The 57,671-nt window shown below is 31.1% G+C and carries 52 protein-coding genes (2 of these 52 running past the window's edge); 35 read left to right on the forward strand and 17 right to left on the reverse strand.

Annotation, left to right across the window (positions count from 1 at the left end; translation table 11 throughout):
• The 5 genes in view from aceE to CKBE_RS02325 are tightly spaced (at most 44 nt apart) and all read left to right on the forward strand, a layout consistent with a single transcriptional unit that may run on beyond the window.
• On the forward strand, window positions 1–1,947 hold the 3' portion of the coding sequence (aceE, locus tag CKBE_RS02305; RefSeq protein WP_015237981.1) for a pyruvate dehydrogenase (acetyl-transferring), homodimeric type. The gene continues 756 nt to the left of window position 1, outside the view; the window shows 1,947 of its 2,703 coding nt (coding positions 757–2,703); its start codon lies off the left edge, out of view; it ends in the stop codon at window positions 1,945–1,947.
• Window positions 1,948–1,955: 8 nt separating this feature from the next.
• Window positions 1,956–3,230 carry a dihydrolipoyllysine-residue acetyltransferase gene (locus CKBE_RS02310; protein WP_015390005.1) on the forward strand — a complete coding sequence of 425 codons (1,275 nt, stop codon included), beginning with the start codon at window positions 1,956–1,958 and terminating at the stop codon, window positions 3,228–3,230.
• A gap of 17 nt (window positions 3,231–3,247) precedes the next feature.
• The gene (gene lpdA, locus CKBE_RS02315) at window positions 3,248–4,966 is read left to right on the forward strand and encodes a dihydrolipoyl dehydrogenase (RefSeq protein ID WP_015390006.1); all 1,719 of its coding nucleotides are present in this window, start codon (window positions 3,248–3,250) and stop codon (window positions 4,964–4,966) included.
• 4 nt (window positions 4,967–4,970) lie between these two features.
• The gene (locus tag CKBE_RS02320) at window positions 4,971–6,200 is read left to right on the forward strand and encodes a mechanosensitive ion channel family protein (RefSeq protein ID WP_015237984.1); all 1,230 of its coding nucleotides are present in this window, start codon (window positions 4,971–4,973) and stop codon (window positions 6,198–6,200) included.
• A gap of 44 nt (window positions 6,201–6,244) precedes the next feature.
• A complete protein-coding gene (locus CKBE_RS02325; RefSeq protein ID WP_015237985.1) occupies window positions 6,245–7,867 on the forward strand; it encodes an NAD+ synthase in 1,623 nt (540 codons plus the stop codon).
• Window positions 7,868–7,875: 8 nt separating this feature from the next.
• On the opposite strand, the gene recJ is transcribed toward CKBE_RS02325, so the two are convergent.
• Together recJ and CKBE_RS02335 are read right to left on the reverse strand one after the other, a co-directional pair.
• Window positions 7,876–9,585: a single-stranded-DNA-specific exonuclease RecJ gene (recJ, locus tag CKBE_RS02330; RefSeq protein WP_015237986.1), complete on the reverse strand. Its 1,710-nt coding sequence runs from the start codon at window positions 9,583–9,585 to the stop codon at window positions 7,876–7,878.
• Complete coding sequence (locus CKBE_RS02335; RefSeq protein WP_015237987.1) at window positions 9,564–10,502, reverse strand: hypothetical protein; 939 nt, start codon at window positions 10,500–10,502, stop codon at window positions 9,564–9,566. The genes recJ and CKBE_RS02335 overlap by 22 nt, the downstream gene beginning before the upstream one ends.
• A gap of 71 nt (window positions 10,503–10,573) precedes the next feature.
• Between CKBE_RS02335 and CKBE_RS02340 the strand changes: the two genes are divergently transcribed.
• The 8 genes from CKBE_RS02340 (at window position 10,574) to purF (ending at window position 21,717) form a co-directional block, all read left to right on the forward strand.
• The gene (locus tag CKBE_RS02340) at window positions 10,574–11,881 is read left to right on the forward strand and encodes a lipoprotein-releasing ABC transporter permease subunit (protein ID WP_225968672.1); all 1,308 of its coding nucleotides are present in this window, start codon (window positions 10,574–10,576) and stop codon (window positions 11,879–11,881) included.
• Window positions 11,871–12,554 carry an ABC transporter ATP-binding protein gene (locus CKBE_RS02345; protein WP_015390008.1) on the forward strand — a complete coding sequence of 228 codons (684 nt, stop codon included), beginning with the start codon at window positions 11,871–11,873 and terminating at the stop codon, window positions 12,552–12,554. Before CKBE_RS02340 ends, CKBE_RS02345 begins: the two co-directional genes overlap by 11 nt.
• Window positions 12,555–12,570: 16 nt before the next feature.
• On the forward strand, window positions 12,571–13,377 hold the full coding sequence (locus CKBE_RS02350; protein ID WP_015237990.1) for a TatD family hydrolase: 807 nt from the start codon (window positions 12,571–12,573) through the stop codon (window positions 13,375–13,377).
• Window positions 13,378–13,589: 212 nt separating this feature from the next.
• A complete protein-coding gene (gene purL, locus CKBE_RS02355) occupies window positions 13,590–17,579 on the forward strand; it encodes a phosphoribosylformylglycinamidine synthase (RefSeq protein WP_015237991.1) in 3,990 nt (1,329 codons plus the stop codon).
• A 121-nt stretch (window positions 17,580–17,700) separates the two neighbouring features.
• Window positions 17,701–18,426 carry a ribonuclease PH gene (gene rph / locus CKBE_RS02360; protein WP_015390009.1) on the forward strand — a complete coding sequence of 242 codons (726 nt, stop codon included), beginning with the start codon at window positions 17,701–17,703 and terminating at the stop codon, window positions 18,424–18,426.
• Between the two features lie 24 nt (window positions 18,427–18,450).
• On the forward strand, window positions 18,451–19,719 hold the full coding sequence (gene folC / locus CKBE_RS02365; protein WP_015390010.1) for a bifunctional tetrahydrofolate synthase/dihydrofolate synthase: 1,269 nt from the start codon (window positions 18,451–18,453) through the stop codon (window positions 19,717–19,719).
• Window positions 19,720–19,751: 32 nt separating this feature from the next.
• On the forward strand, window positions 19,752–20,216 hold the full coding sequence (locus tag CKBE_RS02370; protein WP_015390011.1) for a CvpA family protein: 465 nt from the start codon (window positions 19,752–19,754) through the stop codon (window positions 20,214–20,216).
• A 43-nt stretch (window positions 20,217–20,259) separates the two neighbouring features.
• Window positions 20,260–21,717 carry an amidophosphoribosyltransferase gene (gene purF / locus CKBE_RS02375; RefSeq protein WP_015237995.1) on the forward strand — a complete coding sequence of 486 codons (1,458 nt, stop codon included), beginning with the start codon at window positions 20,260–20,262 and terminating at the stop codon, window positions 21,715–21,717.
• Between the two features lie 79 nt (window positions 21,718–21,796).
• Here purF and CKBE_RS02380 read toward each other — a convergent pair whose 3' ends face one another.
• From CKBE_RS02380 to map, 3 genes are all read right to left on the reverse strand, one after another.
• Window positions 21,797–22,282, reverse strand: a complete 486-nt coding sequence (locus CKBE_RS02380; protein ID WP_015237996.1) for a disulfide bond formation protein B — start codon at window positions 22,280–22,282, stop codon at window positions 21,797–21,799.
• 54 nt (window positions 22,283–22,336) lie between these two features.
• The gene (locus CKBE_RS02385) at window positions 22,337–23,017 is read right to left on the reverse strand and encodes a MarC family protein (RefSeq protein ID WP_015237997.1); all 681 of its coding nucleotides are present in this window, start codon (window positions 23,015–23,017) and stop codon (window positions 22,337–22,339) included.
• 183 nt (window positions 23,018–23,200) lie between these two features.
• Window positions 23,201–24,013, reverse strand: a complete 813-nt coding sequence (gene map / locus CKBE_RS02390) for a type I methionyl aminopeptidase (RefSeq protein WP_015237998.1) — start codon at window positions 24,011–24,013, stop codon at window positions 23,201–23,203.
• 314 nt (window positions 24,014–24,327) lie between these two features.
• Here map and rpsB point away from each other — a divergent pair, with 314 nt between their 5' ends.
• From rpsB to rnhB, 14 genes are all read left to right on the forward strand, one after another.
• A complete protein-coding gene (gene rpsB, locus CKBE_RS02395; RefSeq protein ID WP_015237999.1) occupies window positions 24,328–25,068 on the forward strand; it encodes a 30S ribosomal protein S2 in 741 nt (246 codons plus the stop codon).
• 62 nt (window positions 25,069–25,130) lie between these two features.
• Complete coding sequence (tsf, locus tag CKBE_RS02400) at window positions 25,131–26,006, forward strand: translation elongation factor Ts (protein WP_015238000.1); 876 nt, start codon at window positions 25,131–25,133, stop codon at window positions 26,004–26,006.
• Window positions 26,007–26,103: 97 nt separating this feature from the next.
• Window positions 26,104–26,820 (forward strand): UMP kinase, encoded by a 717-nt coding sequence (gene pyrH, locus CKBE_RS02405; protein WP_015238001.1) that lies wholly within the window; start codon window positions 26,104–26,106, stop codon window positions 26,818–26,820.
• Window positions 26,821–26,834: 14 nt separating this feature from the next.
• Window positions 26,835–27,392, forward strand: coding sequence for a ribosome recycling factor (frr, locus tag CKBE_RS02410; protein WP_015238002.1), 558 nt, complete (start codon window positions 26,835–26,837; stop codon window positions 27,390–27,392).
• Between the two features lie 58 nt (window positions 27,393–27,450).
• Window positions 27,451–28,182 (forward strand): polyprenyl diphosphate synthase, encoded by a 732-nt coding sequence (uppS, locus tag CKBE_RS02415; RefSeq protein WP_015238003.1) that lies wholly within the window; start codon window positions 27,451–27,453, stop codon window positions 28,180–28,182.
• Between the two features lie 26 nt (window positions 28,183–28,208).
• Window positions 28,209–29,057: a phosphatidate cytidylyltransferase gene (locus CKBE_RS02420; RefSeq protein ID WP_015238004.1), complete on the forward strand. Its 849-nt coding sequence runs from the start codon at window positions 28,209–28,211 to the stop codon at window positions 29,055–29,057.
• The gene (gene dxr / locus CKBE_RS02425) at window positions 29,054–30,256 is read left to right on the forward strand and encodes a 1-deoxy-D-xylulose-5-phosphate reductoisomerase (protein ID WP_015238005.1); all 1,203 of its coding nucleotides are present in this window, start codon (window positions 29,054–29,056) and stop codon (window positions 30,254–30,256) included. Before CKBE_RS02420 ends, dxr begins: the two co-directional genes overlap by 4 nt.
• 106 nt (window positions 30,257–30,362) lie before the next feature.
• Complete coding sequence (gene bamA, locus CKBE_RS02430; protein ID WP_015238006.1) at window positions 30,363–32,663, forward strand: outer membrane protein assembly factor BamA; 2,301 nt, start codon at window positions 30,363–30,365, stop codon at window positions 32,661–32,663.
• Window positions 32,664–32,703: 40 nt separating this feature from the next.
• Window positions 32,704–33,294 (forward strand): OmpH/Skp family outer membrane protein, encoded by a 591-nt coding sequence (locus CKBE_RS02435; protein WP_015390013.1) that lies wholly within the window; start codon window positions 32,704–32,706, stop codon window positions 33,292–33,294.
• 5 nt (window positions 33,295–33,299) lie between these two features.
• Entirely contained in the window at window positions 33,300–34,388 is a 1,089-nt protein-coding gene (lpxD, locus tag CKBE_RS02440; protein WP_015238008.1) for a UDP-3-O-(3-hydroxymyristoyl)glucosamine N-acyltransferase, read from the forward strand.
• A 42-nt stretch (window positions 34,389–34,430) separates the two neighbouring features.
• The gene (fabZ, locus tag CKBE_RS02445; protein ID WP_015238009.1) at window positions 34,431–34,883 is read left to right on the forward strand and encodes a 3-hydroxyacyl-ACP dehydratase FabZ; all 453 of its coding nucleotides are present in this window, start codon (window positions 34,431–34,433) and stop codon (window positions 34,881–34,883) included.
• Window positions 34,884–35,675, forward strand: coding sequence for an acyl-ACP--UDP-N-acetylglucosamine O-acyltransferase (lpxA, locus tag CKBE_RS02450; protein WP_015238010.1), 792 nt, complete (start codon window positions 34,884–34,886; stop codon window positions 35,673–35,675).
• Between the two features lie 5 nt (window positions 35,676–35,680).
• Window positions 35,681–36,874 carry a lipid-A-disaccharide synthase gene (gene lpxB / locus CKBE_RS02455; RefSeq protein ID WP_015238011.1) on the forward strand — a complete coding sequence of 398 codons (1,194 nt, stop codon included), beginning with the start codon at window positions 35,681–35,683 and terminating at the stop codon, window positions 36,872–36,874.
• A 20-nt stretch (window positions 36,875–36,894) separates the two neighbouring features.
• Window positions 36,895–37,473 carry a ribonuclease HII gene (gene rnhB / locus CKBE_RS02460; protein WP_015238012.1) on the forward strand — a complete coding sequence of 193 codons (579 nt, stop codon included), beginning with the start codon at window positions 36,895–36,897 and terminating at the stop codon, window positions 37,471–37,473.
• Here the strand turns inward: rnhB and ppsR are convergent, their stop codons facing one another.
• Window positions 37,474–38,307 (reverse strand): posphoenolpyruvate synthetase regulatory kinase/phosphorylase PpsR, encoded by an 834-nt coding sequence (ppsR, locus tag CKBE_RS02465; protein WP_015238013.1) that lies wholly within the window; start codon window positions 38,305–38,307, stop codon window positions 37,474–37,476. It abuts the gene before it with no gap.
• Window positions 38,308–38,477: 170 nt separating this feature from the next.
• Between ppsR and ppsA the strand changes: the two genes are divergently transcribed.
• Entirely contained in the window at window positions 38,478–40,844 is a 2,367-nt protein-coding gene (ppsA, locus tag CKBE_RS02470) for a phosphoenolpyruvate synthase (protein WP_015390014.1), read from the forward strand.
• A gap of 62 nt (window positions 40,845–40,906) precedes the next feature.
• Here the strand turns inward: ppsA and smpB are convergent, their stop codons facing one another.
• The gene (smpB, locus tag CKBE_RS02475) at window positions 40,907–41,359 is read right to left on the reverse strand and encodes an SsrA-binding protein SmpB (protein WP_015238015.1); all 453 of its coding nucleotides are present in this window, start codon (window positions 41,357–41,359) and stop codon (window positions 40,907–40,909) included.
• 40 nt (window positions 41,360–41,399) lie between these two features.
• Here smpB and CKBE_RS02480 point away from each other — a divergent pair, with 40 nt between their 5' ends.
• From CKBE_RS02480 to CKBE_RS02510, 7 genes are read left to right on the forward strand one after another with little or no spacing between them, the layout of a single operon-like run.
• Window positions 41,400–41,840 (forward strand): type II toxin-antitoxin system RatA family toxin, encoded by a 441-nt coding sequence (locus CKBE_RS02480; protein WP_015390015.1) that lies wholly within the window; start codon window positions 41,400–41,402, stop codon window positions 41,838–41,840.
• Window positions 41,824–42,141, forward strand: a complete 318-nt coding sequence (locus tag CKBE_RS02485; RefSeq protein WP_015238017.1) for an RnfH family protein — start codon at window positions 41,824–41,826, stop codon at window positions 42,139–42,141. Before CKBE_RS02480 ends, CKBE_RS02485 begins: the two co-directional genes overlap by 17 nt.
• A 6-nt stretch (window positions 42,142–42,147) precedes the next feature.
• Window positions 42,148–42,840 carry a VIT1/CCC1 transporter family protein gene (locus CKBE_RS02490; protein WP_015238018.1) on the forward strand — a complete coding sequence of 231 codons (693 nt, stop codon included), beginning with the start codon at window positions 42,148–42,150 and terminating at the stop codon, window positions 42,838–42,840.
• A gap of 31 nt (window positions 42,841–42,871) precedes the next feature.
• Window positions 42,872–43,912 carry an endolytic transglycosylase MltG gene (gene mltG / locus CKBE_RS02495; RefSeq protein WP_015390016.1) on the forward strand — a complete coding sequence of 347 codons (1,041 nt, stop codon included), beginning with the start codon at window positions 42,872–42,874 and terminating at the stop codon, window positions 43,910–43,912.
• Window positions 43,896–44,531: a dTMP kinase gene (tmk, locus tag CKBE_RS02500; protein ID WP_015238020.1), complete on the forward strand. Its 636-nt coding sequence runs from the start codon at window positions 43,896–43,898 to the stop codon at window positions 44,529–44,531. Before mltG ends, tmk begins: the two co-directional genes overlap by 17 nt.
• Before the next feature lie 5 nt (window positions 44,532–44,536).
• Entirely contained in the window at window positions 44,537–45,586 is a 1,050-nt protein-coding gene (locus CKBE_RS02505; protein WP_015238021.1) for a hypothetical protein, read from the forward strand.
• 2 nt (window positions 45,587–45,588) lie between these two features.
• On the forward strand, window positions 45,589–46,359 hold the full coding sequence (locus CKBE_RS02510; protein WP_015238022.1) for a TatD family hydrolase: 771 nt from the start codon (window positions 45,589–45,591) through the stop codon (window positions 46,357–46,359).
• Window positions 46,360–46,372: 13 nt separating this feature from the next.
• Here CKBE_RS02510 and CKBE_RS02515 read toward each other — a convergent pair whose 3' ends face one another.
• From CKBE_RS02515 to hemW, 10 genes are all read right to left on the reverse strand, one after another.
• Window positions 46,373–47,161, reverse strand: coding sequence for a lipoate--protein ligase family protein (locus CKBE_RS02515; protein WP_015238023.1), 789 nt, complete (start codon window positions 47,159–47,161; stop codon window positions 46,373–46,375).
• Window positions 47,158–47,439 carry a lipoate-protein ligase small subunit gene (gene lplB, locus CKBE_RS02520; RefSeq protein WP_015238024.1) on the reverse strand — a complete coding sequence of 94 codons (282 nt, stop codon included), beginning with the start codon at window positions 47,437–47,439 and terminating at the stop codon, window positions 47,158–47,160. The genes CKBE_RS02515 and lplB overlap by 4 nt, the downstream gene beginning before the upstream one ends.
• A gap of 66 nt (window positions 47,440–47,505) precedes the next feature.
• Window positions 47,506–49,092, reverse strand: coding sequence for a glutamine-hydrolyzing GMP synthase (gene guaA, locus CKBE_RS02525; protein WP_015238025.1), 1,587 nt, complete (start codon window positions 49,090–49,092; stop codon window positions 47,506–47,508).
• A 30-nt stretch (window positions 49,093–49,122) separates the two neighbouring features.
• Window positions 49,123–50,580: an IMP dehydrogenase gene (guaB, locus tag CKBE_RS02530; RefSeq protein ID WP_015238026.1), complete on the reverse strand. Its 1,458-nt coding sequence runs from the start codon at window positions 50,578–50,580 to the stop codon at window positions 49,123–49,125.
• Between the two features lie 113 nt (window positions 50,581–50,693).
• Window positions 50,694–50,903 carry a YbdD/YjiX family protein gene (locus CKBE_RS02535; RefSeq protein WP_015390017.1) on the reverse strand — a complete coding sequence of 70 codons (210 nt, stop codon included), beginning with the start codon at window positions 50,901–50,903 and terminating at the stop codon, window positions 50,694–50,696.
• A 9-nt stretch (window positions 50,904–50,912) separates the two neighbouring features.
• On the reverse strand, window positions 50,913–52,967 hold the full coding sequence (locus tag CKBE_RS02540) for a carbon starvation CstA family protein (RefSeq protein WP_015238027.1): 2,055 nt from the start codon (window positions 52,965–52,967) through the stop codon (window positions 50,913–50,915).
• Between the two features lie 311 nt (window positions 52,968–53,278).
• Window positions 53,279–55,282 carry an ATP-dependent DNA helicase RecG gene (locus tag CKBE_RS02545; protein ID WP_041571838.1) on the reverse strand — a complete coding sequence of 668 codons (2,004 nt, stop codon included), beginning with the start codon at window positions 55,280–55,282 and terminating at the stop codon, window positions 53,279–53,281.
• 116 nt (window positions 55,283–55,398) lie between these two features.
• Entirely contained in the window at window positions 55,399–55,785 is a 387-nt protein-coding gene (locus CKBE_RS02550; RefSeq protein WP_015238029.1) for a RidA family protein, read from the reverse strand.
• Between the two features lie 15 nt (window positions 55,786–55,800).
• Window positions 55,801–56,577: a ferredoxin--NADP reductase gene (locus tag CKBE_RS02555; protein WP_015238030.1), complete on the reverse strand. Its 777-nt coding sequence runs from the start codon at window positions 56,575–56,577 to the stop codon at window positions 55,801–55,803.
• Window positions 56,578–56,669: 92 nt separating this feature from the next.
• Window positions 56,670–57,671, reverse strand: partial view of a radical SAM family heme chaperone HemW gene (hemW, locus tag CKBE_RS02560; protein WP_015238031.1) — the 3' portion only. The gene runs 216 nt beyond the window's last position; the window shows 1,002 of its 1,218 coding nt (coding positions 217–1,218); its start codon lies beyond the right edge, outside the window — the gene reads right to left on this strand; its stop codon occupies window positions 56,670–56,672.

Below are 57,671 nucleotides of genomic sequence, written 5' to 3' on the forward strand. Positions count from 1 at the left end.
TTAGCATCAAGAGAAAATCTAGATAATTTAATTTTTGTAGTAAATTGTAATCTTCAGCGTTTAGATGGACCAGTTCGTGGTAATGGGAAAATAATTCAAGAATTAGAAAGAATATTTATTGGAGCAGGATGGAATGTAATAAAGCTTGTTTGGGGAGGTTATTGGGACTCTTTGTTAGACAATGACAAGGATGGAATACTTAGAAAAGTAATGCAAGAGACTGTTGATGGTGAGTATCAAGCTTATAAGGCTAATGACGGAAAGTTTGTAAGAGATAATTTTTTCTCAAAACATCCAAGACTATTAGAATCTGTCTCGCATATGAGTGATAGTGAAATATGGCGATTAAACAGAGGCGGACATGATCCTAATAAGGTTTATGCTGCTTTTGATGCGGCTAATAAACACACTGGACAACCCAGCATTATATTAGCTAAAACTATAAAAGGATATGGAGTAGGTCACTTTAGTCAATCTAAAAATGCAACTCATCAACATAAAAAGTTAGATCTAGACTCTATACGCGAATTTAGAGATCGTTTTGGCATTCCTGTTCCTGACGACAAGTTAGCAGATTTACCATATTTTAAGCCATCAGAAGATTCTCCTGAAATGAAATATATGAGAGATCGTCGACAAGAACTTGGAGGTTATATGCCACGTAGACGACAAGAGTCTGATAATGTTCCTAAGGTTCCATCTTTAGAAAATTTTAGGAGTGTGCTTGATCCAACCTCTAATGGTCGTGAAATATCAACAACTCAAGCTTTTGTTAGAATTTTAAATAGCATATTACGTAATAAGGACATAGGCCCAAGAGTTGTTCCTATATTGGCAGATGAGTCACGAACTTTTGGCATGGAGGGTTTATTTAGACAACTAGGAATATACACACCTGGTGGGCAACAATATGAGCCTGTTGATAAAGATCAAGTTATGTATTATAGAGAAACTAGTGATGGGCAGCTTTTGCAAGAAGGTATTAATGAGGCTGGTGCAATGAGTTCTTGGATTGCTGCTGCCACTTCCTATTCTACGAACAATTATACAATGATTCCATTCTTCATTTATTATTCTATGTTTGGTTTTCAGAGAGTTTGTGATTTAGCATGGGCCGCTGCTGATATGAAAGCAAGAGGATTTTTACTTGGCGGAACTTCTGGCAGGACTACCCTTAATGGTGAGGGCTTACAGCATGAGGATGGACATAGTCATATAATAGCATCCACAATACCAAGCTGTGTTTCATATGATCCTGCTTTTGCACACGAGCTAGCAGTTATTATACAAAGTGGCCTAAAGCGCATGGTAGAGGATCAGGAAGACGTTTATTACTATATAACTCTTATGAATGAGAATTACTCACAACCAGGTTTGATTGACGGTGATGAAGATGGTATATTGAAAGGGATGTATAAGTTTCGTTCTCTAGGATCTTATAAAAATAGAGTTCAATTATTAGGATCAGGTGCTATATTAAGGGAGTCTATTGTTGCTCAAGATTTGCTAGAAGAGGATTGGAGTATTTCTTCTGATGTTTGGAGTGTAACTAGTTTTACAGAATTAAGACGTAATGGCTTAGATATAGAGCGTTATAATTTGTTGCAAAAGTCATTAGATTCTTATAAGGTTCCTTATTTTACAGAAAAACTTTTAGATTCATCAGGTCCTATTATAGCTTCTACAGATTATATGAAATCTTTTGCTGATCAAGTAAGACCTTTTATTCCTAAAGGTAGGGATTATTATGTTCTTGGTACTGATGGTTTTGGAAGATCAGATTTTAGATTTAAATTAAGAGATTATTTTGAGGTAGATCGTTACTATATTGTCTTAAGTGCTTTGAAAGCACTTGCTTATAATGGGGTAATAGGATCTGATATTCCATATAAAGCTATCGTAAAATATGGTATCAATCCTGATAAAATTAATCCTCATAGGGTTTAGGATAAAATATGACTGAAGTAATACAATTCAATATGCCAGATGTTGGTGATTCTAAAGATTTTGAAGTAATTGAGATAATGGTTTCAGTTGGAGATAAAGTTTGTGTAGAACAAAGCTTGATAACAGTTGAATCAGAAAAAGCTTCAATGGAAGTTCCTTCTACAGTGGAAGGTATAGTTAGGTCTATTATTGTAAAGATTGGAGATAAAATATCAGAGAATTCTCCTATTTTGTCGTTGGAGGTTGAAACAATCAATGATTTAAATGTTTCTAATAACAGTTTTATTGATAGTAAAAGTAAATATAAACCAAGTAAGCATTCAGATGAAATTCTTGAGAATAGTAATAGTTATACTCAAAATATTACTATTCCTAATGAAGATATTAGTGTTTACGCATCTCCTTCCATTAGAAAATTAGCTAGAGATCTTGGCATCGATATATCATTGGTAATTGGAACAGGAAAAAAAGGTCGTATACTACGTGAAGATATTAATAAATTTATAAGGAATAAACTTCTTAAAGATAGTTCTAATAATCTCAACAAAAGCTCTTACAATGTTCCTAGTATTGATTTTTCAAAATTTGGTGATATAAATATTAAAGCATTGAGTCGCATTGGAAAAATTTCTGCCTCAAAATTACATAGCAATTGGGTTAACATACCACATGTTACTAATAATGATGAAGCAGATATAACTGATCTTGAATTATTCCGTAAAAAGATAAATGAGGAAAATTCCAATGAAGGTAATAATACAAAGCTTACGTTGCTTCCATTTATAGTAAAAGCAGTTATTTCCTCATTAAAAAAATTCAAAAATATAAACTCATCTCTGGATGGGGATAATATTGTACTAAAAAATTACTATAATATAGGGATAGCGGTCGATACTGATCATGGGTTAGTTGTTCCTGTAATTCGGAATGCAGATAAAAAAGGGTTGTTTGAGCTATCTGCAGATATTGTTTCATTATCAAAAAAAGCTCGTAGTGGGTCGTTATTACCAGCAGAAATGCAAGGTGGTTGTTTCTCCATATCTTCTTTAGGTGGGATTGGAGGAACTTCATTTACTCCAATAATTAATGCGCCTGAGGTGGCTATACTTGGTATTTCTAAAGCTTTTATTAAACCAATATGGGATGGAAAGCAGTTTATTCCAAAGTTAATAATGCCAATATCATTATCCTATGATCATAGAGTTATTGATGGAGCACTAGCTGCTAGGTTTAATGTTTATTTATGTAATCTCCTGAATGACTTTCGTCGTGTGTTTTTGTAAACAATATATTAATTAACATGAACAATATTTATACAATAAAAGTACCAAGTTTGGGTGATATAACCAAGGCCCATGTAATAGAAGTTCTAGTTTCAGTAGGTGAATCTATAGATAATGGCCAGGATTTGATAATTTTGGAGTCTGAGAAATCAGTAATGAGTGTTCCATCTACTTGCAAAGGGATTATTAAGAATATAAGCGTACAGAATGGAGACATTGTACAATCTGGTACTACTTTTATGGAAGTTATTGTTGATCGATATGTTGGTTCTAGTAATGAATATAATAATATCTCAGCCCATAATACTAGTAATGTTTCTGAAGTATATTGTGATGTGCTAGTACTCGGTTCAGGTCCAGGTGGTTACTCTGCAGCATTTCGCGCTGCAGATCTAGGTCTAACGACAGTTATGGTAGAAAAACATTCTTCTTTAGGTGGTGTGTGTTTGAATGTCGGTTGTATACCAACTAAAACTTTATTACATAGTGTTTCTTTGTTGGATAGTGCAAAACATTTAAATAATATGGGTATTAGTATTGGTGAAATTAATATAGATGTAGAGAAACTAAATGACCATACAGATTCTATTAAATCAAGACTTTCTGATGGTTTGACTAGCATGTCAAAAATAAGGAAGGTTAATGTAATTAAAGGAACTGGAGAATTTATTGATTCAAATAGTTTGTATGTTAAATCTAAGGATGAATCTCCTGATAGTATGATTCATTTTCAGTATGCAATTATAGCCACTGGTAGCAATCCAATAACTATGCCATTTCTTCCAAAAGATGAGAGGGTAGTAGATTCTACTGGAGCTTTAAAATTATCAAAGATACCTGAAAAAATGTTGTTGATCGGAGGTGGTATAATAAGCCTTGAGATAGGAACTATTTATTCTTCATTGGGAGCTAATATTGATTTAGTTGAAATATCTGATAGTTTAATATCTGGAGCTGATAGGGATTTAGTAAATGCATGGTATAAGGTTAATTCTAAGCGTTTTGGTAATTTAATGCTAAATACTAAGGTTACCGGAGCTAAGTCTACAGAAAATGGCATTGAAGTTTATTTTGATGGGAAAGATGTTAAAAATAGCATTCGCTACGACCTCATTTTACAGGCTATTGGCAGAAAACCTAATAGTTCTAATATAGGAATAGAAAAGATTGGTATTGTGGTAGATGATTGTGGTTATATTATTGTTGATAGTCAAATGCGTACAAATGTGAATAATATATTTGCTATAGGTGATGTAACTGGCAATCCAATGTTAGCTCATAAGGCAGTTCATGAGGCACATATTGCAGCTGAGAATGTTTCTGGGAAAAATGTATTTTTTGATGCCAAGGTTATTCCTTCTGTCGCTTACACCAATCCAGAGATAGCTTGGGTTGGCTTAACTGAAGATGAAGCTAAGAAAAGAGAGATAAAGATAAAAAAAGGTATTTTCCCTTGGGGTGCTTCTGGTAGGGCTATATCCATGGGTGCAGATCAAGGATTAACAAAACTGATATTCGACTCTAAAGATGATCGTATACTTGGTGGTGGTATTGTTGGGGCTCATGCTGGTGATTTAATTGGTGAAATAGCATTAGCAATTGAAATGGGATCAGATGTTTTTGATATAGCCAAAACAATTCATCCTCATCCTACTTTAATTGAATCTATTTGCATGGCTTCTGAGTCAGCTATGGGCACTTGTACTGATTTACCACCATCATTAGCTGGCAAATAGTTTTATGGCAATTATTGAGTTTTTTATATACTACATTACGAAACAATGCTGGTTTCAAAGCTTTTTGGGTATTTTGATACTAATACTAGTGTCACTATTACTACAGGTTATTTTAGGACATTTAATCTTAAACATCGCTAATAGATTGTTGTTTTTTGGTGGGCATGATGACTGGAATAATTCTCTGGTCAAACATAATATATATAAGTATATAAGATGTCTAGTGCCGCTATTTGTTGTTTCAGGAGGCATAGGACTTATTCCTCATATAGATAAGTTTGCTGATTTGGTAGGACGTTTGGCTAGAGCTTCTGTTTGTATATGTTTTTTTCTGATTTTGGGAGGAATTTTAAGTGTAGTGCAGGATAGATATTCTTTTAGTACTATGGCCCAAACACGTTCTATTAAAGGATATATACAGATAGGTAAATTATTACTTGCTGTTATATGTATTATATTGGTTTTATCTATATTGATAGATCGTTCTCCTTTATTAATGATTTCTGGTTTGGGTGCTTTATCTGCAGTGTTGTTATTAGTATTTAAAGACACTTTGTTATCATTAGTTGCTAGTACTCAACTTATAAGTAACGATATGCTCAGGATAGGTGATTGGATTGAAATGCCTCAATCTAATGCTGATGGTTTTGTGAGAGATATAGCATTGCATACAGTTAAAGTTCAAAATTGGGATAATACATTTACCACTGTTCCAACTTATAAGTTGTTTTCTGAAAGCTATAGAAATTATAGACAAATGTTTGAGTCTGGCGGCAGACGTATAAAAAGAAGTATAAATATTGATATCAAAAGCATAAAATTTTTAAATTTCAATGAAATTAGATATTTAATGCATTTTAAGTTATTAGATGGATATTTTAACTCTAGATCACATGAGCTGGGATCATTAGATTGTAATTATGATAATCTTGATAAAACAGATAAAACAAATATTACTAATATCAGTATTTTTAGGCATTACGCCCTAGCTTTCTTAAAATCACACCATGAGTTACGTAAGGATATGACTATGGTTGTACGCATGTTGGACCCCAAGCCTGAAGGTGTTCCATTAGAAATATATTGTTTTACGTCGCTAACAGCTTGGATCGAACATGAACGTATACAGGGTGATGTTTTTGATCACTTAATTACAATTTTACCTGAGTTCAAATTGCTAATGTATCAAAAACCTTCTGGGTCTGATTTTGTAAATTTTAGATGTATAGCTTAATTATATTATTTGATTTTTTATTTAATTATAGGTCGAGTTAATTCATGGATACTGTTAAGATAGCCATAGCACAAATAAATTCTTGCGTTGGGGACATTAGTGGTAATGCTGCTAAGGTATTATCATCAGCAGATTCTGCTTGTAATGATGGGGTTGATTTGCTGCTTACTCCGGAGCTTGTAATTACAGGATACCCTCCAGAAGACCTATTATTTAACATTGATTTTATTGAGAATCAAAATATTGCTTTAAATAATTTAATAAACGAATCCAGGAAATTTAAAGAATTATATTTATTGATAGGTCATGTTAGTTTGATTTCTAACTCATTATATAATTCTGCATCGTTGATATATCAGGGCAATTTGATATTGACGTATTATAAGTGTGCCTTGCCTAATTATTCTATTTTTGATGAGAAAAGATATTTTAGTAATGGTAATAGACCATCTACATTTTCTATTAGGGGCATTAGTATTGGTATAATGATATGCGAAGACTTATGGTCCGATGATGTTATAAAAATGTATAACGGCATTAGTATTGATGTTTTAACTGTCTTAAATGCTTCTCCTTTTAATGTTGGTAAAGATGATAAAAGAATTGCTATTGCTAAAAAATCTGCCAAAGAGCTAAATTGTGATGTTGTATATGCTAATAGTGTAGGAGGTCAAGATGATCTTGTTTTTGACGGATCTTCTTTTATAATTAATAGAACAGGTAATTATTTAAGGAAACTACATTCATGGCGGGAAGATTATGGTTATTATGAAGTAGGAATTACTAAGGATATTTCTTATATTAAGAATGATTCTGAAGAATCTCAACTATGGAGCGCATTAGTTTTAGGCCTCAGGGATTATGTATATAAAAATAGATTTCCTGGTGTATTGCTTGGATTATCAGGTGGTATAGATTCAGCATTAGCACTATCAATAGCAGTAGATGCTATTGGTTTTGATAAGGTTAGTGCTATTATGATGCCATCTTTTTATACATCAGATATTTCCATAGAGGATTCATCATCTCTAGCGAGTAATTTGAAAATAGATTATAGAATTATTAATATCGATGATATAGTTTTATCATTCATTAAAGCCTTGTGCTTAATTCAACCTGATAATCTAATAGAAGAGAGAGAAAATTCTACATATGAAAATATCCAGGCCCGCATTAGAGGAGTATTATTAATGGCAATTTCTAATTCCAGTGGGAAATTAGTTTTAAACACTAGTAATAAGTCTGAAATTAGTGTTGGTTACTGCACTTTATATGGTGATGCAATAGGTGGTTTTTCTGTTCTTAAGGATATTTCTAAAGGCATGGTATATCGTTTAGCTAGGTGGTACAATAGAGATAAAGGAATTATACCAGAAAGAATTATATCAAGAGCTCCATCAGCTGAGTTAAGGCCTAATCAAACTGATCAAGATAGTTTGCCTCCTTATGATCTATTAGATAAGATATTAATGTTACATATTGAGAAAGGAAAAACCAAGAAAGAAATAATAGATTCTGGTTATAGTAGAGATATTGTTTTAGAAGTATTTAATCTATTACGTTCTAGCGAATATAAACGTTATCAATCACCTCCAGGAACAAGAGTAAGTGAACGTTCTTTTGGAAAAGACTGGCGATATCCTATAACAAATAATTTTAATGAATAAATATGATCTTATATAGTATATATATGCTCAAGCAATAGTTGTAAATTACTTTTACCATCCCATATGTTTTCATCGATTCTATATGTTGCTTTTATATTTTCTGGTAAATATTCCGTATGATTAAACCAAATGGCATCAAATTTCATTTTTTCTCTCATCAATATGAGCTTTTTATGAGTATCTTTAATGGTTTTTTGTGATATAACTTTAAAGCTATCAATAAATATAGGAGAAGGAAATCCCGATCCCCATACTTGTTTTTTTAATAAACGAGATATATCTAAATTTATATATTCAGTCTTAAGAGAGCCATCAGTTTCAATTGTTGGGGTTATTTTACTGTTGCTGGTTATTGTTTTAACGACGTTTTCAAATATTTCAGTAAATTCAAAATAGTTATTACTGTTTATTGTTAGTCCTGCAGCCATTGCATGTCCGCCAAATTGTTTTATTATATTGGGGTGATTTTTAGCAATTATATCCAATATATCTTTTATATTTAAATCCATTACGGACCTTGCCGATCCTCTTATTTCATTGTTTTCAGAATCTGCAAATACTATTGTTGGCTTCCAAAATCTTTCTTTTAATTTTGAGGCAACTAATCCAACTATTCCAGTATGCCATTTTTCATTATAAATACATATGGTATTTTTTCCTTCAAATTCATAATCAGCTATATCTGATAATGCTTCTTCATTCATCTTATTTTCTATGCATCTACGGCATTTATTAATATTATCTAGTTCTGTTGATATTTTTAGTGCTTCATCATAATTGTCTGTTATTAAGCATAATATACCCAGGCTCATATCATATAAACGTCCTGCTGCATTTAAACGTGGAGCTATATAGAATCCTAAGCTAGAGCTATCAGCATTATTTGTTTGTTTATTTGCTACTTTAAATAATGCTTTTATTCCTGGCTGAGCGCAACCATTCCTTATTCTATTTAAACCCTGTGTAACTAGCAAACGGTTATTAGCATCTAGTTTAACCATGTCCGCAATAGTTCCTAATGCTACCAGATCTACTAATTCATTTAGTTTGGGGCCTGTATTATTTCTATATATTTTACGCCTACGCATTTCCGCTCTAAGTTCTATCATTAGATAAAATATTACGCCTACACCTGATAAATTTTTAGATGGGAAGTTACAGTTAGGGTGATTAGGGTTTACAATCGACAATGCATTAGGAAGTTTTATTCCAGGTAGATGGTGATCTGTAACAATGACCTGGATGTTATTTTTATTAGCATATTCTATTCCATCAATACTTGATATCCCATTATCTACTGTGAGAATTATGTCAGGCTTAGATAGCTTATTTGATAATATTTGTTCTACAATATCTATTGACAGTCCATAACCATTTTTAAATCGATTAGGAACTATGAAATCAACATTTGCCCCCATTGCTCTCAGCGCCCTTATTCCTACAGCGCATGCTGTTGCCCCGTCACAATCATAATCTGCTACTATCAGTATTTTTTCACTTTTTGTTATAGCATCAGCTAAATGTCTTGCAGCTTTATTTGCTTGATTTAAATAGTTTGGTGGTATTAGTGATATCCATTCATACTGGACTTGGTTTATGTCTTTAATTCCTCTTGATGCCAATAATTTTGCTAAAAGAGGGTGTATCCCAAATTTTTCTAGCATGTTAGATAATTTTTTTTCTACAGGTCTTATTGTTACCCTAGGTAGTATTGCCATTTGTTTTTTCTACTATAGATTATTCTTTTGAATATGTTTAGATTTTTCAATGGTGATATTTCAATAGATCTATTTGTGCCAAATAACGTTAATTTTATATCCTTTTTTTGTTTATTATTTTTATCGTAAAGATGATTTTTCAATGAAAGGTCAATATCCTCTAATTTTTTTATCCATAATTCTATATTTTCATATATTTTTATATTTTCTAGATCATCTAATATTATACTTTCATGTTTATTGAAATCCCATGATAAAGCTCCACCGTATAGCCATAATGAGTTTATTGTTTCTAAGCCATTTTTGTTTCTATTAGTATTTACAGGATGCTTATTCCATACAATCTCTATCTCGTTTAGTAATTTTCTCCAGTTTCTTAGTTTATCGGTATAATCTAAAAAATTATTTATGTTTTTACCCGCTATTGCTTTAGGGCTAAATGATTTAGTATTAATACTATTTAATGGGAATATACGCCATCTTTCATTGGATATGAATTCAATTCTAAATTCAGATTTGAATATAGTAGGAAGTATGCTCTCATATAGAGATAAGCTTTCTTTTTTATTTAAATTTTCTATTGTTGGGTTTTGAATTACTGCTCCATTAATGCCAATTTCTAAATGAACTAGTTCTATTATCCAAACCGGATCAGGATCATTTGCTTTTGTTTTAGCGAGAAGAGGTCCTAGACCTGATGAAAATAACTTATTTTTATCATTCTTAAATCCACATCTCTTTAACTCCCATGTCTCAAAAGCTGTGCATCCATTTTCTTCTATATAGTTAGATAAATTTGATTCAGCATATGATTCGTTTATAAATCTATATAAATTAGGAGCATGAGATTGAATTAGGTCTAATAATTTGATATTCATTTCATTAGAAAAGATAAGCTCTGGTATTATAATATTCATTTATAGTAATATATTATATTATTGAAAATATCTCTTACATTATCATAAAGTTAGTGTTTTATATTACTTTATTGATTTCTTATTTGGTTAGTAGTGAGCATATTGTGTTTAAATTGCCTTATGAGTTGTGGATAGCAGCAAAATATGTAGGAGTAATTAGAAGAACTAATGACAAATTTATTTCTTTTATTTCTATTGCTTCAGTGATAGGAATATCACTATGTGTTGCGTCCCTAGTAATAGTAGTTTCTATTATGAATGGGTTCCAAAAGGAAATAAAAGACAGGGTTCTTTCTATAACGCCTCACATTGAAATTTCTTCTAATAAATCTCAGTTTAATGATCTAAAAAATGATTTTATAGATAAAATTCTTGGCAGAAATACATATAATGCTATTGCGGCATATTCCCCATTTATAGCTTCTCAGGCAATGTTAGTATCTGGACTATCTAAATTCAGAGGTATTCAAGTTAACGGTATAGATTTTAATAGCTATCGTAATGTCTACCCTTTAGAAAAAAATATCATTCTTGGTAGCTTAGAAAATCTTACTTCGAAAAACCATAATAGTATTATTATTGGTTATGAACTTGCCATAATGATGAACTTACATATAGGGGATAAATTGGGCATTTTATCACCAGATTTTGCATTAGATATAAATTCTTTTATTCCAAAAATAGAACAGTTTATTGTAATAGGTATATTTAAATCTGGATACTATGAGTATGATGCAAATGTTGTGTTTATAAATTTGGACAATGCTTATAAATTATTTTCGGATAATTGCAAATGTGGAATTCGCATACTTCTACATGATACACAAGTAGCTCCATATGTAGGGAATAAAATTAGAGATGATTTGGATTGGAAATTTTTAGTACAGGATTGGGCTAGCAGTAATAAGAATTTATTTATTGCAGTTAAAACAGAAAAACGCATGATGTTTATAATTTTATCTATGATTATTACTGTTTCTGCTTTTAATCTTTTCTCTTCTTTAATTATGGTTGTTAAAGATAGAGCTAGTGAAATAGCTATTATGAGAACCATAGGCATTAGTTCATATAGTATATTAATTATATTTATCTTAGCAGGGTTAATAATCGGTTTAATTGGTACATTTATGGGTATTATCTCTGGTATTTTTATATTATGTAATTTGGATGCTCTTGTCGCTTTTATTGAGAATAGTATGCGAATAGATTTCTTACCGTCAGATATTTACTTTATTAATAAGTTTCCTGTTGATATGAGAATCAAAGATATATTTGCAATATCTTTTTTATCTATATTATTATCATTGTTTGCTACTATTTTACCAAGTTATAAAGCATCTAAATTACAACCAGCTAGAGTGTTGAGTCATGTTAAATAATGGTGATTGTATACTAAGGGTAGTTAATTTATATAAATCCTACGATGATCTTAATAATATGTCTATTATTTTGGACAATATTAATTTCTCATTATATAGATCTGAAATAATTGCTATCATTGGTTCCTCTGGGTCAGGAAAAAGTACTTTATTGCATATAATTGGTCTCTTAGATTTTCCTGATTCTGGATCAGTTTTTATGAATAATATGGATGTAACTAATTTTTCTGAAAATGAGAGAGATAGATTTCATAATTATAATATTAGTTTTATTTATCAATTTCATCATTTGCTATCAGAATTTAATGTATTAGATAATGTTGCTTTGCCCGTAATTATTCGCAATAATTCATATGAGGAGGCTCGTTGTCTTGCTAAAGAACTAATAGAAAAGTTAGGACTAAACGGCAAGGAAAAAAAATTTCCATGTGAATTATCGGGAGGAGAGCGTCAGAGAGTTGCATTAGCAAGATCTTTAATTACTATGCCAGATTGTATAATTGCTGATGAACCAACTGGAAATTTAGATAAAAAAACTTCTATGATGATGTTTGATTATTTTTTGAAGATGAAGAATGAATACGGTACTTCTTTTATAATAGCAACTCATGACTTAGAGATTGCTTCTATGGCTGATAGAAAGATGTGTTTAGAGCATGGTAATTTATTTTAGTTCGATAATATATTAAATGTTTTTTATTGATACCCATTGTCATCTTGATGATACTAGCTTTGGAAATTTTGCTAGTAATATTTATCAGAAAGCAAGACTTTCTGGAGTAGAGGTTGTTATCAATCCTTCTAGAAATATTAACGGTTTTAATAAAATTAAAACTTTATCAAATAGTAACAACGGTATTTTTTACTCTTTTGGTATACATCCACTAGATATTAGTTTAAATTTTCGTAGTGATTTGGATTTTTTATATAAATCTGTAACAGATGTTATTGATGATAAAAAATTTATAGGCATTGGAGAAATAGGATTAGATTTTAGAAATATTTATGACAATACGAATATTTATGTACAAAAAGAGTGTTTTATTAGACAGCTTTTAATAGCTGAGGAATTTAGTCTACCTTTAATTATACATTCAGTGAAATCACATGATATAGTTCTTAGTTTCTTGAGAAAAAGACATAATAGCGGTGGTATTATTCATTCTTTCAGTGGTAGCTATCAGCAAGCACATAGTTTTATTGATCTTGGTTTTTTGCTTGGTTTTGGTGGGGCCATTACATATAAAAGAAATATGAAGGTTCGCTACAATGCAAGTGCTTTGCCATTGGATTCTATAGTTTTAGAGACTGATTCTCCATATATGTTGCCAAGCTGGCTAAATCGAGATAAAGGTGTTTTGAATAGCCCCTGTGAGCTAATATCAATAGCTTTTACATTGGCAAAGTTACGCAATTGTAGTCTTGGTGAAATTGCAAATATAACAACTAAGAATGCATTCAATATAAGTTCTAAACTAAATTATAAAAGCTATTAGGAAATTAATTACAATATACTTATGCAAGCAGTTCTAATTAAATAAGTGATTTGTAATAAAATAGTTTAAGATTAAAAATCTATTTATATATATTGTGTATAAGATATAGTCGTATTAGGGTATTATTTTATAAGCTATATGTAGATTTTGCTGATAGAATAATCAGTTATAGAAGTATTATTTTATAATGTACAGAAGGTAAAGATAATATCGTGTCAACAGTACAATATTTTCCAGGTTCTGCTGCTCTTTCAAGTTTCCGCATAGATCAGCTTTTAAATAAATTCAAAGATTTTGGTCTTTGTGTTTCTAACATTTCATCTTACTATGATCATTTTGTTTGTGTTGAGGAAGTTTTAGATTTTAGAAAATCAGCTAGACTTAATGATTTATTGACATATGGGGGTAATGTTTTTGATAGAAAGTCGATAGATGAAGATAAAAACATATTGGAGTTAATAGTAATTCCTAGGATAGGTACTGTTTCTCCTTGGTCTAGCAAAGCAACAGAAATAGCCCATAACTGTGGTTTCTGTGAAGTTAATCGGATAGAACGAGGGGTTCATTTTATAGTTGAATCGGATCAAAAGGTTAGTTTTAATGATCAAGATCTAGATAAATTATTTAGTCTCTTGCATGACAGGATGACTGAGATTATCATCAGAAATGATTTTGATATTAATTTATTATTTAAAGATTCTGGCATCTCAAAACTAAAAATTATTCCTTTAATTAATGAAGGAATTGTTGCCTTACAAAAAGCTAATTATGATTTAGGTTTAGCTTTATCAGAAGAAGAAATACATTATTTAAGCAACTCTTTTGCTGCTCTTGGTAGAGATCCTACTGATGTTGAGTTAATAATGTTTGCTCAGGCCAATAGCGAACATTGTAGACATAAAATATTTAATGCTTCCTGGGTAATTGATGGTGAAAGAAAAGATTTTTCGCTCTTTGAAATGATTAAATCAACTCATTTAGCCCAGCCTAAAGGGACCGTTGTTGCTTATTCTGATAATGCTGCAATTATGAACGGCAGGAACATTTCTTTTTTCCATCCAGAGATTCCCAATGATTCTGGAATGGCAAAATATGTTGCTTCAGATTTAGACATGAATATCTTAATGAAGGTTGAGACGCATAATCATCCTACAGCGATAGCTCCTTTTCAAGGAGCTTCTACTGGAGCTGGTGGTGAAATTCGGGATGAAGGGGCTACCGGTCGTGGATCTAAACCTAAAGCTGGTTTAACTGGTTTTACTGTTTCTCATTTAAGAATTAGTGATTCAATTCAGCCTTGGGAGTTTTCTTATGAAAATACTCCAAAAAGGGTTTCTTCTCCTCTTTCTATCATGATAGATGGACCATTAGGTGGTGCTGCTTTTAATAATGAATTTGGTAGGCCTAATATTTTAGGGTATTTTAGGGTTTTTGAACAAAAGGTTTGTGACATTCATTGGGGATACCACAAGCCTATAATGCTTGCTGGTGGATTAGGTGTTATTGATGACAAGTTGTCTCATAAAAAAAATATCCATGACGGAGCGCTATTAATACAGCTTGGCGGGCCAGGTTTTCGTATAGGTATAGGTGGTGGCGCTGCTTCCAGTACTGATATAGGCAGCAATTCTGAAGATCTTGACTTTAATTCTGTGCAAAGAGGCAACCCTGAAATAGAGAGAAGGGCACAAGAGGTGATAGATCGTTGTTGGCAACTAGGAGAAAGAAATCCGATTATATCTATTCATGATGTTGGTGCTGGTGGACTTTCAAATGCATTCCCTGAATTGGTAAATGATTCTAAAATGGGGGCTATCTTTAATATTAGAAAAATTCCAATAGAAGAAAATGGTATGTCTCCATCAGAGATATGGACCAATGAATCGCAAGAGAGATATGTTCTTGCAATCAACAAAAAAGATTTAACTTTTTTTGATTATATAGCAAAAAGAGAGCGTTGTCCTTATTCTGTAATCGGTATTGCTACGACAAATCGATTGCTTAAAGTTCTTGATATTGATAAAAATATAAAAATTGATGATCTCCCTAATATAACTGATTCTTTTGACAATAATCCTGTGGATATATCATTAGAAATAATTCTAGGGAAGCCACCTAAATTACAACGTACAGTTAATAGAGTTGTTAGGATTAACAAAAAACTGGTCTTTGACGGAGTCTTAATTAAAGAAGCTATTTCTAGAGTATTAAGGCACCCTACAGTATCAAATAAATCCTTCTTAGTCACTATAGGGGATCGTAGCGTTGGCGGAATGGTATGTAGAGATCAAATGGTTGGCCCATGGCAGGTTCCTGTATCAAATTTTGCTGTAACAGCATCTGATTATGAGAGGTATTCTGGGGAGGCGATGGCAATTGGAGAGCGTTCTCCGATAGCTATAATTAATGCTCCTTCATCTGGTCGCATGGCATTAGCAGAGGCTATTACTAATTTAATACCTGCTGGGGTAGATAAATTTGAAGATATAAAATTATCGGCTAATTGGATGGCGGCATGTGGTTTCGATGGGCAAGATGCAGATTTATATGATACTGTTGAAGCAGTTAGTGATTTTTGTAAGCATATAGGTTTATCTATACCTGTTGGTAAAGATTCATTGTCTATGAAGACTGTTTTTGAGCATGGAGGCAATAGAAAACAGGTTGTTTCACCAATATCACTTATAGTAACAGCTTTTGCAAATATCAGTGATGTGCGCAAGAGTTTGACCCCTCAACTCAGGAATGATGTTGATAGCCTATTAATGTTTATTGATCTTGGTGATTTTAAAAATCGCATGGGCGGCTCTATTTTTGCCCAAGTATATGATCAGATTGGAAATGATTCACCTGATATATCTCCTGATAAATTAGCTTCTTTTTTTAATTTTATAAAATTATTATCCAGCAAGAATCTAATTTTATCTTATCATGACCGCTCTGATGGCGGTTTAATTACAACTCTCATTGAAATGTCTTTAGCTAGTCATTTTGGCTTGTCAATAAATCTAGATTCTATTATAAATAATTTAGAAAATGTTGATTATGAAAGTCTTAATGAATTATTGATAAGAGTTTTATTTTCAGAGGAGATAGGAGCTGTTATCCAAATACCTAAGAGAGATAAAAATGAAATTGTTAATTTCTTGGGGAAATTTAATTTAGGGTCTTCAGCTCACATTATAGGGAGTATAAATAACAGTAATACTTTAGATATAAATTATCAAAACAAATTGGTATGGTCTGAAAAATGCTCTTTGTTAGGAAAAATATGGAGTGAAGTAAGCTATAACATTTCTATAAGAAGAGATAATCCATTATGTGCCCAATCTGAATTTGATACATGGGATGATATTTCTGATCCTGGAATAAATCCATTTTTATCATTTGATATGAAGGATATAGATGCTCCTTTCATTTCTAAAGGATCTAGACCTTCAGTAGCAATACTTAGAGAACAAGGTTGTAATAGTAATATAGAGATGGCCTGGGCATTTGACAAGGTTGGTTTTAATGCCATTGATGTTCATATGAGTGATTTATTATCGGGTCGTATTAATTTATCTTCATTTAAAGGTTTAGTTGCTGTAGGTGGGTTCAGTTATGGTGATGTTTTAGGGGCGGGTGAAGGTTGGGCCCGTACTATATTATTCAATAATTTGATGTGTGATCAATTCTCTGAATATTTTTCTAGAAAAGATACTTTTTCCTTGGGAGTATGTAATGGTTGTCAAATGATATCTGCATTGTCTTCAATTGTCCCAGGTGCTACAGATTGGCCACGTTTTACTAGGAATAAATCAGAGAGATATGAGTCTCGTTTATCTACTATAGAAATATTGAAATCTCCTTCTATCTTATTCAATGGAATGGAAGGATCTAAAATACCTATTGTTATTGCACATGGCGAAGGATATGCAGATTACTCAAAATGTGACAGTATGGCAAATTCATATGTATCTGCATGTTTTGTAGACAATTATGGAAACAAAACAGAGAAGTATCCATTTAATCCTAATGGTAGTCCTGGCGGTATTACTGCTGTTACAACTTTGGATGGCCGCTGCACTATTATGATGCCTCATCCAGAAAGAGTAACGAGGAATGTAACACTATCATGGGCTCCAGCAGAATGGGTAAATAGATATAAATATAGCCCATGGATGAAAATGTTTTATAATGCTCGTATCTGGGTAGATTAACAATAGATTAAAGCTCGTTAGTTTTACTGTCGAGCTTTAATCTAGTAAGTTTATACTTGTATTTTACCTTGTTTTTATCGCATAAATGTTTTTATCAATGTTTTGTTTTAATTGAAATTATATGAAATATAATCGTGCTTTTAATCGCTCATGCACTCAATTACGTAATTTTGAGATTATAAGAAATTTTACTAGTCAAGCAGTGGGTTCAGTTTTTATTAAGGCAGGTGATACATACGTTTTATGTACCGCTACTATTGTGGAAAATGTACCTGATTTTATGAAAAAACAGAAAGATTGTGGATGGGTTACAGCAGAATATAGCATGTTGCCTGCTGCTACACATATTAGATCTAATAGAGAATCTGTTTATGGTAAACAAACAGGAAGATCACATGAAATACAACGTTTTATAGGTCGAAGTATCAGGTCTATGTTTGATTTGTCTTTGTTAGGGTCACGCACTATTCACTTTGATTGTGATGTTATACAGGCAGATGGCGGTACTAGATGTGCAAGTATAACTGGAGCTTGTATTGCTGCTTTTGATGCCGTGAGCTATTTGATTGACAACGGATTTATAAATAAAAATCCTATTTTTAATTACATAGCAGCAGTTTCTGTCGGTAAAGTAGGAGATAAATTATTATTAGACATGGATTATACTGAAGATTGTAATTGTGATGTTGATATGAATGTGGTTATGGACGCAAAAGGCAGATTTGTAGAAATTCAAGCGACTGGAGAAAAATCATTATTTTCTATGAATGATATGAATGATATGATTGTTTTAGCGCAGGAAGGCATCTCAAAGCTCATTAATTTACAAAAAGAATGTTTTAGTTAAATTGCTCTTTATAAGATTTTTATAGTGAATAAAAACAATTCATCATTACAGGAATGGCTAAGTTACATTGAGTCAATTCATTCGGTTAGTATAGATCTAAATCTGGATAGGGTTAGATTGGTCGTTTCACTCATGGGTATAAGTATAGATGGGATAGTATTTACTATTGGTGGAACAAATGGTAAAGGATCTACTTGTAGTTTTTTAGAAAGTTTTTCATTAGAGGCGGGTTATACTGTAGGATTATATACTTCTCCGCATATAATATCTTTTAATGAAAGGTTCAGAATCAATGGTATTAGTGCAAGTGATAATGATATTATTGAGTCTCTAGATTTCATAGATAAAGTTAGGGGTGAAATCTCCTTATCCTATTTTGAGTTTACCACTCTAGCGGCTATATATTTATTTTCAGTAAGAAAACTAGAAGTATTAATCTTTGAAATCGGTATGGGTGGTCGTTTAGACGCTGTTAACATTATAGATCCTGATTGCTCTATTATTACTAATATTGGTCTTGATCATGTTGAGTGGTTGGGAGAATCTAGGGAGGCTATAGGTTTTGAGAAAGCTCATATCTACAGAAAAAATAAACCAGCTATTTGTGGTGATATTAGCCCGCCATCATCTTTGCTAAATTATGCTTATAGAATAGATTCAGAGTTATTATTGATTAATAGAGATTTCAAATATTCAATTCATAATAACACCTGGTCCTATTATGGAAAATATAATAACTTTGATGGATTGCCATATCCTAAAATGTTGGGTAAATATCAATTATTAAATGCTTCAATGGCTTTAACGGCAATAGGTTCAGTCAAAGATAGGTTAAAGGTTTCATATAAAAACATAAGTGATGGGATATCAAATTCATTTTTACCTTGCAGATTTCAGATTGTACAAGAAAATCCTACAGTTATTCTTGATGTTGCTCATAATGCACATGCAGCTGTTTCCTTAGCAGAAAATCTAGCAGATAACGATAATTTTTCTAAAACACATATAGTAATCGGGATGTTAAAGGATAAGAATATAATAGAAGTTGCAAAAACATTGAATCCTTATGTTGATTACTGGTATTGTTGTAGCACTTTTGGCCCTAGAGGTTTGTCTTCAGATTTTCTCTTCGATATTATTAAAAATAATTTGAAATCAGACAATATATCTTGTTTTCCTAGTGCTATTAGTGCATTTAATTTTTCGCTTAGCAATTCTAATCAATGTGATAGGATACTGGTTTTTGGATCTTTTTTAACTATCTCTGATATTTATCAGTTGTATTCTAATTAGTTTTATTAGTAGTTTATTAATTTGGTAATAAAGTGGATTTTTTTGATTATATACTAGCCTGCGTATTATTGGCTTCCTGCATTATTGGATATTTTCGTGGTTTCATGAGGGAGTTATTATCGTTTCTTTCTTATTTTATATCATTTTTAATAACTGTGTTATTAGTACCAGATGTTAATGATTTTATTGAAAAATACCTAGATTCTCAGTTGTTTAGTATTTGTTTATCGTGTTTTATAGTGTTTTTGTCTATATTATCAGCATGTGGTTTTATTAATATATTAATATCATTCTTTGTCATTAAATCAGGAATGACATCTACTGATCGTGTGCTAGGTATTGTCTTTGGGGCATTGCGTGGATTATTATTAACACTGTTAGCACTATTATGTTGTAGTATGTTGTCCACAGAGTGTTGGTTTATGGATTCAGTTATCATAAAGCCAGCTATGGATTTAGTTTATAAAATCAAGGAATTACTCCTATCTGATATTTAAAAATTCAAATAGTGGTATTCTTAATATCATTAGGAATTATTTTATGTGTGGAATAGTTGGTGTAGTTGGTCGTAGTCATGTAAATCAGCTGTTATATGATAGTTTATTGCTTTTGCAGCATAGAGGTCAGGACGCTGCAGGCATAGCTACATCTGATAATAGACAATTCTATCTGCATAAGTCTCATGGTCTTGTGCGGGATGTGTTTCGTGCACATAATATGCTTTCTTTACCAGGATATTGTGGTATAGGGCAAGTGAGGTATCCTACATCTGGTTCTAATGTTAATGAACAAGAGGCGCAACCATTTTATGTTAACGCTCCTTTTGGTATTATGTTTGCTCACAATGGCAATTTAACCAATTGGAAAGAATTAAGAGAGTCATTATTTAAAGTTGATCTGCGACATATAAATACTAATTCTGATTCAGAAGTTTTGCTTAATGTGTTCGCTAATGAGCTTCAATCAGCTGTTCATGGAGTTTCTCTTGATGAAAATTCTATATTCCAAGCTATCTCCGGAGTTCATAGAAGGGTAAGAGGTGCATATGCTGTTGTATCAATCATATCTGGTTATGGTTTAGTAGCCTTCCGTGATGTTAATGGTATACGTCCACTTTGTATTGGAAGACAAGAAACAAATAGTGGTACCGAATGGATGGTAGCATCAGAATCAGTAGCTCTAGAAGGGAATGGGTTTACTTTTGTACGTGATGTTGACCCAGGAGAGGCTATATTTATCGATATGGATAGTAATTTATTCAGTAAACAATGTGCAGATAATCCTAAACTTTCTCCATGTATATTTGAATATATATACTTCTCACGCCCTGATTCTTTTATTGATAAGGTTCCTGTATATGATGCTAGACTAAGAATGGGTGAGTACTTAGCAAAAAAATTAACTAAATATGTAAGAACAGGCGATATAGATGTTGTTATACCTATACCAGATTCTTCACGTCCTGCGGCAATGCAATTAGCCCATTCTTTAAATATTAATTATCGTGAAGGTCTTATAAAGAACCGATATGTAGGAAGAACTTTCATTATGCCTGGTCAGGCTATGCGTAGAAAATCAGTTAGACAAAAGTTAAATACTATAAATATGGAATTTAAGAATAAAAATATTTTATTAGTAGATGACTCTATTGTTCGAGGCACTACCAGTAAGGAAATAGTAGAGATGGCGCGTTCATCTGGTGCAAATAAAGTATATTTTGCATCAGCTGCCGCTCAAATAAAACATCAGAATGTTTATGGTATCGATATGCCTACTCAGAGCGAACTTATAGCTTCTAATAGAACTGATGAAGAAATTGCAAAATTTATAGGAGCAGATGCGTTAATTTATCAGGATCTTGATGACATGAAGAAGTCTATTACTGATATTAATAACTCTCTTACTGATTTCGATGCTTCTTGTTTTGATGGTATATATGTAACTGGAGATATAGATTCTATATATTTATCAAATCTAAGTAATAGTAGGGTTTCGTAAATTAATAAAAACAGCATGTATTTTTCACAATTACATGCTGTTACTTTATATTTTTAAGTGTGAAAGCATAAAGTAAATATTAGTTAATATTTCTTATAGCTGCTGATATTGCTATAACTGCTAGTATTATGAATAATGATAGGCTCCATATGAAATACTCAACGCCAAATAAGAAAACAGGATCATCTGCACATGATGAATACACACTAAATAACCATGGAATTAATGAATCAAATCCTGTGCTATTAATTATAGAATCAGCCGGTGTTATCATCATGCAAGACAAATTTTCTGAATAGGATATTTTTTGCATATATACAGCTAATATGCCTAATATGCTTAGAATCGATATAATTATCGCAACCATTCTAGATAATATATCACTTCTTATATAGAAACCTATGAATGAAACGATTCCGATTATAAAAAAAATAAGGCGTTGAACAATACACCAAGAGCAAGGCTTCATATCAAACACATGCTGAGATATAAGAGCTGCTGATATTGAAGTGAAGCAAAGTATAGAAACCAAAATAAATAATTTATTGCGGTAGGTTGTTTGCATAATGGTCTCTATAAACTCAGTGTATAAATAGTCATTTATGTTGAAAATTTCAGATTATAGAAAAGTTCTAATTAGCTCATTTGCACCAGCCCAACAGATTTGAACTCCAAGACAAAGCATAATAAAAGAAGAAAGTTTCATAAACACGGCAGTACCACTTTCTCCTAGTTTATTTAACATCTGGGCTGAAAATTTCATGCATATATAGAGTATAGATGATAACAATAGTATAGCTAACACAGATCCTGAAAATTTCATTGTAATTGAATTAATACTGTTACTATCAATTAGATAAATTCCTACGGCTATAGCCCCTGATATTGCACCTGGTCCAAATGCAACTGGAAAAGTCAGTGGGTAAAATGCACGAGAATTAGCTATTTCTAGACTCATTAATTCTTGTTTTTCATTTCCATTAGAATTACTTTCATCAGAAGAGTTTATAAGGTTCCAGGCACTAAATATTATTAATGTTCCACCGCCTAGTCGTACAATTGGTAAAGATATTCCAAATAATGCTAATATTGCATTCCCAATTAATAATGTAGCTATTAGCATAATAGCTACATTGCTAGCAATTTTTTTAGCTAGCATTAACCTAGTATCTGGTGATGCATTTTCTGTCATAGAAAGAAATATTGGAGCAATTGCTGGTGGGTTTAAAAAAGGAAGCAATGTTCCAAAAGTGAATAAAAAACTTTTTGTTAGAGGAGATAAAAATTCTGGAAGTAGCATAATTTAAGTAAATTGAAAATTAAATGATTATTCGGTGTCATTAGATATCTTGCTAATTACGAATTAATTAAAATTCTAGAAAGAATACATATTAACAATTTCTCCAGGATCATAATAAATATTTATCGTATTTAAAATCTAATCAAGTCATTTGACATGACGGCTTCATTATAACAGATTTATTTAAAATATATCTTGATTATCAATAAATGATGGGGGCTTAGGTGCTCCTGGTGACAATGTTAGAACCTCATATCCGTCATCCGTTACACATATTGTATGCTCCCATTGGGCAGAGAGGCTATGATCTTTTGTTACTATAGTCCATCCATCTGAAAGTTGTTTTATTTCTTTTTTCCCTGCATTTATCATTGGCTCTATTGTAAACAACATTCCAGTGCGTAATATTTCCCCGGTATTAGGTTTTCCATAGTGTAGCACTTGTGGATCTTCATGAAATTTTCTTCCAATACCGTGACCGCAGAATTCTCTTACTACCGAGAAACCTGCTTCTTCAGCATGTTTTTGTATTGCGTGCCCTATGTCTCCTAATCTTACAGAATTTTTCACTTTTTGTATGCCTTTCCACATACATTCATAAGTTATTTCTGACAATCTTAAAGATTGTATCGATTGATCCCCAATATGGTACATTCTACTGGTATCTCCATACCATCCATCTTTTATAATAGTGACATCTATATTTAAAGAATCTCCGTTTTTTAGAATTTTATCGTTTGGGATCCCATGACATACTTGATGATTCACAGAAGTGCATATAGATCCTGGGAAAGGAGAATGTCCTTGCGGAGCATATCCAATAGTTGCCGATTTGACTTTAAGCTCATTTGTCAAATACTCTAGACACAACTTATCCAGGTATCTTGTTGTAACACCTGGTTTTACATAACTTGTTATAAAATCTAATATTTTTGCTGCATCTTTGCAAGCAGATCTCATTTTATTTAGATCGTTTTCGTTATTGATAATGCTCATTTTATGTTTTTAAAAAAAATTTATTTTTGTATAGTGTTAATACAATAATTCGTTGCAAATTATTATATTGTGTGATTGATATTAAATCCCAATGTTATTGATTGCAATAGCTATTTTATTTTGCGTATAAACAATTGTTATTTATATAAAATAAATTAATTATTATTTTAATTCTTAAAGCCATATCTATCTTGTTTGTGTATAATTATCAGCTATAAATAATTATATAAATTTATAAATCGCACAATACGTTATCAGGGGTGTCTTTTTGTAGATGCTTATGTATTGTAAGAAATTAACCCTTGGAGATTTTTATGTCTATGATGAGAGAAATGTTGGAAGCTGGTGTCCATTTTGGGCATCAAACAAGATACTGGAATCCTAAAATGGCTCAGTATATTTTTGGGCAAAGAAATAAGATACATATAATAAACCTTGAAAAAACAGTAGAAAAATATCTAGAGGCATTAAAATTTATCAAGAAATCAGCATCTGCCAGCAGTAATATTTTATTTGTAGGAACAAAAAGAGCAGCTCGTGAATTCATTGCTAGCGAGGCTAGTAGATGTAATATGCCTTATGTTGATTCTAGATGGCTCGGTGGAATGTTGACTAATTTTAAAACAGTAAAATCCTCTATCAAAAGGTTGAAAGAAATGGAGATTATTGTTGCTAATGGCAATGCTGATAAAATGATAAAAAAGGAAGGTTTATTATTTTATCGTGAGCTTGATAAGCTTAATAAAGCTATTGGTGGTATTAAAAATATGAATAACCTTCCAGATATAATGTTCGTCATAGATGTTGGTTACCATAAGATTGCCATATCTGAGGCTAGAGCCTTAGGGATAAAAGTAGTTGCGGTTGTTGATACAAATCATTCTCCTGATGGGGTTGACTATGTTATTCCTGGAAATGATGATTCTGCTAAGGCTATAGCTTTATATTGCAAAGGGATATCAGATGCAGTATTGGAAGGACGTAAAAAAAATGTAGATGATATCGTTGATAACATGAAAGAAAATTCTGAAGATTTTGTTGAGGTTGCTATTTGATAGAATTTCTAGATTGGTTTTTGTTTATTTAAAATTTAATTGTTCGGTATTTTAGGAATTATATGTCCAATATTAATGCTTCTCTTGTAAAAGAATTAAGAGAAAAGACTGATGCTCCTATGATGGAATGTAAAAGAGCACTTATTGAGTCTAATGGTGATATAAAAAAAGCTGAAGACCTCCTTAGAATTAAGCTTGGAAATAAAGCTAATAAAGCTGCTTCTCGTGTAGCAGCTGAGGGTTTAATAGGTTTATACATCTCAGATAATTTAAAGTTTGGTGCTTTAATTGAAGTGAACTGTGAGACTGATTTTGTTGCCAAAAACAAAGAGTTTATTTCTTTTGCAAACAAATTGGCAGAAATAGTAGCAAATAATAATCCGTCTGACTTGCTAGGCTTGAGTAATTTAGTTTTCGATGAGAATGATACTGTTGATAGTACTAGAAAGTCTATGATTGGTAGGATTGGTGAAAATATTTCTATTAGACGTTTTGCCAGAGTAGTTGCAAATGGATCTTTATCTGGATATAGTCACAATGGTCGAATATGTGTATTGGTAGATCACTCTGGTAATGATGATGTAGGTAAAGATGTTGCTATGCATATAGCTGCAGTAAGACCAAGATCTATAGATGCTTCTGGTGTCAGTATAGATGAAATCAATTCTGAGCGTTCAATTGCAATGGAAAAAGCAAAAAAATCTGGCAAGCCAATTGATATAATAGAGAAAATTGTTGATGGATCGGTACAGAAGTTTTTAAAAGAAGTTACATTGATGTCTCAAGCATTTGTCAAGGATGAAAAAAAGACTGTTAAACAAATGCTTGATGAGAAATCATCATCAGTTAATAGTTTTATATTTTATGTTGTTGGAGATGGTATAGAAAAAAAAGAGGTAGATTTTGCCGCCGAAGTTGCAGCAGTCAGTGCCATGTAGTTTTATCTTCCATTACGAAATATTTTTATGAGTTTATTGTTTTGCTTGGATTGTTGAATTGTTTATTATTGGTAGGTAAACCATCGGAATGTGAATCATGTACAGTAAACCATACAAAAGAGTTTTGTTAAAGCTTTCTGGTGAAGCGCTTATGGGTGATGATTCTTTTGGTATAAATAGATCAACCATTTTGTGTATCACTAAAGAAATAGTAAAGGTTATTGAATTAGGCATAGAATTAGCTATTGTGATAGGCGGTGGTAATATTTTTCGTGGCCTTGCTCCAGGAGCTCAGGGTATGGATCGTGCTACCGCTGATTATATGGGCATGATGGCTACTATTATGAATGCTCTTGCTTTACAGGATTCTCTTAAATGTCTTGGTATAGATGCTCGTGTGCAATCTGCTTTGAATATAGATCAGGTGGTAGAGCCTTACATAAGATCTAAGGCTCTACGGTATTTAGAAGAGGGCAAAGTAGTAATTTTTGCAGCCGGTACTGGCAATCCATTTTTTACTACTGATACAGCAGCTGCGTTACGTGGCGCAGAAATTGGGGCAGAAATTGTATTAAAGGCTACTAAAGTCGATGGTATATATAGTTCTGATCCAAAAAAAGATCCTACAGCTACTAGGTACATGCGCATATGTTTTGATGAGGTTATTGTGCGCAGAATTGAAGTTATGGATGCTACCGCTTTTGCGCTGTGTCGTGATCAAAAATTACCAATTAATGTATTCTCTATTTATAAATCTAGTGCACTAAAGCGTGTTGTAATAGGTGAAAATGAAGGAACATTAGTTCATCTTTAATAGGATAATTTTTTATGAATATGGATATTTGTAGTTCTTTTGAAAGCAAAATGTCTAAATCTGTTGATGTGTTAGTATCTAATTTGGCAAAAATTCGCACGGGTCGTGCTCATATTGGCATTCTTGATCATATTTCTATTGATTATTATGGTTCTTTTACCTTAATAAATAAAATAGCAAACATTAATCTGTTGGATGCTAGGAATATACAGGTCGTTCCTTATGAAAAAAGAATGATTAATGCAATAGAGAAATCCATAAGAGAATCTGATTTAGGTCTTAATCCAATTTCATTTGGTGATAGTATTAAAGTTCCCATGCCTCCTCTAACTGAAGAGCGTCGTAAAAGTTTAGTCAAGGTTGTAAAATCTGAAGGCGAAGATACAAAAGTGGCTATACGTAATATTCGTCGTGAAGCTAATGATCTTTTAAAGAAAATGGTTAAAGATAAAGATATATCAGAGGATGAGGAGAAAAGGCTACAGGATTCTATACAAAAAATAACAGATCAGAAAATTATATTAATAAGCCAGATAATATCTAAAAAAGAGACTGAAGTCATGGCAATATAATACGATATAATAATTTTTTGCAATGCAATATTAAACTGGTTTGTCAGATATATGAGTCATGTTGAGTAATAAAAAGCTTCCAAGGCATGTTGCTATTGTTATGGATGGTAATGGTCGATGGGCGAATAAAAGATTTCTACCAAGGTCTTCGGGTCATTTTAAAGGGGTAAGTTCTGTAGGTCAAATTATAGATAAAGTTACTCAGTTAGATATTCGTTATCTTACTCTGTTTGCGTTTAGTTCAGAAAATTGGCGTAGACCCGCAGATGAGATTGAATATCTAATGAGCTTATTTATAAAAACATTAGAAAATGAAGTCGATAGAATGATAGATAAGGGGATAAATTTACGTATAGTTGGTGATATTACTGTGTTTGGTAGCTACCTTCAGGATTTAATAAAGAGTGTCATTTATAAAACATCACATAACAACAGTCTATATCTTACCATAGCGGCAAATTATGGTGGAAGGTGGGATATATTACAGGCTATAAAAAAAATGTTAATAAAAGAGCCTGATGTTTTAAATAATATAGATCTTATAAATGAAGAACTGTTATCTAGTTATTTATCAATGTCTTGGGCCCCTGAGCCAGACTTGTTAATAAGAACTGGAGGTGAGAAGCGTCTTTCTAATTTCCTGATATGGCAATTAGCATATACAGAATTATATTTTACAGATATTTATTGGCCTGATTTTGGTTCTAATGAATTAGAAGAGGCATTTAGGTGGTATTGCTCTAGAGAACGTAGATTTGGAAGAACAAGTGCACAACTAAAAAAGATCTGATGCTATGAAACTAAGTGAGTTATTGAATGCTGAAACATAGATTTTTAACTGCAATAATGCTGATACTAGTATTTTCTTTATCTTTAATCTCAGAAAACGATAAAAATTTCATGGTTTTCTTGTCTATTGTTATATCGTTAGTTTTATGGGAATGGCTACTTATGTCTGTTCCTGTTTATGTCTCAAAAAAAAAATGTACAGCAGTAGCAATTTTTCTATTTATGGCAATGATGCTGTCATTAACTTTTATAAGTATAAATAACATTATTAAATATAAATATATTATTTATAGAGTAATATTAATTATTAATATAATTTGGTTATTCATATCTTTTGTTTCTGTGTTTCTTGCTAGAATATTTTCCAATATAGAGCGCTTATTAATATCTATTTTCTCAGTTATTTTATGTTCTGTTGTTTGGTTTATTTTGATATTCTACTACATTAGCTACAACTCATGGTTTATAATATCTTTGTTAATTTTTATATGTTTAATAGATACATCTGGATATTTTGTAGGTAAATATATTGGTAAAAAAAAATTAGCATATAAGATCAGTCCAAATAAAACTATTGCTGGTGCTGTATCTGGGATTTGTTTTTCTGTTATATGGTTTTATATAAGCAGCTTCATTAGCGATAGTTTTTCCAGTGTATTGATATATAAATGGTCATTATTCTTGGCGTTATTATTTTCAATAATATTATCTTTTCTTGCTATATTTGGTGATTTATTTGAATCATTGTTAAAAAGAAATTCAGGTATTAAAGATTCAAGTAATCTCCTACCTGGACATGGTGGGGTTTATGATAGATTTGATGGAATAATTTCAGTTATTCCTACAATGTTTTTATTATCAGAGGTATCGTTTTGAGTGCGTTACGTCGCGTTTTTATTTTTGGGTCTACTGGATCAATTGGTAAAAAAACCCTTGAGATTATTGATGCATTTCACGGAGAGATTGAGGTTTTTGGTCTTAGTGCTTATAGCAAAATAGATGATTTAGTTGCTCAAGCTATTAAATATAAAGTCAAGGTTGTTGTCGTTCCTAATGTTAGAGCCAAGGAACATTTTTATGAAAAATGGATTGATAAGAATTCTATTCCAAAGCTGTTATTAGGCCCTGAATCTCTTGTAGACATGGCTTATGATACTAGCTATGACACAGTTATTGCTGCAATTGTAGGTATAGCTGGTTTAGCATCTGCTTTGGCAGCAGCTAAATCTGGGAAACGTATTTTATTAGCAAATAAAGAAGTTTTAGTGGTAGCAGGAAGCCTCTTTATGCAATATGTTGCTGATAATAATGCAGAAATAATTCCTATAGATAGTGAGCATAATGCTATTTTCCAATGTTTATGTGATAACAACATTGGAATTGATTTTAAAAAAATAGAAAATACTATTAGACGTATAGTATTAACTGCTTCCGGTGGCCCATTTCGTACGCATGACCTAGAAAGATTGCAAGCTATAACTCCAGAACAGGCATGTTTACATCCAAGTTGGGATATGGGTCGTAAAATATCTGTAGATTCATCAACCATGATAAATAAGGGGTTTGAGGTTATTGAGACACATTGGCTATTTCATATTCCAATAAAAAAAATTGAAATAATAATACATCCACAAAGTATAATACATTCTATGGTTGAATATATTGATGGATCAATATTAGCGCAATTAAGCAAACCTGATATGGGTATTCCTATATCTTATGCTTTAGGTTTTCCAAATAGAACAAAAAATGAAGTGGGTTTTATAGATTTTATAGATCTTAGAAAACTTGAGTTTTATCCTCCTGATTTTGTAAAATTTCCATGTTTATCCTTAGCTCTTGAAGCTTTAAAATTAGGACAAGCTCATTGTATCGTTCTAAATGCTGCTAATGAAGTAGCAGTAGAGTCTTTTCTTAATGGAACCATAAAATATATAAACATTCCAAAGATAATAGAAAATTCTATAGAGTGGTATGAACAAAAAATTCCTTATCTCTTAAACAATCTAGATGATATATTGCATTTAGATATGATTTCTCGTAGTTTTGCGTATAAGATCTGTCATGAAGAATGAAGAAATCACAACAGGTGCTGTATTAATATCTTAGAACTATATTGTTAGTTTTTGATATCGTGTCTTTTATTATTAAATCTCTTTAACCTATTAGGGTCAGTTTACGATGTCTTTATCTAGAGTAAATATATTATTAATAGCTTTTGCTGCATTATTTATAGTTCCAAGTGTCTCTTATTCTTCCAATCTTTCAAACTTACATAATATATGCATCAATGGAAACAATAAAGTTGATAAATCTGTAATTGTTGAAAAATTACCTTTTAAAACAGGAGATAAGATAACGGAAGAATTATTATCGAGAGCCATAAGTAATTTATATGATACCGGTTGTTTTGATGATGTTTCTATTAAGATAGAAAATACTACTATTTTTGTTAGTGTTAGGGAAGTGCCTATCATACATTCAGTAAATTTTTATGGGTCTAATCAATTTAGTAATGATTATATGCTAAATATATTAAACAGATTTAATTTTACTCAAGGGTCTTTCTTTAATCAAAACTCTCTAAATAATGTTAAAAAAGAGATAGAGCTTAGTTATCATACTAAAGGCATGCACTGTGTGGAAATATCTATAGATAAAACAATTACTGCTGAATTTATTGATATAGGTTTTAATATTAAGGAAGGACCTTTAACTAAGATAAGAAATATTAGTATAGTAGGCAATAAAAGTTTTCCAGAAAAATCATTGTCAAAATTATTTAAGTCTAATTCTACGAACCTATTTTCTTTTTATACTAAGAATGATGTATTTATAAAAGAAAATCTAGAGTCGGATTTAGAGAAATTGCATATTTTTTATATGGATAAAGGTTATGCCAACTTTAAAGTACGTGAACAAAAGATTACTTTTTCTTGCTCTAAAGACATAGTTGATATAGTTATATCAATTGATGAGGGATCATTATATAAAATAAATGATGTGAATTTATTATGCAACTCATACGAATTTTATAAAAAAATTATTGATTTAATAGATATTAAAAAAGGTGATGTTTACTCTATATCTAGTATAAATAATACAATTCTTTCAATAAAAGAATATCTAGGAAATCAGGGATTTGCTGTTGCAGATATAAATTTCGCTATAGAAACGAAGAATAAAGAATCAGAAAATTTGATTGATATTGTTTTTAATATAGATGTCGGAGACATTATATATGTTGATAAAATAAATATCACCGGTAATTCTTATACCCTTGATAAGGTAATAAGAAGAGAATTACGTCAATTTGAGACATCCATGTATAATTATCAAAAAATTAAATCATCCAAGGAAAAGCTAGACCGATTAGGTTTTTTTAGTAAGGTTTCTATGGGATTTAATCCATCTCCTGATTCAAGTGATCTTGTTGATATAAATATAGATGTTGAAGAAAAGAAAACAGGTATTTTTAATGTTGGATTTGGCTATGGCTCGTCAGATAAAGCTGTCTTCTCTGCTGCTATAAGTGATGATAATTTATATGGAAATGGCTCTGATATAACCTTGCAGCTAAACCATAGCAAAGCAAATAGTTCAGCTATGATTTCATATACTGATCCATATTTCTTAGATAAAAAAATTAGGAATACTATAGTTTTTGATTATAGAATTAATAATCAGAATGGCAGAAGCGACAATTATAAAATAAGATCCATGCGGCAAGGAATAGATCTTGGTATTCCTGTTTCAGAATCAAGTACATTATCATTTGGTTTTTTTTTAGAAAATAATAATATTATTTCCTTTAATAAATTATCATCAGTATATAATAGATTCCTAGATCAATATGGTTGTAATACAAAATCATTTAACATAAATCTAGGATTATCAGATGACACTAGAAATAATGTTATTTCACCAAGCACAGGATCATTTAAATCTGTGAAGCTAGATTTTTCTTTTATGGATTTAAAATATCTTATTGTGACTGCTAATTACCAACGTTATTTATTGTTTGCTGATAAGTATATAGTGTTTATTAACGGATTAGTTGACTATGGATTAAGTTATGGAAGTAAAGATTACCCATCTATAAAAAACTTATATGCAGGTGGCATAGGTAGTGTTCGTGGTTATAGGACATCATCTGTAGGACCAAAGGATCTTTATACTGGGGAGTATACTGGTGGCTCTAAACGAGTTATAGCCAATGCTCACTTTTATATACCTATTCCTGATAATTATATAGATAAAATGTTAAGGCCTTTTATATTTATAGATGCTGGTAAGGTTTTCAATAAAAGCATTAAAAAATATAATGATTCTGTTAGATGTGGATGGCGCTGTTCTACTGGCCTAGGAGTTTCCTGGAAGTCTCCTGTTGGTATTGTGCAGATTTCTTATGGCTTGCCTTTAAATAGACATATTGATGATGATATACAGAACCTACAGATACAGATGGGATCTGTTTTTTAGATGATTTAGTTTTTATTTTATTAAGAGTGATATTTATATTATGTTTAACTTTATGATTGATAAATTTATTTGTAATTTTTCTGATAATTTAAAGAGAAGATTTACTATTACTACTCTTTTATTTTTTGTTTGTATTCCTATTATTCCTATGAATTCTTTTGCTGAAGAAACAAATGAAACAAATGAAATAAAGGAAATAAAGGAAATAAAAATAGGTTTTGTAAATACCGATCGTATTTTAAAGGAGTCTAATCCAGCTAAGGCCTCACAAAAAAAAATTGAAATTGAATTTAAAAAGAGAGATGAAGAACTACAGAAACTAAGTCTAAGCTTACGTTCTCAGATTGAGAAATTTGATAAGGAATCTTTGGTTATATCAGAAAATGATAAGATACATCTCCAAAGAAATTTGAATAACTTGGATGTGGATCTTCAACGTAAACGTCGTGAATTTCAAGAAGATTTTAATAGGAGAAGGAATGAGGAGTTTTCTTCTATTATTTCTATAGTCAATGATAGTATTAAAAATATTGCTGAACAAGATAACTTTGATCTAATATTGCAGGATGCCATAGCTGTAAATCCTAGAATTGATATTACAGATCAAGTTATTAGAGCATTAAATAAATAATATATATGCCTACTTTATTAGATAAAGATCAATCTATAGATCTAGGTAGATTATTATCTTTAGTTGACACCTCTAATATAGATTTACAATTAATATTAGCAGATGATTCTGCATTTATAATGGGAATATCTAGTTTATCTAAAGCTATTAGAGGTGATATCACTTTTTTAAATGATATTAGGTATATAAAGTATGTAAGCGACACTAATGCTTCGGCAATTATTGTAAGCGATAAGATTTATTCAGATCTTATAATGAGAAATAGCATGCCTGATTGTAGTTTTATAGTATGTAATAATCCATATCTGTTATATGCTAGAGTAACTCATTGGTTTAATAAACAATTATCTAAAAACATATCACAAAATATTCATTCATCTGCTATAGTCTCAACAGATTCTATTATAGGGCATAACGTAGAGATAGGACCACACTCTGTAATTGGTCCTGGAGTTGTTATTGGCAGAGATGCTAAAATCGGATCTGGATGTGCAATAGGAAAGAATTCAGACATTGGTGATAATTGCCTAATACATTCGAGAGTTACATTATATCCAAACACTACAATTGGTTCTAGATCTCTTATTCATAGTGGGGTTGTATTAGGCGCTGATGGTTTCGGTTATGCTCTAGATAAATCTAGTAGTTGTTTTATTTGGAATAAAATTTATCAATTTGGGCGTGTTGAGATTGGTAGCGATGTTGAAATAGGAGCTAATACTACTATTGATAGAGGAGCTCTAGATAATACTGTTATTGGCAATGGTGTAAAATTAGACAATCAGGTTATGATAGGACATAACGTGATAATAGGGGATGGTACGGCGATAGCGGCTTGTGTTGGTATAGCAGGGTCAACTAAAATAGGGAAAAGGTGCAGTATAGCAGGCGCTGCTATGGTTTCTGGTCATATAACCATAGTAGACGATGTTCATATATCTGGGGCTACTGCAATTATATCAAATATTATAAAATCTGGTCGTTATACTGGTATTTATCCCTATTCTACTCATTCTGAATGGCAGCATAATGCTCCTATTATTTCAAAATTATCGAAAATAAGAAAGCTTATTAAGTCGTTTTTTAAGAAATAATAAAATAGTAATTTTATCTTAGAAAATTTTAGGATTTTATAAATGGAATTAAATATACAGGATATAATGAAAAGATTACCACATCGTTATCCTATGTTATTAGTCGATCGTGTGGTTGAAATGATTCCAGGCAAGTCCATAGTAGCGATTAAAAATGTGTCTATGAATGAACATTTCTTTAGTGGTCATTTCCCGCATTTTCCTGTTATGCCAGGAGTTTTGATCATAGAAGCATTGGCGCAATCAGCAGCTCTATTTTCTTTCGCAGATGATGGCAATCTTGGAACAATTGGTAGCAACACAGCGTATTATTTAGTTGGTATTGATGAAACTCGTTTTAGACGTCCGGTTGTGCCCGGCGATCAGTTGCGTTTAGAAGTATATGCTGAACGCTTGAGCCGTTCTATTTGCAAATACAAGGCACGTGCATTAGTAGATTCTCATATTGTAGCTGAGACTAAATTGATGTGCGCAATTCGTGAATTTGAAAATTAAATGAATAGGAATATACATCCAACTGCTATTGTAGATATTTCAGCTAGCATTGATAGTTCCGTAGTGATAGGTCCGTATGTAGTAATAGGTCCTAAGGTTTGTATAGATTCAGGCACAGTAGTAGGGTCACATTGTGTTATTGATGGAGATACTACTATAGGAAAAAATAATCAATTATATCGTTTCTGTTCTATTGGAGGAGTTCCTCAAGACAAAAAATACAAACTAGAATCTACAAAATTGATTATAGGTAATCATAATACTATAAGAGAATTTACAACTTTTAATATTGGTACGGTTCAGGATGAGTCTAAAACTATCGTTGGTGATGGTAATTGGATAATGGCTTATGTTCATATTGCTCATGATTGTTGTATTGGGAATAACGTAACATTAGCAAATTCAGTCCAATTAGGTGGTCACGTAACTATAGATGATTGGGCTATAATAGGTGGGTTAACAGGCATTCATCAGTTCTCAAAAATAGGAGCTCATGTTATGGTTGGAAGTAATAGTTCTTTGATTCAGGATGTTCCTCCCTTCGTTTTATGTGCTGGAAACCCTTCTCGCCCTTTTGGAGTGAATATAGAAGGATTGAAACGTAGAAATTTTTCAGATGATGTAATACTAGAAATCAAAAAAGCCTATAAAACAATTTATCGTCAGGGATTGTCTTTAATTGATGCTAAATCTAAGTTGCAGTTATATTGTGGTAATTCTATAAAATCTTCTTTGTATCTAAAAATTATTATAGATTTTTTAGATAATTCGAGCAGGGGTATTATTAGGTAAAAATAATGGTTCTTAGAATTGGTCTTGTAGCTGGTGAGCCTTCTGGAGATTTATTAGCTAGTTATATGGTTAGAGATATAAATAAATACATTAATAATATATCTTATGATGGAATTGGTGGTAAAAATTTAATAGATTTAGGATTTAGTTCACTTTTTGAAATGGAAAATTTATCTGTTTTCGGATATGTTGATGCTTTTCTAAGACTTCCTAAGATATATTATATATATAAAAGTTTAATAAATAGATGGATTAATAAAAATCCTATTTCTATTTTTATTGGGGTAGATCTACCAGATTTTAATCTAAGAATAGAGAATATACTTAAGAGATCAGGTATTCCTACAGTCCACTTTGTAAGTCCATCTATATGGGCATGGCGTTATAACAGAATAAATCAAATTCGTGAAGCAGTATCTCATATGTTGGTAGTCTTTCCTTTTGAGAAATCTATTTATAAAAAAGAAGGTATTCCTGTAACTTATGTAGGTCATCCTTTAGCTTCGAAAATTCCTTTAAATCCGGATAGAGATAAAGCTAGAAATATTTTAAATATCAATGCAAATAAAAATGTTTTGGCTATATTACCTGGCAGTAGAATTTCAGAGATAAAAAATTTAGCCCCACGCTTTTTAGAAACAGCGAAGTTGTTATACAAGAAAGATAGTAGATTGGAGTTTTTAGTGCCGATGGCAAATGAGACAATGAGATTTGAATTTGAGAAAATATTACATAAATTCCCTGTTCCCAATATAAGGTGCATGAGTGATAGAGATTATATTAATTCTAAAGATATAATTAAGAAGCCTATATCTTGGTATGCTATTGAGGCTAGCGATGCTGTTTTATTATCAAGTGGAACAGCGACTTTAGAGAGTGCTTTATTTAAAAAACCTATGGTTATTTCTTATGTCTTATCATCATTTGCTAGGAAAGTAATGTCATGGAAATCAGGTCAATCTCATTCTTATACTCCGTGGATTGGATTGCCTAATATTTTAGCTCGTGATTTTTTGGTTCCTGAATTTCTTCAGGAAGAAGCAAGTCCTGAAAATTTATGTAATGCTACCTGGAAAGCATTAACAGATGAAAATTATCGTAATAAAGTTATTAATAATTTTATTAATATTCATAATGATTTAAGGAGAGATACACCAAAATTAATATCAGAAACTATATTAAAAATATTAAAAAAATGATTTTCTAATAAATTATTAATATGAATGAATATCTAAATATTATTGCGGGTGTTGATGAGGCAGGAAGAGGAGCATTGGCTGGTCCAGTTTATGCTGCGGCTGTTGTGTTAGATTATAGATATCGAATTGAAGGTTTGGATGATTCCAAAAAACTAACTCCTAAAAAGCGTGAACAGTTATCTGCAATAATAAAGCAAAAATCTATATGTTGGAGTGTTTCTAGTATTGATGTTAATGAGATAGATAGAATAAATATTTTACAAGCAACGTTATTAGCCATGAAAAATGCAATCTTAAAGTTAAAAAGACAACCTAATCTAGTTCTTGTGGATGGTAATCAGTCTCCAGAATTAGAATATAAAGTACTTAAAATAGTAAAGGGAGATAGTTTTGTTCCTGCTATATCTGCAGCTTCCATACTAGCAAAAACAGAAAGGGATAAAGAAATGTTAAACTTACATTATCAATATCCATCCTATTTATTCAATAAACATAAAGGCTATGGAACGCAAGAGCATATGATTTTATTGAAAAATCATGGTCCATGTAAGGAGCATAGAAAAAGCTTTTCCCCAGTAAAAGATTTGATCAATATGTAATTATGCTAATCTACGATCTAGACCAATCTCGTGCAAAACAGTTGTGGCTATTTCCTCAATTGATTTTGTAGTTGTAGATAACCATGGTATTCCATCTCTTCTCATCATTTTTTCTGATTCAGTAACTTCATAACGGCATTGTTCTATAGTTGAATAACTGCTGTTAGGACGTCTTTCATTTCTAACTTCTGATAGTCTTTCCGGATGTATTGAAAGCCCAAAAATTTTATTTCTGTATGGTATTATTGTGGATGGCAGAGTATTTCTTTCAAAATCATCTGGAGTTAATGGAAAATTAGCAGCTTTTATAGCATACTGCATAGCAAGATACAGACTAGTTGGTGTTTTACCACAACGTGATACTCCTACTAAAATAACATCAGCTTGATTTAATTGGTGCACAAATTGCCCATCATCGTGTGATAAACTGAAGTTTATTGCATCTATTCTATTACGATATTTTTCAGTATTAGTAACATTATGTGATCTTCCAATAGAATTATTGGACTTGTGACCTATAAGCTGTTCTATGTTGCTTACAAATGTGCCAAATATGTCTAAAAATATTCCGTTAGCACTACGTACAGTATTCATTATTTCATGATTTACTAATGTGCTAAATACTATTGGTGGATTACCAGTATCAAGTGCATTTTGATTGATTCTATTTACAACTTCTTTAGCTTTTTCTATAGAAAATATGAATGGAAGATGTATCTGCTTAAATTTAATGGTATCAAATTGTGATAGCACAGCGTTGCTAAATGTTTCAGCTGTTATCCCTGTACTATCTGATACAAGATATACTGTTCTCTCTATTATTTCTTGATTCATTTATTTAAATCCTTTTAAAAAATATCACCTAATATTATATTTTAAATCTTAAATAGTGATAGTTTATAAATTTTCATTATAATTAATACTATTATCAGGATAATACGATTAATGTATTAATAGATTTAATTGATTAATCATATTGTTTTTATATTTTATAGGTGATTTAAATGTCTTACATAATTCCATTTGAGAAGTTACGCATGTCAGATGTGGCTTCAGTTGGCGGTAAAAATGCCTCCCTAGGAGAGATGATCAGTCAATTATCAGATGCTGGAGTCAGAGTTCCTAGTGGTTTTGCTACAACAGCCCATGCTTTTCGAGATTTTTTAAGTTTTTCTAGCCTAGATAAAAAAATATCTGAAAAATTACGAAATTTAAATCCTGATAATATCTATGAGTTATCTAAAGCAGGATCCGAGATTCGTAATTTAATAATGAATACGCCATTTTCTGAAGAATTTGAAAGCAGCATAAGGAGTGCTTTTGAAACATTAGATTATGATGGTAATGGGTCATTTGCAGTTAGATCTTCTGCTACTGCTGAAGATCTACCAGATGCTTCTTTTGCTGGGCAGCAAGAAACTTTTCTTAATGTAGTTGGTATTGTAGATATTCTAGACAAGATAAAACATGTGTTTGCTTCTTTATATAATGATAGAGCAATCTCTTATAGGGTTCATAAGGGATATGATAATACTGATGTTGCTTTATCTGCAGGAATACAAAGAATGGTTAGATCAGATAAGGGAAGTGCTGGTGTTATGTTTACAATAGACACTGAATCTGGTTTTTCTGATGTGGTCTTTATAACATCTTCATATGGGCTAGGTGAGACAGTTGTGCAAGGAGCTGTAAATCCAGATGAGTTTTATGTCTTTAAACCGTCTCTAGCAAAAGGATTAGATTCTATATTAAGTCGTCGTATTGGATCTAAATTAATTAAAATGGAGTTTAACGATGACAATACTATCGGTTCTACAGTTCGTACCGTTGATGTTAGTCTATCAGACAGGAATAAATATTCTTTAAATGATCATGAAGTTACTGAGCTAGCAAAATATGCCGTTATAATCGAAAGACACTACGGTCGACCTATGGATATTGAATGGGGTAGAGATGGTATTGATGGCAAGATTTATATATTGCAAGCTCGTCCTGAAACAGTGCAGTCTCAACAGGTTAATAAAGATGTGCAGAAGCGATATAAATTAAAGGCTACTGGCAAAATATTGATAAGTGGTAGAGCTATAGGACAAAAAATAGGATCTGGTCCAGTAAAAGTAGTTTTTGATACTTCTGAGATAGATAGGGTTCAGAAAGGAGATGTGTTAGTTACGGATATGACTGATCCTAATTGGGAGCCCGTAATGAAAAGGGCATCTGCGATTGTAACAAATCGAGGAGGAAGAACATGTCATGCTGCTATAATAGCTCGTGAACTTGGTATTCCAGCTGTTGTTGGATGTGGTGATGCAACTAATGTTCTTAAAGATGGACAAAGTGTTACAGTTTCTTGTTCAGAAGGGGATGAAGGTTATATATATGATGGCTTGATAGAGACTGAAATTGAGGATGTATCTCGAGGAGAAATGCCAACTATAGATTTAAAGATAATGATGAATGTTGGAAATCCTCAATTGGCTTTTGATTTTTCACAATTACCTAATAGTGGTGTTGGTTTAGCTCGTTTAGAGTTTATTATAAATAATAATATAGGAGTTCATCCTAAGGCAGTTTTAGATTATCCTAATTTAGATAATGATTTAAAAAAAGCTGTTGAATCTTCCGCAAGAGGTTATTCTAACCCTCGTGGGTTTTTTGTAGAGAAAATGGCAGAAGGAATTTCAACTATTGCTGCTGCTTTCTGGCCTAAACCAGTTATTGTTCGTTTATCTGACTTCAAGTCAAATGAATATCGAAAGTTAATAGGTGGTTCTAGATATGAGCCTGAAGAAGAAAATCCTATGTTAGGTTTTAGGGGCGCTTCTAGATATATAGCAGAAAATTTTAATGATTGTTTTCTTATGGAATGTAAAGCATTCAAGAAAGTACGTAATGATATGGGATTGACTAACGTTGAAATAATGGTTCCTTTTGTTAGAACAGTTAATCAAGCTAAAAAAGTAATAGAATTATTATCTGAAAATGGTTTGAAAAGAGGGGAGAATGGATTAAGAATCATAATGATGTGTGAAGTGCCTAGCAATGCTATTTTAGCAGAAAAATTTCTAGACTATTTTGATGGTTTTTCTATAGGATCTAATGACATGACTCAATTGACTCTTGGTCTTGATAGAGATTCTGGGATGGAATTACTGGCAGCTGATTTTGATGAGAGAGATGAGGCCGTTAAGTTTATGTTACATAGAGCTATTCAATCATGTATAAAATCTAAAAAATATATTGGTATTTGCGGACAAGGACCTAGCGATCATCCTGATTTTGCAAAATGGTTACATACTGAAGGGATATCATCAATATCTTTGAATCCTGATACTGTTGTAGATACTTGGCAGCGTTTAGCTATTAAGTAGGATATTTTTTGAGATGCCATTTGTAAGATATTTAATTTTATTAATGGCATCCGTTTTATCTTTTACTGTTTTAATTTGTACTTAATTGCTCTTTCTTCTTCTCTTTTCCATTCCTTTTCTTTAATGGCATGACGTTTATCATATGATTTTTTGCCTTTTCCTAAGGCTATATCTAGTTTTATTAAGTGTTTTTTGTAGTGTAAATTTAAAGGCAGTAGAGAGTAACCTTTTTGCTCTACTTTTCCTATTAATCGTTTTATCTCATCAGCTTTCATGAGTAATTTTCTACTACGATAAGGGTCTATAGAAATATGATTAGAGGCGCTTATCAATGGTGTTATATTCATTCCTATGACAAATAGTTCTGTACTGCGTATAACTATATATCCATCTTTTATTTGAACTTGTTTGTTTCTTATAGATTTTACTTCCCATCCATAAAGAACTATACCTGCTTCATATTTGTCTTCAATAAAATAATCATGATATAATTTCTTGTTCTCGGCTATTTTCATAATTTTTCTAAGTATATTATTGTGTTATTGTCTACGTCTTATGCATAAAATATATAAATCTATTGTACTTCCTTATAGCTCTAGCCAGATGTTTGATCTAGTAGCTGATATTGATAAGTATCAAGATTTTATGCCTTGGTGCGGTGGATCAAAGATAGAATATCATAATGATACTCAAACAAAAGCTTCCATAATCATGATTATATATGGAATTAGCAATAGTTTTACAACTATAAATAGGTATAATTATCCAAATAAAATTGATATAGAGTTAGTGGATGGGCCTTTTTCATATTTATCAGGTAGCTGGAGATTTACAGAAAAATTTAAAGACTCATGTAATGTTGAATTTGAATTAGAATATAGTTTTTCTAACAAATTATTGAGTATGATTATATCTCCAGTATTTAGTAATATAGCTAATAGTTTTATATATAAATTTCAAGAAAGAGCAAGTCATATATATGGAAAAAAAATATAATATATCTATATGTATTTGTTATGTAGGAATTGACGGAAAATTTTTTCTAAGAGATTTAATTGTACATATTGGATGTACTATTAATGAAGCCATAGTTTACTCTAAATTTAATCATGATTTTATAGATGTTAATTATAATCAAAACAATGTTGGTATTTTTGGTAAAATAAAATCGATAGATACTATACTAGTTGATGGTGATAGAATAGAAATCTACAGACCATTGATTAATGATCCAAAAAAATCTAGAAGAATTAAAAGCATCATGCAGCGAAAAAAAATATTAACCATTTATAGATAGGTAAAAATGCCAGCAAAAGAATATCATAGAATCTTTAGATCGGGCTGGTTGAGAGCTGCAGTGTTAGGTGCAAATGATGGCATAATATCCACTGCTAGTTTGATTACTGGTATTGCTGCTGCTAATTGTGATTATTATTCAATCATAAGTGCTGGTTTATCTGGATTAATAGCTGGATCTCTTTCTATGGCTGTTGGAGAATATGTTTCAGTAAAATCACAGTCAGATGTTGAGTCTGCAGATTTACTAATGGAACAGCATTCCTTGAAAAAAAATTATGATGATGAGTTGGAAGAATTAGCACAGATTTATATAAATAGAGGTCTTTCCTCGAGATTGGCAAAAGAAGTAGCTATGGAGTTGACGAATCATAATGCTCTTGATGCTCATGCCAGGGATGAGTTAGGTATTTCATTGCATAATAGGGCAAGACCTTTGCAAGCTGCTTTTGCATCAGCAATATCTTTTGCTATTGGGGCGATGGTTCCACTATCTGTATCTTTGTTAGCCCCTATATCATTATTTATTCCCGTCATTATAATAAGCTCAGTTGTTAGTCTTGGGGTTTTAGGGGCTATTTCAGCAAAAACTGGTGGTGCATATATATGGCCTGCAGTCAAGAGAGTAACTATACTTGGAGCTATATCTATGTTATTTGTTTCTAGTACTGGCTCTCTATTTTCTATTCTCGGAAATTAATGAGTTTTAAAATTATTAAATAGTATCTATAATGTTTTTAAAAAAAAATTTCTATAGAATTTATATATTTTTTTTAATAGTAGTTGTTTTTTTATTCTGCTCAATAATGAATTTTTTTATATGGAGTATTAAGCCATTAGAAATAAAACAAAATGACAGAAATGAATTTATTGTTAAATTCGGGGATAATACTAGGGATATCGTAAAGGCCATTAGAAATACTGGTATAGACATATCTGAAGATAAATTTACTTTTGTTGCTTATTTGTGTAAATTTGATAAAAATTTTAAGGCTGGTATTTATAAAATTACAGCTCATGATAGTCCGCTTAGTTTAATGAGAAAATTAGTTAATGGTGATTTTCTACGAAATGATCAGTTTAGAGTAGTTTTCATTGAAGGCTGGAAATTCACTAAGTTTCGCGAAGAGCTAAAGAAGAATTCATTTCTTAAAAAGACAATAAGTAATATCAATGACAATGATCTAATGAAGATGATTGATTCTGATTTTTTATATCCAGAAGGTTTATTTTATCCTGATACTTATTATATAGTTCCTGGATTATCTGATTTTGATATACTAAAAGCTTCCTATAAGAAAAATCAAATGATTCTTTCAGGTTTATGGAAAAATAGATGTAAAGATCTGCCATTAAACACTCCTTATGAGGCATTGATTCTTGCATCTATAGTTGAAAAGGAAGCTAGTGTTATTGAAGATCGTAGGCGTATAAGTGGCGTTTTTATTAATAGACTAAAATTAGGTATGCGTTTGCAATCAGATCCTACTGTTATATATGGAATGGGAGATCTATTTGATGCTAAAAAAGGAAATATTGATTTAAAAAATGATACTCCTTGGAATACGTATACTAGGTATGGTTTGCCTTTGACTCCAATTTCATCAGTTAGTATATCTTCTATAATGGCTGCTCTTCATCCAGAAGATCATAATTATATTTATTTTCTTTCTATCGGTAATGGAGCCACTGAATTTTCTGAAGATTTATTATCTCATAACGCTAAAGTGTATAACTTTCTTATAAATAAGGGGGATGATTTTGTTAGGTAAATTTATAACATTAGAGGGAATTGATGGCGCTGGAAAAAGTACTAATTCTTTATGGTTAGCTGATATTCTACGCTCTCGAGGCTTAAATGTCATCAATACTAGAGAGCCTGGAGGAACAGAATTAGGTGACAAAATACGTCATATTATTCTAGAGAATGATATGTCACCTGAAGCAGAAACTATGTTAATTTTTGCCGCAAGGTTTGAACATTTTAAGAATATAATACAACCATCAATAAGAAATAATATATGGGTAATATGTGATAGATTTATAGATGCCACATATGCTTATCAAGGTTCAGGTAAGGGCGTTAGTTTAGAATTTATTAAATCTTTAGAGGGTTTGCTATCTACTAACATGGCTAGTAGCATTGTTCCTGATTTGACATTATTATTTGACATACCTTTTGATCTAATGCTTCAACGGATTTCCCATATAAAAAAATTAGACCGTTTTGAGAGAAATAATGATATATTTTTTAATAGAGTCAGAAAATCTTATTTAGAGATAGCTCGAAAAAATCCTTGTAGAGTAAAAGTAATAGATTCCTCTAAATGCCTTGAAAATACTAAGTCTATTATATCCGAAATAATTAATAATTTTTTAGTATCTTTATAATAAAAATGACATTTTTTTTACCATGGCAATTAGAATTAGCTGATATATATTTAAGAAAACAAGATAGAATATATTCAAATATAATATATGGTTCAGATGGAATAGGGAAATTCGAATTTGTTTTTTCTTATGCTGCTTCTTTGCTTTGTGAAACAAAACATAATACTATTGCATGCGGCAACTGTGTTTCTTGTAATTTAATCACAAAAAATAATCACCCTGATTTAAAATTTATACATCCAGAATATATGAGCAAGTCTGAAATATTCGCAGGAGATATCAATTTTAGACATATGGCTGCATCAGAAAATAATAATCTTTCTAGAGAAATTCGTATTCAACAAATACGTGATTTATTACCTTGGTTAAATATAACATCGCATAGAGGTATAAAAAAAATCATAGTTATTTATTCTGCTGAATCTTTAAATGATGTTTCTTCTAATGCTTTGTTAAAAATATTAGAAGAGCCTCCATTAGGTGTTGTGTTTTTAATGGTAACAAATAAGCTACATAGACTATCTCCTACTATTATATCTCGTTGTCAATTAATATATTTACCAATTCCTACAAAAAACAGTTCTTTAAATTGGTTATCAATGGCTACAGAATCAGATATATCAAATTTAGGAAAATGGCTAATGTTTACAGGAGGAGCTCCCTTAAAATCATTTTTTCTTAGCAGAGATTTGAATGATCCATGTTATTCTTGGATAATGAATTTTATTAATCATCTATCACTAAAAGGAGATTTTAAATTATATTCTTTTTTAGATGAAAATTTTGATAAATTATCATTATTTGAATGGATTAGTTTTTTTCAGAAGTTTTATTTTGATTTAATGTTACTTAAATTTGGTCAAGATGTTAGATATTTTATAGGAATAAAAAATACAGTGTTTGAAATATCTAAAAAATTAAATATAGATAATATATTAGATATGCTGCTTTGGTTAAATAAAAAAAATTCATTAATTGTTAATAATAATATTAATGCTAAACTATTGGTGAATGTTTTATTACAAAAAATAACCACACAAATTAATAAATTATAAATATGTTTATAGACTCTCATTGTCATCTTAATTTCCCAGAACTATCTGATAAGATTAATCTTATTCAAGATTCTATGCTTATAAATAGAGTAACACATGCTCTGGTTGTTAGTGTTGGAAAAAAAAGTATTGATTCTTTAATCAATTTGGTATCAAAGCATGATAACTTACTAGCTTCCGTAGGAACCCATCCAGAATATGGAATTGATGAAGAATTCTCTGTAGATGATATTTGTAGTATTGCATCTATAAATAAAAAAATAATAGCAATTGGAGAAACTGGTCTTGATTATTATAGAGGCAGTAATTATTTTGAAGTGCAAAAAGAGAGATTTCGTCAACATATTCGTGCCGCTAGAATCTTAGGATTGCCATTGATAGTGCATACTCGTTCATCAGCTGTTGATACTATAAGAATATTAAAGGAAGAAAAAGCATATGAAATAGGCGGAGTTATGCACTGCTTTACAGAAAGTTGGGATATTGCAAAAGAGGCTATGAATTTAAATTTTTTTATTTCTATATCTGGAATTGTTACATTTAAAAATGCTACTACAGTTTGTGAATTAGCTTTAAAAACACCGTTAGATAAATTACTGATAGAAACTGATTCGCCTTATCTTACTCCAGAGCCATATAGAGGCAAGTTAAATGACCCATCAAATGTTTTTTATGTTGCTAAAAAAATTTCTGAATTACGCAATATAGATATTATGGAAGTAGGGAAAAGCTCCACTAAGAATTTTTTTGATCTTTTTAAAGTATCAATTTAGTTTTTTATTCTTATTATTTAACTATATGTAACCAATCATATGTATCAAATTTTTCTTTACAAAGTTTATTGGCATTAAAAATAGTATCTTCTGATATATCCACAGTATCGATTATTTTATATTTTCTCGAAAAAATATTGATCATATGTTTAATAAAATTAGTTCTCGACATACCAGATTGGCTTATTCCATTTTCTGCTACTCTTTTTTTTGCGCTAGTTATTCCTTTGTCTGATATTTTTTCTTTTCCAATTCTTAATATTTCAACCATTTTGCTAGTATCCATTTTATAAGACATGGTTACATGATGTAATATAGCATCAGAAAATCTAGCCTGAGCTGCTCCACCAATTTTTTGGCCAGAAGGTAGTAATATATCATTTATAGGCTTATAAAATGCTTCTATTCCAATGCTATTTAGAGTTTCTATAATCCAATTATCCAGTAATTGGTATGATTCTTGAAAATTTAAGTTAGAAACTAAATAATTAGGAATGCTTATAGAGTATGTAATAGAATTTTCTGGTTCCACAAACATAGCACCGCCACCACTTACTCTTCTAACTATTTTTACATTATGTATTTTTGCTGCTTCCTCATTGATCTCATTTCGAAAGGATTGAAATCTTCCTAATACTACAGCGCTAGAATCCCACTCCCATATCCTAAGAGTAGGCAAGCGTATGCCTTTATTAACTTCCTCTGTAATTATTGAATCAAGTGCCATATGTAGATTCGGACTTTGAGGACTAGTATGAATTAACTGCCATTCACAATCTTCTAGCTTTTTTACTATATTCATACAATAGCTCTTTTAATTGCTGTCGCGATATCTATAGAAGAAAACCCGAACATTTTAACATTTTTGTCTAGCGATGCGTCTATTATGTTTTTTATCTCTAATTCGTTTAAATATATGGAAAGTCCATTTAATTTATTATTTAACACATCTAAAAATTCTGGAGGCTCTAAGAAAAAATCACCACTAATCTGAACATTTTTAAATTTTTTATCTTTAGTTATTTCAAAATCAATTTTTATTAATTTTCCATTAGGAACTTTATATCCAACATGAATCACATTAATACCTATATAGTTAAAGAAAAACTTAAACTTTACATAATATATATTATACGCATAGAAAAATTATTCCCATTCTACAGTCGCAGGTGGTTTGTTGGAAATATCATAAACAACTCTGTTAATACCATGCGCCTCATTAATTATTCTTGATGATATTTTTGATAGCAAATCAAATGGCAATTGAAACCAATCGGCAGTCATGAAATCATTAGTTTTTATAGCTCTTAAAGCAATAACATATTCATATGTGCGATTATCTCCCATTACTCCAACTGATTTAATTGGTAAAAATACAGCAAAAGCCTGTGATATAGAATCATACCATGGTTTATTTGTTTCTTTATTTATATTGTTTTTTAGTTCTTCAATAAAAATATTATCAGCTTTTTTAAGAAGATCTAAAAATTCTAGTTTTACTTCTCCTATAATTCTTACTCCCAACCCAGGGCCAGGAAAAGGATGACGAAAAAGCATTTCATCATCTAATCCTAGCTCTTTTCCTAATTTTCTTACTTCATCTTTAAATAAATGTTTAAGAGGCTCTAAAAGTTTTAAACTCATTTTTTCTGGAAGTCCACCAACATTATGATGAGATTTTATAACCTTTTTACCGTGAGAAGATTCTATTATGTCTGGATATATAGTTCCTTGAGCTAGCCAACAGACATCTTTAATTTTATTGGCTTCTTTTTGAAAAACATTGACAAATTCATTTCCAATAATTTTTCTTTTTAGTTCTGGATCAATTATACCATTCAGCTTCTTAATAAATGTTTCTGAGCTATCTACGTAAATAATATTTATTTTTAAATTTTCAGAAAACAATTTTTTTACTTGTTTTGATTCCTCAAAACGCATTAGACCATTATCTACAAAAATACATGTCAACTGATCTTTTATAGCCCTATGTATTAATATAGCTGCTACGGAAGAATCCACACCTCCGGATAACCCTAGTATTACTTTATCTTTCCCAACTAAAGATTTTATTTCTTCTATGCTTTTATCAATATAATTAGGCATACTCCATCTTAAATTACATTTGCATATATTAATCACAAATCTTTTTAATATTTCGTATCCCTGAATAGTATGTGTGACTTCTGGATGGAATTGTAATGCATAAAGATTTCTATCTATATCTTCCATTCCTGCTATAGAGGATGTTGTTCTTGAATATGCTATCTTTTTAAATCCTTTAGGTAGAACTGTTACAGTATCAGCATGACTCATCCATACTTTTAATATTTTTTCATTATTTTCTGTATAAAAATCACTAATATTTCCTAATAATTGACTATTTCCACAATTTATTACTTCTGTATAGCCAAATTCCCTATTTTTTGAACTGTTAACCATGCCTCCTAATTCCATAGCCATAGCTTGCATGCCATAACATATTCCTAGTACAGGAATACCAATCTGAAATATGGATAAAGGCAATTTTAATTTTAAATCTTCTTCATAAGCAGAAGCAAAACTACCTGATAATATTATTCCTTTTAATCCTTTGGTTATATGTTTTTGTATTATTTCTTCACTTATATCATTAGATTCCACCTCAGTGTAAACACCTATTTCTCTTATGCGACGGGCAATAAGTTGTGTAACCTGTGATCCATAATCAATTACTAAAATGTGTTGATTCATATATAAAATTTATCTATCTATAATGTTTTATTAATCTGATCTATAATTAGGCGCTTCTTTAGTAATATTTATATCATGCACATGAGACTCGTATATTCCAGATGATGTAATTTCAACAAATTCTGTGTTCTCTTGCATGTCATTTATAGAAGAACAACCACAATAGCCCATAGAAGCACGTAGACCACCTATAAGTTGATATATTATTGATATAACACTTCCCTTATAAGCAACCCTTCCCTCAACTCCTTCGGGTACTAATTTATCAGTACTTTTATTGCTCTGGAAGTATCTATCTGCAGATCCATCTGCCATAGCACCAATACTACCCATGCCTCTATAAGATTTATAAGTTCTTCCTTTAAATATTGTAATTTCTCCAGGTGCCTCTTCTGTTCCTGCAAAAATACTTCCCATCATACATGAAGAAGCACCGGCAGCTATAGATTTGGCTATATCTCCAGAATATCTAATTCCGCCATCAGCTATTATTGGAATGTTAGATCCCTTTATTGCTTTAGATACATCTGATATTGCTGTTATTTGAGGTATTCCAACTCCAGATATAATTCTAGTAGTACAGATAGATCCTGGACCTATTCCGACTTTTATGCCATCAGCTCCGTGTTCTATTAGGCTTTTTGCAGCAGCTCCAGTAGCAACATTACCACCTATTACTTCTAAATTAGGAAAATTATTTTTTATCCATTTAATCCTATCTAGAACTCCTCTAGAATGTCCATGTGCTGTATCCACAACTATAACGTCAACACCTGATACTACAAGTGCTTCGACTCTTTCTTCAGTTCCTGGATTAATGCCTACAGCTGCTCCAACTATTAATTGCCCCCTAGAATCTTTGCTTGCAATTGGGTGCTCAGTATTCTTAACTATATCCTTAACAGTAGCTAAACCTCTTAGTTTAAAATCATCATTTACTATAAGTACTCTTTCAAGTCGATGTTTATGCATCAAAGATTTAGCTTCTTCTAATGTGGCCCCTTCTTTCATTATCACCAAACGTTCTTTTGGAGTCATGATATTTCTTAAGGGTTGACTAAGATTATCCTCAAATCTTAGATCACGGTTAGTAATAATTCCTATAACTGTATCATTCTCTACCACAGGTAATCCTGAAATTCCAAATTTCTTTTGCAGAGATATAGCATCTCCAACTTTCATTTCCGGAGTTACTGTTATTGGATCTATAACTATGCCAAATTCATGTCTTTTGACACAAGAAACTTCTTTAGCTTGTTCTTCTATTGTTAGATTTTTATGGACTATCCCTATACCTCCTTCTTGGGCAAGAGCTATTGCTAGACTTGATTCTGTTACAGTATCCATTGCAGCTGATACTAATGGTATGTTAAGACTAATATTTTTTGTTAATTTAGTTAATAAAGAAGCATCTTTAGGTAAAACTTCAGAGTATGATGGTACCAATAAGACATCATCGAATGTAAGGGCTTTTTTAGATATGCGCATCGTAAGTACTTTAAGGTTATATTCCTAAAATTGTACTTTATATATTACCAATAAAAAAGCGCGACCTATTAAAGTCACGCTTTTTTATTGGTAATATTCAAATTATTATTTTTTCAGCAACATTTAGCATTCCCATTAGATCCATACCTAGAGTTCTGACATGTTTTAAAGAATTCTTCATACGGCATTGGTTCTTTATCAGGATGCTTATTTTTCATATGGTTAATATAATTTTCATAACTATGAATCCCAACCATTAATCTAAGAGTATCACCGAGATACTTGCTTGCTGTTATAGCTCTTTTACCAAAATTAAATAACATCTAATTTTCCTATAACTTAGATTCTATGCAGGTTGGATTAATATTTTTCCTTGCTTCAAATATAGATTTAACCCCATAGAACATTATGCTTATAACTACTAACATAAACAATGAACATAAAATAGCATTTACATAGTCATTAGTTATTATTGTTTGCATTTCAGCGATTGATCCCGCAGGAAATAATATATTTCCTTGAATAATTGCTTCTTTAAATAGCCTTGCATGAGATATAAAACCGATATTAGGGTTAACATCAAATAATTTTTGCCATCCAGCAAATAATGTGCATATTAAAAGCCATACAGTTGGTATTATAGTTACCCAAGCATATTTATCTCGTTTCATCTTAAATAAAACAACTGTACTCATTATTAGAGCTATAGCTGCCAACATTTGATTTGCCATTCCAAATAATGGCCATAAAGTATTTATACCTCCAAGAGGATCTTCTACACCTTGATATAGAAAATAACCCCATGATGCTACACAAAGGCTAGTTGCTAGTATACTCGCAAAAATCGAATCGGTACGTTTTAACGATGGAGCAAATGTTCCTAGTAGATCTTGCAACATAAATCTTCCGGATCTAGTGCCAGCATCAACTGCTGTTAATATAAACAATGCTTCGAATAATATAGCAAAATGATACCAAAAACCCATCATTGAAGGTCCACCAATTAATTGATGGAATATATGAGCCATGCAAACAGCTAAAGTAGGAGCTCCTCCTACTCTTGATATGATAGTTGGTTCGCCAACATTTTGTGCGATTTGTATCAGCTCATCTGGCTTTATTATGAAACCCCAATTTGATATAACTTGGGCAACCTCTTCTGGAGTTGTTCCTATGAAAGCTGCTGGGCTATTCATTGCATAATATACACCTGGGTCTATTATGCATGCTGCTATCAAGGCCATAATAGCAACAAAAGACTCCATAATCATGCTTCCATAACCAATATACCTTGTTTGAATCTCATTTTCTATTAACTTGGGAGTGGTACCAGAGGCTATCAAAGCATGAAATCCAGAAACAGCGCCACATGCAATTGTAATAAATAAGAATGGAAATAATTTGCCTGACCAAACAGGACCATTACCATCAGCAAATTGCGACACAAATGCAGGCATCTTAATCTCTGGTGCTACTATGATTATACCCGCAGCCAAACCTAATATAGTTCCTATTTTTAGAAAAGTCGACAAATAATCACGGGGAGCAAGCAATAACCATATTGGTAATACAGACGCTATAAAACCATAACCGATCAATATCCATGTAAGTGTTTTTCCATCCCAATCAAATATATATGACAATGTTTGATTAGTCATAGCTTCTTGCCCAAATACTATTGCAGCCATGAGCAATGCGAATCCAATAATTGATATTTCTCCAATTCTACCTGGTCTTATATATCGTAAATAAATACCCATAAAGAAAGCGATTGGAACGGTTGAAGATACAGTAAAGGCTCCCCAAGGAGAGTGAGTTAAAGCTTTAACAACTATTAATGCTAATACTGCTAGTATTATAATCATTATAATGAACGTGCCAAATAAAGCTATTAACCCTGGTATTGGACCTAGTTCTGATTTTATTATTTCACCTAATGATTTGCCATCACGTCTTGTTGATATAAACAAGACTATGAAATCTTGTACAGCTCCAACAAAAACAACACCAGCAAGAATCCATAACATCCCTGGCAAATAACCAATTTGAGCTGCTAATACTGGCCCTACTAATGGACCAGCGCCTGCTATTGCTGCAAAATGATGACCAAATAATACATGTTTATTAGTTGGGACATAATCTATTCCATCATTAAATCTCCAAGCTGGACTTAATCTCTCATGGTTTAATTGGAATACTTTTTCTGCAATAAATTTACTATAATATCTATAAGCTATTAAATATACGCATATGGAAGCTGTCAAAATCCACAAAGCATTTATAGTTTCACCTCGATTTAAAGCAATAACTCCCAGGGAAGATGCGCCTAGAATTGAAATTGCTATCCAAATTAGGTGCTTACCAAAGCTCCTACTACTACTTTGCATAATAATTAACTCCTCTCGTATGAAATAATTTCAACGAAGCTTAGACTCTGAGAATAGTATTTTCTCAGTAAGTGTTGTTTATAAGGAACAGCCGAAACAATCTCACAAAATTTGATGAAGATAAATTTTGTGAGATTGTAATAATTCAGTCTATTTTAAAATCTATGGATATTTATTCGGATATCGTGAAACTCTCCCCAATTAAACTTATAGTTAGTATCGAAGAATTATATGGCACTGTGTTGATGAATGCACGGAATTTTTAAAATTATTGTAACAAAACTGGATTGTTTTTATATAAGCATTACTATCTATTCTATTATAGAGATTATTGATTTCTTATGCCATCTATCCAAATGTTTTTTCATAAATTCTGGATATTTATTGTATATAATAGAAGCGACTCTATGAGCTAATTCTATAATTTTAATATCATTATCCAAATCACAAAATTTTAGTAGATTAATACCAGACTGTTTAGTTCCAAGAAATTCACCAGGTCCTCGTATCTTTAGATCGCGGCTTGCTATTTCAAATCCATCTGAGGTTTCAAACATGGTTTTTAGTCGATATTTTGCAATATTTGATAAAAGATTTTTATATAACAAAACACATATAGATTCTGTATTGCCTCTACCAATTCTGCCTCGTAACTGATGAAGCTGAGCCAATCCAAATCTTTCTGCATGGTCTATAATCATCATAGATGCATTTGGAATATCAACGCCAACTTCTATAACAGTAGTAGCTACTAGAATATTCAGTTGACCATCTCTAAAAGATTGCATTGTAGTTATTTTTTCATGACTGGCTACATGGCTATGTATAAGACCAATATTTAGATCAGGAAATCTTTCTTTTATATCATGAAACGTATTAACAGCATTTTGCAAATCATTTTTTTCTGTATCTTGCACTAACGGACAAACCCAGTATGCTTGATTTCCATTTCTAGCTGCGGTTGCAACATGCATTAATACTCTTTCGCGACGATCATCTGATATTAATTTTGTAATTATAGGTTTTCTATTTCTAGGAAATTCATCTATAACAGAAATTTTCATATCAGATAGAAATGTCATAGCTAATGTTCTAGGTATAGGTGTTGCGCTCATTGATAATAAGTGGGGATGTATGATTTTATTTTCTGGATCAATTCCTTTTTTATATAAAGAAGATCTTTGCTCCACCCCAAAACGGTGCTCTTCATCTATTATAGATAATCCCAATTCTTTGAATTTTATATATTCTTGTATTAAGGATTGCGTCCCAATAATTAAACTAATATTTCCATTTAATACACTATTTTTAATGTTATTTCTTTCTTTAAGAGTTTTGCTGCTAGTAATTAATTCTGTATTTATTCCTAAATTAGAGAACCATGTCTTTATTTTAGAGAAATGCTGTTCTGCCAATATTTCTGTGGGTGTCATTATAGCAACTTGTGTATTGTTCATTATAGCTTGTAAAGCAGCAATTACAGCGACTATTGTTTTGCCACTACCAACATCTCCTTGCAAAAGACGATACATTGGATAGTTATGAGCCAAATCAAATGATATTTCTTTTATAACTCTTTTTTGTGCTTTTGTCAGATTAATGCCAGCTAGATTAAGAATAATTTTTACAGAATCCCAGAATTCTTTGCTGGTAGGCAATGGCTTAGACTTGTTTTTTTTTCTGTTGTGACGCTCAATCTCTAAAGATAGTTGGTTTGCCAATAGCTCATCAAATTTTATTCTAAACCAAGCAGGATGTGTTTTCTTTATTAGAGAATTAATTGGCACATCAATATCAGGGCTATGTATAATTTTTATAGCATTAGAAAATGTCATTAACTTAAATGATTTAATTATATCTTCTGGTAAAGAATCACATATATTTTTATTGTTAATAATATCTATTACTTTTTTCCTAATTTTTAATTGACTTATACCTTTAATAGAATGATATATTGGTGTTAAAAATTTAGGTAAATTCGCTCGATAGTCATATATTTTTGGATGCACAATTTCAGTATTTAAAAAATTTCTTCTTATTTCTCCGCCAACCCTTAGTTTCTTTCCTACTATAAAATTCTTAACATAAGATTTATGAAAATTAATCCATCTTAATTGTAAATAACCGCTACCATCTGTTAAAGTAACAACTAGATTCTTGTTTTTATTATGATGTTTTATGCATACATCTTTAATAATTCCTTCAACGATAGAATAATTACTATTTTGTAATGCTTTTATTTTTGTTACAGTTGTTTCATTCTCGTAACGAAATGGCATATGAAGAATTAAACTGTCTTGTTCATTTAATTCCATTTTCATCAAATTTTAGTTATTTTATCAGAGTTTTTAATAGCCATAGGATGCTAAACTTATAAGAAATATAAACATATTTGAGCTATAAAAACACTGATAATAATTTAAATAGTATTTTATAGTGACAATACGACTTCGATTTCGAATTGTGCTCCCTTTGGTAAACCGGATACTTCTATAGTAGTTCTTGCCGGGAAAGGTTTAGGAAATAAATCTGCCATTATATTGTTAACTATTTCAAATTTACTTAAATCTGTTAAATATAGAGTAGTTTTTATAACATTTTCTACAGATGCTCCCGCAGCTTCTATAACACTCATCATGTTTTTAAATGCCTGTTTAACTTGAATATCAAAGCTTTTATCTTCTAATTTTCCTGTAATAGGATTTAATCCTATTTGGCCAGATAAAAATACCATTTTGCTAGAATGACAAGACACTGCTTGAGAATATGGCCCAACAGGATCTGGTGCTTTATCAGTGTGAATTATTTGTTTATTCATAATATACCTTAAAAATTAATTATTAACAAAAGCCCTTTCTATTACATAATCACCAATACCATTTGTATTTGAAGATGCTTTGAATCCTAGATCATCTAGTATTTTACTTATATCATTCAAAGCTTGAGGACTACCGCAAATCATAGCACGATCAGTTTTATAATTTATCTTTGGTATTTTTATTACATTAAAAAAATTATCAGATTTTATTAAGTTTGTTATTCTATAGTTATTATAAAAATCCTGTTGAGTAACAGTTGGGTAGTATATTAACTTCTCTTTTACATCTTTACCAATTAGATCATTATTAGGTAATTGTTCTTCTATCATGCTCTTGTATGCTAATTCATTTATGGATCTTACTGAGTGCACAAGAACTATTTTTTCAAATGAATCATAAGTTCTATAATCTTTTATTATACTTAAGAATGGAGCTAATCCTGTACCTGTTGCAAATAGAAACAATCTATTACCTGGTTTTAAATTATCAATAACCAGTGTACCTACTGACTTATTATTAACTATTATTTCATCCCCTACTTTTAATTGTTTCAATTTAGATGTTAACAAGCCATTAGGAACTTTTATGCTTAAGAATTCTAAATAATCCTCATAATTTGCACTAGCTATGCTGTAAGCTCTCATTAATGGCTTATTGTTATAGATTAGTCCAATCATAACAAAATGCCCATTAATAAATCTAAATGACTTATTTCTAGTTGTTTGGAATGAAAAAAGCTTTTCATTCCAATGGTGCACACTTATAACTTTTTCAATGTTTATATTATTCATTACAATTTTATGTTTTTTATTTAATATAAGATTTACAGTTATTCTTTGATTGTAAATTACAATTTAAAATAACAATATTTTCATCATTATAGTTATTTTATAAAAATCATTTGTAGGTCATTAAGAAACTTCCATCCAAGAGGAGTTGCTATAAATTTTTCACTATTTTTTGATAACAACTTATTTTTATAGGCTATATTTATTCTTTCTTTCATTACATCAATAGATAAACCAGTACGAAATTTAAATAATCTTCTATTAACGCCATCCTTTAATCTTAAAACATTCAACATAAATTCAAATGGCAATTGATCTTTTAAAATACAAATATTTTCAATTATATGGCTATTATCCATTTTTATAGATTTATTCATCCATATGATAGGATTGTAGATTCTTTTCTGTCTTATTATTTTGTCATGGAAAGATATTTTACTATGAGCACCTGGACCTATACCTAAGTAATCTCCAAATGTCCAATAATTTAAGTTATGTATTGATTGAAATTTATCTTTTGAATATGCTGATACCTCATATCTTTTCATGCCCATTTCACTTAATTCTATTTCTATTAAATCATCCATACCAGAGGATGTTTCTTCATCTGGCATATCATCCGGCAAATTTTTTGAAAAAAAAGTATTAGGCTCTATTGTAAGGTGATATATAGAAAGGTGGTTAGGATTAAATGATTTAGCTGTTTTTAGATCATATATAAAGTTCTTTATAGTCTGTCCAGGCAATGAAAACATTATGTCAAGATTTATATTTTCTACTAAATCTTGCGCTTTAGTAATTGAGTTTAAGGCATCTTGCTTATCATGTATTCTTCCTATTTTTTTTAAATTTTCATTATTAAAACTTTGTATTCCTATAGAGAAACGGTTTATGCCACTATCTTTGAATCCTTTCATTTTTAATGAGTCTACTGTTCCCGGATTTATCTCAATAGTTATTTCAGCATTTGGCAATATTCTTAGATATGTTCTTATCATCTCAAGTATTTTATCTATACTCTCTACTGATAAAATACTTGGTGTCCCTCCTCCAATAAAAACAGAAATAATTGATCTATTCCATATTAGTGAAAGCGA

The sequence above is a fragment of the Candidatus Kinetoplastibacterium blastocrithidii (ex Strigomonas culicis) genome (genome assembly GCF_000319245.1).
GTDB classification, from domain to species: Bacteria; Pseudomonadota; Gammaproteobacteria; order Burkholderiales; family Burkholderiaceae_B; genus Kinetoplastidibacterium; species Kinetoplastidibacterium blastocrithidiae.

Excerpts from the sequence above, each read along its gene's own strand:
- CKBE_RS02535 (WP_015390017.1), bottom strand. The coding sequence starts at position 50,903 with ATGTTATTTAATTTTGGTAAAAGAGCTATAACAGCAAGCAAGTATCTC.
- mltG (WP_015390016.1), top strand. The coding sequence starts at position 42,872 with ATGTTTTTAAAAAAAAATTTCTATAGAATTTATATATTTTTTTTAATA.
- CKBE_RS02320 (WP_015237984.1), top strand. The coding sequence starts at position 4,971 with ATGGCAATTATTGAGTTTTTTATATACTACATTACGAAACAATGCTGG.
- guaA (WP_015238025.1), bottom strand. The coding sequence starts at position 49,092 with ATGAATCAACACATTTTAGTAATTGATTATGGATCACAGGTTACACAA.
- CKBE_RS02485 (WP_015238017.1), top strand. The coding sequence starts at position 41,824 with ATGGAAAAAAAATATAATATATCTATATGTATTTGTTATGTAGGAATT.
- guaB (WP_015238026.1), bottom strand. The coding sequence starts at position 50,580 with ATGCGCATATCTAAAAAAGCCCTTACATTCGATGATGTCTTATTGGTA.
- fabZ (WP_015238009.1), top strand. The coding sequence starts at position 34,431 with ATGGAATTAAATATACAGGATATAATGAAAAGATTACCACATCGTTAT.
- lpdA (WP_015390006.1), top strand. The coding sequence starts at position 3,248 with ATGAACAATATTTATACAATAAAAGTACCAAGTTTGGGTGATATAACC.
- CKBE_RS02545 (WP_041571838.1), bottom strand. The coding sequence starts at position 55,282 with ATGGAATTAAATGAACAAGACAGTTTAATTCTTCATATGCCATTTCGT.
- CKBE_RS02335 (WP_015237987.1), bottom strand. The coding sequence starts at position 10,502 with ATGAATATTATAATACCAGAGCTTATCTTTTCTAATGAAATGAATATC.
- ppsA (WP_015390014.1), top strand. The coding sequence starts at position 38,478 with ATGTCTTACATAATTCCATTTGAGAAGTTACGCATGTCAGATGTGGCT.
- CKBE_RS02380 (WP_015237996.1), bottom strand. The coding sequence starts at position 22,282 with ATGCAAACAACCTACCGCAATAAATTATTTATTTTGGTTTCTATACTT.
- CKBE_RS02555 (WP_015238030.1), bottom strand. The coding sequence starts at position 56,577 with ATGAATAATATAAACATTGAAAAAGTTATAAGTGTGCACCATTGGAAT.
- pyrH (WP_015238001.1), top strand. The coding sequence starts at position 26,104 with ATGTACAGTAAACCATACAAAAGAGTTTTGTTAAAGCTTTCTGGTGAA.
- recJ (WP_015237986.1), bottom strand. The coding sequence starts at position 9,585 with ATGGCAATACTACCTAGGGTAACAATAAGACCTGTAGAAAAAAAATTA.
- CKBE_RS02345 (WP_015390008.1), top strand. The coding sequence starts at position 11,871 with ATGTTAAATAATGGTGATTGTATACTAAGGGTAGTTAATTTATATAAA.
- frr (WP_015238002.1), top strand. The coding sequence starts at position 26,835 with ATGAATATGGATATTTGTAGTTCTTTTGAAAGCAAAATGTCTAAATCT.
- uppS (WP_015238003.1), top strand. The coding sequence starts at position 27,451 with ATGTTGAGTAATAAAAAGCTTCCAAGGCATGTTGCTATTGTTATGGAT.
- CKBE_RS02505 (WP_015238021.1), top strand. The coding sequence starts at position 44,537 with ATGACATTTTTTTTACCATGGCAATTAGAATTAGCTGATATATATTTA.
- map (WP_015237998.1), bottom strand. The coding sequence starts at position 24,013 with ATGAGCATTATCAATAACGAAAACGATCTAAATAAAATGAGATCTGCT.
- CKBE_RS02350 (WP_015237990.1), top strand. The coding sequence starts at position 12,571 with ATGTTTTTTATTGATACCCATTGTCATCTTGATGATACTAGCTTTGGA.
- CKBE_RS02385 (WP_015237997.1), bottom strand. The coding sequence starts at position 23,017 with ATGCTACTTCCAGAATTTTTATCTCCTCTAACAAAAAGTTTTTTATTC.
- CKBE_RS02490 (WP_015238018.1), top strand. The coding sequence starts at position 42,148 with ATGCCAGCAAAAGAATATCATAGAATCTTTAGATCGGGCTGGTTGAGA.
- CKBE_RS02325 (WP_015237985.1), top strand. The coding sequence starts at position 6,245 with ATGGATACTGTTAAGATAGCCATAGCACAAATAAATTCTTGCGTTGGG.
- CKBE_RS02420 (WP_015238004.1), top strand. The coding sequence starts at position 28,209 with ATGCTGAAACATAGATTTTTAACTGCAATAATGCTGATACTAGTATTT.
- tsf (WP_015238000.1), top strand. The coding sequence starts at position 25,131 with ATGTCCAATATTAATGCTTCTCTTGTAAAAGAATTAAGAGAAAAGACT.
- lpxA (WP_015238010.1), top strand. The coding sequence starts at position 34,884 with ATGAATAGGAATATACATCCAACTGCTATTGTAGATATTTCAGCTAGC.
- CKBE_RS02310 (WP_015390005.1), top strand. The coding sequence starts at position 1,956 with ATGACTGAAGTAATACAATTCAATATGCCAGATGTTGGTGATTCTAAA.
- CKBE_RS02435 (WP_015390013.1), top strand. The coding sequence starts at position 32,704 with ATGTTTAACTTTATGATTGATAAATTTATTTGTAATTTTTCTGATAAT.
- CKBE_RS02550 (WP_015238029.1), bottom strand. The coding sequence starts at position 55,785 with ATGAATAAACAAATAATTCACACTGATAAAGCACCAGATCCTGTTGGG.
- lpxD (WP_015238008.1), top strand. The coding sequence starts at position 33,300 with ATGCCTACTTTATTAGATAAAGATCAATCTATAGATCTAGGTAGATTA.
- rnhB (WP_015238012.1), top strand. The coding sequence starts at position 36,895 with ATGAATGAATATCTAAATATTATTGCGGGTGTTGATGAGGCAGGAAGA.
- CKBE_RS02480 (WP_015390015.1), top strand. The coding sequence starts at position 41,400 with ATGCATAAAATATATAAATCTATTGTACTTCCTTATAGCTCTAGCCAG.
- purF (WP_015237995.1), top strand. The coding sequence starts at position 20,260 with ATGTGTGGAATAGTTGGTGTAGTTGGTCGTAGTCATGTAAATCAGCTG.
- rpsB (WP_015237999.1), top strand. The coding sequence starts at position 24,328 with ATGTCTATGATGAGAGAAATGTTGGAAGCTGGTGTCCATTTTGGGCAT.
- ppsR (WP_015238013.1), bottom strand. The coding sequence starts at position 38,307 with ATGAATCAAGAAATAATAGAGAGAACAGTATATCTTGTATCAGATAGT.
- rph (WP_015390009.1), top strand. The coding sequence starts at position 17,701 with ATGAAATATAATCGTGCTTTTAATCGCTCATGCACTCAATTACGTAAT.
- CKBE_RS02540 (WP_015238027.1), bottom strand. The coding sequence starts at position 52,967 with ATGCAAAGTAGTAGTAGGAGCTTTGGTAAGCACCTAATTTGGATAGCA.
- CKBE_RS02510 (WP_015238022.1), top strand. The coding sequence starts at position 45,589 with ATGTTTATAGACTCTCATTGTCATCTTAATTTCCCAGAACTATCTGAT.
- bamA (WP_015238006.1), top strand. The coding sequence starts at position 30,363 with ATGTCTTTATCTAGAGTAAATATATTATTAATAGCTTTTGCTGCATTA.
- CKBE_RS02515 (WP_015238023.1), bottom strand. The coding sequence starts at position 47,161 with ATGAATATAGTAAAAAAGCTAGAAGATTGTGAATGGCAGTTAATTCAT.
- tmk (WP_015238020.1), top strand. The coding sequence starts at position 43,896 with ATGATTTTGTTAGGTAAATTTATAACATTAGAGGGAATTGATGGCGCT.
- smpB (WP_015238015.1), bottom strand. The coding sequence starts at position 41,359 with ATGAAAATAGCCGAGAACAAGAAATTATATCATGATTATTTTATTGAA.
- lpxB (WP_015238011.1), top strand. The coding sequence starts at position 35,681 with ATGGTTCTTAGAATTGGTCTTGTAGCTGGTGAGCCTTCTGGAGATTTA.